This window comes from Brevibacillus sp. SAFN-007a, from assembly GCF_051967035.1.
GTDB lineage: Bacteria > Bacillota > Bacilli > Brevibacillales > Brevibacillaceae > Brevibacillus.
In genome coordinates this window covers 114,382-170,678 of record NZ_JBQCKK010000005.1, presented here as the reverse complement: position 1 = coordinate 170,678, position 56,297 = coordinate 114,382, and the positions used below count along the sequence as shown (strand labels likewise).

Annotated in this window: 56 protein-coding genes and 1 riboswitch (2 of these 57 only partly in view); of the genes, 46 read left to right on the top strand and 10 right to left on the bottom strand. The window is 54.9% G+C overall.

Translation table 11 applies throughout. The features are described from left to right. Positions 1–160 carry the 3' portion of a hypothetical protein gene (locus tag ACTHO6_RS08755; protein WP_440241161.1) on the top strand. The gene continues 113 nt to the left of window position 1, outside the view, so 160 of the gene's 273 nt are visible here — the last part of the coding sequence; its start codon lies beyond the left edge, outside the window; its stop codon occupies positions 158–160. Between the two features lie 200 nt (positions 161–360). Continuing rightward, positions 361–1,737 (top strand): hypothetical protein, encoded by a 1,377-nt coding sequence (locus tag ACTHO6_RS08750; RefSeq protein ID WP_440241160.1) that lies wholly within the window; start codon positions 361–363, stop codon positions 1,735–1,737. 6 nt (positions 1,738–1,743) lie between these two features. Here the strand turns inward: ACTHO6_RS08750 and ACTHO6_RS08745 are convergent, their stop codons facing one another. Beyond that, entirely contained in the window at positions 1,744–2,052 is a 309-nt protein-coding gene (locus tag ACTHO6_RS08745; protein WP_440241232.1) for a DUF5665 domain-containing protein, read from the bottom strand. Between the two features lie 174 nt (positions 2,053–2,226). Here ACTHO6_RS08745 and ACTHO6_RS08740 point away from each other — a divergent pair, with 174 nt between their 5' ends. From ACTHO6_RS08740 to ACTHO6_RS08730, 3 genes are all read left to right on the top strand, one after another. Further along, positions 2,227–2,682, top strand: a complete 456-nt coding sequence (locus ACTHO6_RS08740) for a pyridoxamine 5'-phosphate oxidase family protein (protein ID WP_440241159.1) — start codon at positions 2,227–2,229, stop codon at positions 2,680–2,682. 89 nt (positions 2,683–2,771) lie between these two features. Next, a riboswitch (SAM riboswitch) is annotated at positions 2,772–2,897 on the top strand. 96 nt (positions 2,898–2,993) lie between these two features. Continuing rightward, positions 2,994–4,160, top strand: coding sequence for an aminotransferase class I/II-fold pyridoxal phosphate-dependent enzyme (locus ACTHO6_RS08735; RefSeq protein ID WP_440241158.1), 1,167 nt, complete (start codon positions 2,994–2,996; stop codon positions 4,158–4,160). Then, positions 4,157–5,344 carry a trans-sulfuration enzyme family protein gene (locus ACTHO6_RS08730; RefSeq protein ID WP_440241157.1) on the top strand — a complete coding sequence of 396 codons (1,188 nt, stop codon included), beginning with the start codon at positions 4,157–4,159 and terminating at the stop codon, positions 5,342–5,344. Before ACTHO6_RS08735 ends, ACTHO6_RS08730 begins: the two co-directional genes overlap by 4 nt. A gap of 35 nt (positions 5,345–5,379) precedes the next feature. On the opposite strand, the gene ACTHO6_RS08725 is transcribed toward ACTHO6_RS08730, so the two are convergent. Beyond that, positions 5,380–6,000: a YhcN/YlaJ family sporulation lipoprotein gene (locus ACTHO6_RS08725; protein ID WP_440241156.1), complete on the bottom strand. Its 621-nt coding sequence runs from the start codon at positions 5,998–6,000 to the stop codon at positions 5,380–5,382. A gap of 197 nt (positions 6,001–6,197) precedes the next feature. Here ACTHO6_RS08725 and ACTHO6_RS08720 point away from each other — a divergent pair, with 197 nt between their 5' ends. Next, a complete protein-coding gene (locus ACTHO6_RS08720; RefSeq protein ID WP_440241155.1) occupies positions 6,198–7,532 on the top strand; it encodes a PhoH family protein in 1,335 nt (444 codons plus the stop codon). 295 nt (positions 7,533–7,827) lie between these two features. Here the strand turns inward: ACTHO6_RS08720 and ACTHO6_RS08715 are convergent, their stop codons facing one another. After that, entirely contained in the window at positions 7,828–8,328 is a 501-nt protein-coding gene (locus ACTHO6_RS08715; RefSeq protein ID WP_440241154.1) for a DinB family protein, read from the bottom strand. A 104-nt stretch (positions 8,329–8,432) separates the two neighbouring features. On the opposite strand from ACTHO6_RS08715, the gene ACTHO6_RS08710 reads away from it, so the two are divergent. Continuing rightward, positions 8,433–8,879 (top strand): hypothetical protein, encoded by a 447-nt coding sequence (locus ACTHO6_RS08710; RefSeq protein WP_440241153.1) that lies wholly within the window; start codon positions 8,433–8,435, stop codon positions 8,877–8,879. Between the two features lie 44 nt (positions 8,880–8,923). On the opposite strand, the gene ACTHO6_RS08705 is transcribed toward ACTHO6_RS08710, so the two are convergent. Then, positions 8,924–9,424: a hypothetical protein gene (locus tag ACTHO6_RS08705; RefSeq protein WP_440241152.1), complete on the bottom strand. Its 501-nt coding sequence runs from the start codon at positions 9,422–9,424 to the stop codon at positions 8,924–8,926. A 59-nt stretch (positions 9,425–9,483) separates the two neighbouring features. On the opposite strand from ACTHO6_RS08705, the gene ACTHO6_RS08700 reads away from it, so the two are divergent. Together ACTHO6_RS08700 and ACTHO6_RS08695 are read left to right on the top strand one after the other, a co-directional pair. Continuing rightward, the gene (locus tag ACTHO6_RS08700) at positions 9,484–10,131 is read left to right on the top strand and encodes an MBL fold metallo-hydrolase (RefSeq protein WP_440241151.1); all 648 of its coding nucleotides are present in this window, start codon (positions 9,484–9,486) and stop codon (positions 10,129–10,131) included. A 99-nt stretch (positions 10,132–10,230) separates the two neighbouring features. Continuing rightward, positions 10,231–11,520 (top strand): CapA family protein, encoded by a 1,290-nt coding sequence (locus ACTHO6_RS08695; protein WP_440241150.1) that lies wholly within the window; start codon positions 10,231–10,233, stop codon positions 11,518–11,520. Positions 11,521–11,533: 13 nt separating this feature from the next. Here the strand turns inward: ACTHO6_RS08695 and ACTHO6_RS08690 are convergent, their stop codons facing one another. Further along, complete coding sequence (locus ACTHO6_RS08690) at positions 11,534–12,607, bottom strand: hypothetical protein (protein ID WP_440241149.1); 1,074 nt, start codon at positions 12,605–12,607, stop codon at positions 11,534–11,536. Positions 12,608–12,719: 112 nt separating this feature from the next. Here ACTHO6_RS08690 and ACTHO6_RS08685 point away from each other — a divergent pair, with 112 nt between their 5' ends. After that, positions 12,720–13,874, top strand: a complete 1,155-nt coding sequence (locus ACTHO6_RS08685) for a class I SAM-dependent methyltransferase (RefSeq protein ID WP_440241148.1) — start codon at positions 12,720–12,722, stop codon at positions 13,872–13,874. Between the two features lie 13 nt (positions 13,875–13,887). Here ACTHO6_RS08685 and ACTHO6_RS08680 read toward each other — a convergent pair whose 3' ends face one another. Both ACTHO6_RS08680 and ACTHO6_RS08675 read right to left on the bottom strand, forming a co-directional pair. After that, on the bottom strand, positions 13,888–14,154 hold the full coding sequence (locus ACTHO6_RS08680) for a DUF2626 domain-containing protein (protein ID WP_440241147.1): 267 nt from the start codon (positions 14,152–14,154) through the stop codon (positions 13,888–13,890). A gap of 163 nt (positions 14,155–14,317) precedes the next feature. Continuing rightward, positions 14,318–15,016 (bottom strand): helix-turn-helix transcriptional regulator, encoded by a 699-nt coding sequence (locus ACTHO6_RS08675; RefSeq protein ID WP_440241146.1) that lies wholly within the window; start codon positions 15,014–15,016, stop codon positions 14,318–14,320. 322 nt (positions 15,017–15,338) lie between these two features. Here ACTHO6_RS08675 and ACTHO6_RS08670 point away from each other — a divergent pair, with 322 nt between their 5' ends. The 3 genes from ACTHO6_RS08670 (at position 15,339) to ACTHO6_RS08660 (ending at position 17,458) form a co-directional block, all read left to right on the top strand. Continuing rightward, a complete protein-coding gene (locus ACTHO6_RS08670) occupies positions 15,339–15,716 on the top strand; it encodes a Spx/MgsR family RNA polymerase-binding regulatory protein (RefSeq protein WP_440241145.1) in 378 nt (125 codons plus the stop codon). Positions 15,717–15,916: 200 nt separating this feature from the next. Then, positions 15,917–16,675, top strand: coding sequence for an enoyl-CoA hydratase/isomerase family protein (locus tag ACTHO6_RS08665; RefSeq protein ID WP_440241144.1), 759 nt, complete (start codon positions 15,917–15,919; stop codon positions 16,673–16,675). 141 nt (positions 16,676–16,816) lie between these two features. Next, positions 16,817–17,458: an RsfA family transcriptional regulator gene (locus tag ACTHO6_RS08660; RefSeq protein WP_440241143.1), complete on the top strand. Its 642-nt coding sequence runs from the start codon at positions 16,817–16,819 to the stop codon at positions 17,456–17,458. Between the two features lie 70 nt (positions 17,459–17,528). On the opposite strand, the gene ACTHO6_RS08655 is transcribed toward ACTHO6_RS08660, so the two are convergent. Next, a complete protein-coding gene (locus ACTHO6_RS08655) occupies positions 17,529–17,996 on the bottom strand; it encodes an N-acetyltransferase (RefSeq protein WP_440241142.1) in 468 nt (155 codons plus the stop codon). A 283-nt stretch (positions 17,997–18,279) separates the two neighbouring features. Between ACTHO6_RS08655 and ACTHO6_RS08650 the strand changes: the two genes are divergently transcribed. The 10 genes from ACTHO6_RS08650 to ACTHO6_RS08605 all read left to right on the top strand — a co-directional run bounded on the left by ACTHO6_RS08650 (position 18,280) and on the right by ACTHO6_RS08605 (position 28,385). Continuing rightward, complete coding sequence (locus ACTHO6_RS08650) at positions 18,280–19,626, top strand: acetyl-CoA carboxylase biotin carboxylase subunit (RefSeq protein WP_440241141.1); 1,347 nt, start codon at positions 18,280–18,282, stop codon at positions 19,624–19,626. Positions 19,627–19,644: 18 nt separating this feature from the next. Beyond that, the gene (locus ACTHO6_RS08645; protein WP_440241140.1) at positions 19,645–19,857 is read left to right on the top strand and encodes a biotin/lipoyl-containing protein; all 213 of its coding nucleotides are present in this window, start codon (positions 19,645–19,647) and stop codon (positions 19,855–19,857) included. 52 nt (positions 19,858–19,909) lie between these two features. Further along, the gene (locus ACTHO6_RS08640) at positions 19,910–20,842 is read left to right on the top strand and encodes a hydroxymethylglutaryl-CoA lyase (protein WP_440241139.1); all 933 of its coding nucleotides are present in this window, start codon (positions 19,910–19,912) and stop codon (positions 20,840–20,842) included. Then, complete coding sequence (locus tag ACTHO6_RS08635) at positions 20,839–21,612, top strand: enoyl-CoA hydratase-related protein (RefSeq protein ID WP_440241138.1); 774 nt, start codon at positions 20,839–20,841, stop codon at positions 21,610–21,612. Before ACTHO6_RS08640 ends, ACTHO6_RS08635 begins: the two co-directional genes overlap by 4 nt. 17 nt (positions 21,613–21,629) lie before the next feature. Then, the gene (locus ACTHO6_RS08630; RefSeq protein WP_440241137.1) at positions 21,630–23,168 is read left to right on the top strand and encodes an acyl-CoA carboxylase subunit beta; all 1,539 of its coding nucleotides are present in this window, start codon (positions 21,630–21,632) and stop codon (positions 23,166–23,168) included. Between the two features lie 208 nt (positions 23,169–23,376). Beyond that, positions 23,377–24,339: a ketopantoate reductase family protein gene (locus tag ACTHO6_RS08625; RefSeq protein WP_440241136.1), complete on the top strand. Its 963-nt coding sequence runs from the start codon at positions 23,377–23,379 to the stop codon at positions 24,337–24,339. Continuing rightward, positions 24,340–24,738, top strand: coding sequence for a DUF3397 family protein (locus ACTHO6_RS08620; protein WP_440241135.1), 399 nt, complete (start codon positions 24,340–24,342; stop codon positions 24,736–24,738). A gap of 51 nt (positions 24,739–24,789) precedes the next feature. Continuing rightward, positions 24,790–25,347 carry a helix-turn-helix domain-containing protein gene (locus ACTHO6_RS08615; RefSeq protein ID WP_440241134.1) on the top strand — a complete coding sequence of 186 codons (558 nt, stop codon included), beginning with the start codon at positions 24,790–24,792 and terminating at the stop codon, positions 25,345–25,347. Between the two features lie 115 nt (positions 25,348–25,462). Then, complete coding sequence (gene bshC, locus ACTHO6_RS08610; protein ID WP_440241133.1) at positions 25,463–27,082, top strand: bacillithiol biosynthesis cysteine-adding enzyme BshC; 1,620 nt, start codon at positions 25,463–25,465, stop codon at positions 27,080–27,082. A gap of 241 nt (positions 27,083–27,323) precedes the next feature. Next, complete coding sequence (locus ACTHO6_RS08605) at positions 27,324–28,385, top strand: S-layer homology domain-containing protein (protein ID WP_440241132.1); 1,062 nt, start codon at positions 27,324–27,326, stop codon at positions 28,383–28,385. A gap of 62 nt (positions 28,386–28,447) precedes the next feature. Here ACTHO6_RS08605 and ACTHO6_RS08600 read toward each other — a convergent pair whose 3' ends face one another. Both ACTHO6_RS08600 and ACTHO6_RS08595 read right to left on the bottom strand, forming a co-directional pair. After that, positions 28,448–28,936, bottom strand: coding sequence for a hypothetical protein (locus tag ACTHO6_RS08600; protein WP_440241131.1), 489 nt, complete (start codon positions 28,934–28,936; stop codon positions 28,448–28,450). Positions 28,937–29,244: 308 nt separating this feature from the next. Continuing rightward, positions 29,245–30,522, bottom strand: coding sequence for an APC family permease (locus ACTHO6_RS08595; protein WP_440241130.1), 1,278 nt, complete (start codon positions 30,520–30,522; stop codon positions 29,245–29,247). Positions 30,523–30,655: 133 nt separating this feature from the next. On the opposite strand from ACTHO6_RS08595, the gene ACTHO6_RS08590 reads away from it, so the two are divergent. From ACTHO6_RS08590 to sigG, 23 genes are all read left to right on the top strand, one after another. Beyond that, a complete protein-coding gene (locus ACTHO6_RS08590) occupies positions 30,656–31,597 on the top strand; it encodes a LysR family transcriptional regulator (RefSeq protein WP_440241129.1) in 942 nt (313 codons plus the stop codon). Positions 31,598–31,768: 171 nt separating this feature from the next. Next, positions 31,769–33,028 (top strand): adenosylhomocysteinase, encoded by a 1,260-nt coding sequence (locus ACTHO6_RS08585; RefSeq protein ID WP_440241128.1) that lies wholly within the window; start codon positions 31,769–31,771, stop codon positions 33,026–33,028. Positions 33,029–33,180: 152 nt separating this feature from the next. Then, positions 33,181–33,612, top strand: a complete 432-nt coding sequence (mraZ, locus tag ACTHO6_RS08580) for a division/cell wall cluster transcriptional repressor MraZ (protein WP_440241127.1) — start codon at positions 33,181–33,183, stop codon at positions 33,610–33,612. A gap of 17 nt (positions 33,613–33,629) precedes the next feature. Next, the gene (gene rsmH, locus ACTHO6_RS08575; protein ID WP_440241126.1) at positions 33,630–34,574 is read left to right on the top strand and encodes a 16S rRNA (cytosine(1402)-N(4))-methyltransferase RsmH; all 945 of its coding nucleotides are present in this window, start codon (positions 33,630–33,632) and stop codon (positions 34,572–34,574) included. Between the two features lie 38 nt (positions 34,575–34,612). Next, complete coding sequence (gene ftsL, locus ACTHO6_RS08570) at positions 34,613–35,026, top strand: cell division protein FtsL (RefSeq protein WP_440241125.1); 414 nt, start codon at positions 34,613–34,615, stop codon at positions 35,024–35,026. Positions 35,027–35,130: 104 nt separating this feature from the next. Continuing rightward, positions 35,131–37,563, top strand: coding sequence for a penicillin-binding protein (locus ACTHO6_RS08565; RefSeq protein WP_440241124.1), 2,433 nt, complete (start codon positions 35,131–35,133; stop codon positions 37,561–37,563). A gap of 64 nt (positions 37,564–37,627) precedes the next feature. Beyond that, the gene (locus tag ACTHO6_RS08560; RefSeq protein WP_440241123.1) at positions 37,628–39,556 is read left to right on the top strand and encodes a stage V sporulation protein D; all 1,929 of its coding nucleotides are present in this window, start codon (positions 37,628–37,630) and stop codon (positions 39,554–39,556) included. A gap of 145 nt (positions 39,557–39,701) precedes the next feature. Further along, complete coding sequence (locus ACTHO6_RS08555; protein ID WP_440241122.1) at positions 39,702–41,180, top strand: UDP-N-acetylmuramoyl-L-alanyl-D-glutamate--2,6-diaminopimelate ligase; 1,479 nt, start codon at positions 39,702–39,704, stop codon at positions 41,178–41,180. Positions 41,181–41,224: 44 nt separating this feature from the next. Next, the gene (mraY, locus tag ACTHO6_RS08550; protein WP_440241121.1) at positions 41,225–42,196 is read left to right on the top strand and encodes a phospho-N-acetylmuramoyl-pentapeptide-transferase; all 972 of its coding nucleotides are present in this window, start codon (positions 41,225–41,227) and stop codon (positions 42,194–42,196) included. Continuing rightward, on the top strand, positions 42,193–43,557 hold the full coding sequence (murD, locus tag ACTHO6_RS08545) for a UDP-N-acetylmuramoyl-L-alanine--D-glutamate ligase (protein ID WP_440241120.1): 1,365 nt from the start codon (positions 42,193–42,195) through the stop codon (positions 43,555–43,557). The genes mraY and murD overlap by 4 nt, the downstream gene beginning before the upstream one ends. A 63-nt stretch (positions 43,558–43,620) precedes the next feature. Continuing rightward, positions 43,621–44,718, top strand: a complete 1,098-nt coding sequence (gene spoVE, locus ACTHO6_RS08540; RefSeq protein WP_440241119.1) for a stage V sporulation protein E — start codon at positions 43,621–43,623, stop codon at positions 44,716–44,718. An 80-nt stretch (positions 44,719–44,798) separates the two neighbouring features. Beyond that, positions 44,799–45,902, top strand: a complete 1,104-nt coding sequence (murG, locus tag ACTHO6_RS08535) for an undecaprenyldiphospho-muramoylpentapeptide beta-N-acetylglucosaminyltransferase (protein WP_440241118.1) — start codon at positions 44,799–44,801, stop codon at positions 45,900–45,902. A gap of 105 nt (positions 45,903–46,007) precedes the next feature. Further along, a complete protein-coding gene (gene murB, locus ACTHO6_RS08530) occupies positions 46,008–46,913 on the top strand; it encodes a UDP-N-acetylmuramate dehydrogenase (RefSeq protein ID WP_440241117.1) in 906 nt (301 codons plus the stop codon). 15 nt (positions 46,914–46,928) lie between these two features. Next, positions 46,929–48,185: a UDP-N-acetylglucosamine 1-carboxyvinyltransferase gene (gene murA, locus ACTHO6_RS08525; protein ID WP_440241116.1), complete on the top strand. Its 1,257-nt coding sequence runs from the start codon at positions 46,929–46,931 to the stop codon at positions 48,183–48,185. 143 nt (positions 48,186–48,328) lie between these two features. After that, positions 48,329–49,123 (top strand): cell division protein FtsQ/DivIB, encoded by a 795-nt coding sequence (locus tag ACTHO6_RS08520; protein WP_440241115.1) that lies wholly within the window; start codon positions 48,329–48,331, stop codon positions 49,121–49,123. A 21-nt stretch (positions 49,124–49,144) separates the two neighbouring features. Next, on the top strand, positions 49,145–49,855 hold the full coding sequence (locus ACTHO6_RS08515) for a DUF881 domain-containing protein (protein ID WP_440241114.1): 711 nt from the start codon (positions 49,145–49,147) through the stop codon (positions 49,853–49,855). Positions 49,856–49,879: 24 nt separating this feature from the next. Continuing rightward, positions 49,880–50,626, top strand: coding sequence for a DUF881 domain-containing protein (locus tag ACTHO6_RS08510; RefSeq protein ID WP_440241113.1), 747 nt, complete (start codon positions 49,880–49,882; stop codon positions 50,624–50,626). A 2-nt stretch (positions 50,627–50,628) separates the two neighbouring features. Continuing rightward, positions 50,629–50,976 (top strand): small basic family protein, encoded by a 348-nt coding sequence (locus tag ACTHO6_RS08505; protein ID WP_005832967.1) that lies wholly within the window; start codon positions 50,629–50,631, stop codon positions 50,974–50,976. Between the two features lie 143 nt (positions 50,977–51,119). Then, positions 51,120–52,373: a cell division protein FtsA gene (gene ftsA, locus ACTHO6_RS08500; protein ID WP_440241112.1), complete on the top strand. Its 1,254-nt coding sequence runs from the start codon at positions 51,120–51,122 to the stop codon at positions 52,371–52,373. Between the two features lie 147 nt (positions 52,374–52,520). Further along, positions 52,521–53,669, top strand: a complete 1,149-nt coding sequence (gene ftsZ / locus ACTHO6_RS08495) for a cell division protein FtsZ (protein WP_440241111.1) — start codon at positions 52,521–52,523, stop codon at positions 53,667–53,669. 261 nt (positions 53,670–53,930) lie between these two features. After that, complete coding sequence (spoIIGA, locus tag ACTHO6_RS08490) at positions 53,931–54,893, top strand: sigma-E processing peptidase SpoIIGA (RefSeq protein ID WP_440241110.1); 963 nt, start codon at positions 53,931–53,933, stop codon at positions 54,891–54,893. Positions 54,894–54,895: 2 nt separating this feature from the next. After that, positions 54,896–55,618 (top strand): RNA polymerase sporulation sigma factor SigE, encoded by a 723-nt coding sequence (gene sigE / locus ACTHO6_RS08485; RefSeq protein WP_063230402.1) that lies wholly within the window; start codon positions 54,896–54,898, stop codon positions 55,616–55,618. Positions 55,619–55,765: 147 nt separating this feature from the next. Continuing rightward, on the top strand, positions 55,766–56,297 hold the 5' portion of the coding sequence (gene sigG / locus ACTHO6_RS08480; protein ID WP_055746724.1) for an RNA polymerase sporulation sigma factor SigG. 248 nt of this gene lie beyond the right edge of the window; only the first 532 of its 780 coding nucleotides appear in the window; it begins with the start codon at positions 55,766–55,768; its stop codon lies off the right edge, out of view.

Genomic DNA, 56,297 nt, shown 5'->3' with positions numbered 1-56,297 from the left:
GGAGGACCACGGGCTGAGCGAGCTTGCGTATCGCCGGGAGGGCGGCTGGTACGTCCTTTCCGCCAAGCAGGAAACGGCACCCCCGCTCGAAAGCAGATATCCGGCTGAAACCGTCGAGTCGTTGCTGGTCGCGATTGAAAACGAACCGAAATACAACTAGGGAATACGTGAAAAAAGACTCTTTCCGACTCCGATTCGTTCGGCGGCGGAGAGGGTCTTTTTTTGTCGGGAGAGCGTGCTTTCGTGGGTAGGAAGACGTGTTTTCGGTCGCCGTGCAACTTTTGCAAAAATCGTTTCGTCTGTATGGGTGCCCGCAGGAGACAAGGGCTGAGTGGCAAACATACAAGGGGGGAGACACCAATGAAAAAGATCATGAACAAGCCCGTATTGGCGGTGGTTGCGGCGGCAGGACTCCTCGGCTGCCTGACCCCGATTTTTGCAGATGCCAGTTCAAACGACGCGCCAGCGATCAAGGTTGTGATGAACGACGAAGGCAAGCAGGTTACCCGATATCACCTGAAACAGCTTGCCAAAAACGATCCGGCCACGTTGAACATGCTGCTGAAAAACCAGGCCGACCATTTGTACCTGATTGTAGAACCCACCCAGTTGAATACCAAGCTGCAAACCTACATGGAAACGAACAAGACGGAGTGGGAGCGCGTGTATCGCGACTATTACGACGACATCTGGCTGGAGGTTCGCCCCGCCCAGGCGGATGAGAAACTGGTCAGCGTGAGCGCCCAAACCGAGAACGGAAAGGTGTACATCAAAGGCATCGTGACGCCGGACGTGACCAAGGTTGTCATCACCAAGCCGAACGGCGACAGCATCGAGGCAGTGCCGACAAGCGAGCGATCTTTTACCGTCAGCTTCACCACGCCCCAATCGACTTCCGTGCAATATGTAACCGTGCAGGCGTATGCGGGCCGTCTGTTGGCGGACAGTGAAAAAGTCAAGCTCATCCCGCAGGCTGAAGAAGAGAAAGACAGGCTGATCTATGCCTTTTCGGTGTACGATGCCAAAAAAGCCGAGTGGCAGGTAAAGGGTGTCGTCAAAAGCGGAGCGGACAAGGTTGTCGTCTCCTACAACGGTACGCAAGCAGAGGCGAAGCCGAAGCAGCTGTGGGACGGCGTAGACAGCTTCAGCGTGACGGTCAAGGACGTGAAGGCAAAGGCTGCGAGCGGCGAAGCGCTGATCGAGGTATATGCAGACGGGAAAAAAGTCGACGCCGACACGATCGCGGTGGATGTCATTAACGTACCGGACAAAGATCCTGGCGCGGCTTATGCCATTGCCGGAACGGCGGTGTACGACCCGAAGAAAAAGGCGATTCAGCTCAAAGGCACCGTCAAGGGCTTGGATGCGAAACAAGACGAAAAGCTTGTCGTTGTCACCCCGGACGGCAAGAAAAAGCAGATCAAGCCGAACGACAAAGGCGAATACAGCCTGACGTTCTCCGATAAAAGCCGTGCGCTGGCAGCCCAAACCGTCCGTCTGGAGCTGTATGCGAAAGGCAAGCTGGTGAAACAGGCAGACATCGCGCTGCATACGAAAATCACCCATGCGCCAAAGAAGGATGGCGGCAGGGACAACAAGGAAAAGGACAGCCACAACCAACCCCATGGAAAAGCCTACGGCTACTGGAAAAAGCACGAGGGCAAATGGGAGGGGGACCGTGACGACGATCGCGACGACGACGATGACGAGGACCGCGTCAAAAGAAGCGGCAAGTAGGCGCAGTTACGGCTGCTTGTAGGTCTGTACATACTCGACCAGCTGGCGGATGTAATCGCCGAGAATCGGGATCGAAAGAAACTGAGTCAACAGCGAGCCGAGCAACGTGAGAATGATCGCTGTTCCAATCGTCAAGCCAAGACCCCGGGCAAGTCCTGCGAGGAAATTGATCCAGAGCAGCTTGCGCGGGGCAGTGTAGTTTTGAATCACGTCTGCGAGCCGGATATCTTCCAGAAACAGGGCGATTTTATCCATGCGCGCGTTCAGTTTCCGCACTTCCTGCAACTCCTGGAGGACCTGGTCGATTTGCTGCATCAGCCGATCTGTAGGCGTAGGTGCCACTTTTTCCAACCTCCTTATCCGATTCCATGGGTTATCTACCAGTTTAGGGAAAAAAACAGGCAGAAGCAAGGTGGGGAGGAAACGTTTGCCTAATGTCAGACAGGAAGGGTACAATAGACGTACATACGTTTACGAGGAGGCATCCGAATGGCTGAAACCGTATCCCAAACCTTGTCAGAAGAACTGTTCGCGCTCCTGCAAAAAGAGCGATTTGTCACACTGGGCACAGTCGATCACGAGACAGGGGCGCCATCGCTCAGTTCCTTGTCCTGGACATATGCGGTGAACAACGGACTCATCCGCTTTGCCGTGGATACCCGCTCGCGCATACTCGCCAATATTGCCAAAGAGCCGCAGGTCGTTCTGCATCTGATCGGCGCTGGCTCCTCTTTTGCGATCAACGGACGCGCGGCGCTCAAAGCCGAGCGGCTGGAGGGCGTTCCGCTGAAGCTGGCGGTGGTGGAGATTGCCATCGACTCCGTCCGGGACGTGATGTTTTACGGCTCGCGCATTTCCGTAGAGCCGCAGTACGAAAAGACGTACGACAAAAATGCGGCCGCAAAGCTGGACAATCAGGTCATGACCGCGCTGAAAAACGCCTGATCCGGACTTCTGCACAATAATGGAAAATCCTGTTGACAAGAAACCGTCGTATCCTTTAGTATTAGGTCATTCAAATTGAATAGCAAAACTTCTTATCCAGAGAGGCGGAGGGACTGGCCCGATGATGCCCGGCAACCAATCAACCGTATGTTCGTTCATACGGGGAGATAATGGTGCTAATTCCTGCAGAGTTATGTAACTCTGAAAGATGAGAAGGTCTTGCTTACGGTGACGTAAACAAAGCCTTCTTTCAGAGAAAAGGGGGCTTTTTTTCATGCCCCTCGCACATCATGGGAGGGAGAGAGTTGCGTATGAGATTGGAAACCAAATTAGTTCAGGCAGGCGTAGGCAGAGAAGAGAAAACGGGAGCGATCAGCTTTCCTGTCTACTATGCCACCGCATACCGCCACCCGGCATTGGGGCAGAGCACAGGCTATGATTATACACGTACGGCAAATCCGACCCGTGCCGTATTGGAAGAAGCGATTGCCGAGGCGGAATCAGGCGATGCCGGCTTTGCCTGCGCATCGGGAATGGCGGCGGTCCATACGGTGATGGGATTGTTTTCCCAGGGGGACCATCTCCTTGTGTCGCTCGATTTGTACGGAGGGACGTATCGCTTGTTCGAGCAGGTGCTTTCCCGCTACGGCCTGTCTTTTACCTACGTAGACCTGCGCGACCTGGAAGCGGTGCAAAACGCGCTGCGGGCCGAGACAAAGGCGATCTTCGTCGAGACGCCGACGAACCCGCTCATGCAGATTACCGATATTCGCCAAATCACCGAGCTGGCAAAGCGGCATGGACTTTTGACGATTGTCGACAATACGTTCATGACCCCGTATTGTCAACGCCCGCTGGAGCTTGGCGCAGATATCGTGCTGCACAGCGCGACGAAGTACCTGGGCGGCCACAACGATGTGCTGGCCGGACTGATCGTGACAAAAGGAGAGGAGTTGTCGGAAAAAATCCGGTTTTTGCACAATTCCATTGGCGCGGTATTGGGCCCGCAAGACAGCTGGCTGTTGGTACGCGGCATGAAGACATTGGCGCTGCGCATGGAAAGACATCAGGCAAACGCGCTGGCTGTGGCGAAAAAGCTGCAGGAGCATCCGGCTGTCTCCGAAGTATTCTACCCTGGACTGGAAGAGCATCCCGGGCATGCGATCCAGGCGAGTCAGGCAAGCGGTTTTAGCGGGATGGTTTCCTTTCGGGTCCGGTCTGCGGAGCAGGTGGGCTTGTTTTTGCAACATTTGCGTCTCGTCTCTTTTGCGGAAAGCCTTGGTGGCGTCGAGTCGTTGTGTACGTATCCGGCGACACAGACCCACGCTGACATGCCGCTGGAAGTGAGAGAATACGTCGGCGTGTGTGACCGATTGCTGAGACTGTCGGTAGGGATTGAGCATCCGGAAGACTTGATCGCGGATCTGTTTCAAGCGCTGGACGCGAGCCTTGCCGTTGTTGGGGGGGCTGTCCGATGAACTTCGCAACGAAGCTGCTTCACGGCTCAGCCTGCATCGATCCGGTTACAGGTGCGTCGTCGGTTCCGATCTACCAGGCATCCACGTTTCACCAGTTTGACCTCGACCAGCCAGGCGCTTATGACTACGCCCGTTCCGGCAATCCGACCAGGCACGCCCTGGAGGAAGCGATTGCCGCTCTCGAAGGCGGCGCCCGCGGCTTTGCCTTCTCCTCCGGCATGGCGGCCATCTCCAGCGTGTTCATGCTCTTTTCGGCCGGCGACCATATCGTAGTCGCGGAGGATGTGTACGGCGGCACCTTTCGTTTTTTGACCCGCGTGTTGTCGAGAATGGGCATTTCCGTTACGTTTGTCGATGCCACGCGCACAGAGGCCGTGCGCGAGGCGATTACGCCGGCTACCAAAGGGGTGTATCTCGAAACGCCGTCCAATCCGACGCTGAAAGTGACCGATATCGCAGCGGTGTCCGCCGTTGCCAAGGAGCACGGGCTGCTCGTGATTGTCGACAATACGTTTTTGACGCCGTACTATCAGCGGCCGCTGGAGCTGGGAGCGGATGTCGTCATTCACAGCGCGACCAAGTTTATTGGAGGGCACAGCGACGTTGTGGCGGGCCTGGCCGTGACGCGCGATGCCGCGCTCGGCGAGCAGCTTTACCTGATTCAGAACGGCATGGGCGCGATCCTTGGCGTGCAGGACTGCTGGCTGGTGATGCGCGGGTTGAAAACGCTCAAGGCACGGCTGGATGTCAGCACCAAATCAGCCGGAATTTTAGCGGAGTGGCTGTCAGCGCACCCGGGCGTGAACCGCGTGTACTATACGGGGCTGGCTGACCATCCGGGACATCTCGTCCAAAAACGGCAAGCAAGCGGTCACGGCGCGGTGCTGTCCTTCGATGTGGGGAGCCGCGAACGGGCCAAGGCGTTGTTTGATCGGGTGAAGCTGCCGATCGTGGCGGTGAGCCTGGGAGCGGTCGAGACGATTTTGTCGTATCCCGTGACGATGTCGCATGCAGCGATGCCAGCGGCGGAGCGGGAAGCACGCGGTATCACCGATGGCCTGATTCGGCTGTCCGCAGGGCTGGAAGACGTGGACGACTTGCTGGCGGACTTGAAGCAGGCACTGGATGCGCTGCCGCCCCTGAAGTCTGCCCCAACGCAAAAAGAGGCATTTTCCCGGGCGTAATCTCCCGAGGCGAATGCCTCCTTTTCTTTATGAGTTTATGGGGTGCCTGTACGGTTTGCGTTGATCTTGTCGTTTCCTTGCGGCAGAGAGCGGCCGTTTTGATTGATGCGCTGTTCATTTTCCTGCGAGGGCGTTTCCTCCCGCTGCCTTACGTCGCGCGGCAGCTGTGGAATGATGCGGCCGACGATATCGGCCAACTCCTCGGCAAAGCCCGAGATCGGGTGGCCCCGCCGGATGTCCGCAGCCATTTCCCTCAGCCGCTGGACGATGTCCGGATCGGCTGTCACGATCGCATTTGCGCCCTGCGGGTCTTCTTTCATCGCTTCGGCAACGGAGTACTTGATGACGCCGACCTCTGGCCGATCGAGATGGGCGTCCACATCGATCCCGACGACGGCGATCTTGCCGAGGACGACCGCTGTCGCTCCGTTGACCTTTTTCACGCGGGTAGCCAATTGCACAAGCCGATCGGCTGTCGCTTGCGAAGATTGGTTGTAAGAAGGTCCCGGGGCCGTTTGCTGGACGCGCTGGGTATGAGGCACTTGCTGGTTGGGCTGTGGCGCAGCCTGGTTGGCTGGCGGCTTGTTGTTAGACATGCACCCTGAAAAAAGCAGGCTGGCGCCTAGGCAACCGACGATTATCCGTTTCACACGCATTCTCCCTTTCCCGTAATGCCTCCTTGAGTGGAGGGCAGGTTACCTGTATTTTGTCCCCCCATCCCCAATTCATTCTGCCAAAGGGCCGTCTATCTCTGTCCGACAGAACATAGACTGTAGTACATCACGTCGCCACAATTGAGCATCCCTCCAAAAATTGCATACCGTATAGAAGAAGGGTAATAGGAGGCGAGATTTTGAAGAAAATCTACGTACTGGACACCAACGTACTCCTGCAAGATCCACGGGCGATGTTCTCTTTCGCTGACAACGAAATTGTCATACCCGCTGTGGTGTTGGAAGAAATCGATTCCAAAAAGCGGTACATGGATGAAATTGGCCGCAACGCACGGTACGTATCGCGGCTCTTTGACAGTTTTCGTGAGCTGGGTCACTTGCACAAAGGCATTACCCTGGAGACAGGCGGGCTCTTTCGGGTGGAGCTGAACCATTCCTCGCTTCACCAACTGCAAAAGCAATTTACGGAAATGACCAACGACAACCGCATTTTGGCGGTCGCCCTTAACCTGCAGGAGGAGGAGAACCAATCCCCACAGCCCAGACCCGTCATTTTGGTGAGCAAGGATGCGCTCATGCGTGTGAAGGCAGATGCTTTGAACATTTCGGCAGAAGATTTTCTCTCCGATCGTGTGGTGGGGGAATTTTCCAGTATCTACACGGGCTATCAGAAAATGATGGTCGCCTCGGAGATCATCAAAACGTACTACGCGACGAGAAGGCTGCAACTGGCCTCCTGTTTCCCTCGCTATCGCTTTTATCCGCATCAGTTTCTCGTGCTGAAGGACGAATGCAACCCGTCCATTTCTGCCATCGGAAAAGTGGACCCCGATGGAAAAATGTTGGAAATGCTTGTTTCAGACGACGATCCGATTTGGGGCATCCGGGCCCGAAACGTGCAGCAACGGATGGCAACCGAGCTTTTGCTGCGAGACGATATCCCGCTGGTGACCATGACGGGCAAGGCGGGGACAGGGAAGACGTTGCTGGCGCTGGCAGCAGGATTGTTGCAGATCGAAGACCAGCAAAAGTACAAAAAACTGTTAGTGGCAAGACCTATCGTTCCTTTAGGAAAAGACATCGGCTATTTGCCCGGCGAGAAAGAAGAGAAATTGCGGCCGTGGATGCAACCGATTTATGATAATCTGGAATATTTGTTCAATACGAAGCGACCAGGGGATCTCGATAAAATTTTGGCGGGGATGGGCAGCCTGCAAGTAGAAGCCTTGACCTATATTCGCGGTCGTTCCATTCCGGGGCAATTCATCATTATTGACGAGGCGCAAAACTTGACGAAGCATGAGGTGAAAACGATTCTGACGCGGGTAGGGGACGGCTCGAAAATCGTCCTGATGGGAGACCCGGAGCAAATCGACCATCCGTACCTGGACGAAAGCAACAACGGTCTGACGTACGTGGTCGAGGTGTTCAAGGATCAGAAGCTGGCCGGGCACATTCGCCTGGAAAAAGGCGAGCGGAGCGTGCTTGCCCAACTGGCCGCCGATTTGTTGTAAAAAGCGTGTATGAGAACCGGCTGCCTGGCCATAATAGAGGTGTCGAGCCCGACGATTCATGAACAGAAACGGCGAAATGCCTTGCAGGAGGCGAAGATCCGTGGATAACCATGAACAAGCAGTCGACGAAAGTCGGATGGACAGTAACCGATTCCTTGGGTAACCTATCTCTTTCATGGAGGTTGAAGTGCCAAAGAGAATAACCGGTAAAACCCCATACGCAATCGGGCTCGACAAAGGACCGCTCCCTATTTGGGAGCGGTTTCGCTTTTTGGGCTGCTGCAAGCGAAAGAGGCTAGGCTTTGGCGGCGGCAATCGCTTTGCGCAAGGAAGAGATGGCGCTAAAGTGCATGCCTTCGTGGAACAAGGTGAAGACCATCATTTCGCCGTACGTGTGCATGACTCCCTTGTCCCCGAGTTCAAACGGCTTCGGGAGCGGCTCGTTCAAGCGGCCTTGCAAACGCTCCTTGATACGCGCATGCTGCTCGGTCAACTGGGCGTGGAGCGTCTCCAGGGACGGGATGTCGCCTTGCCAATCGGCCGGTTTCGTCCCCGGGCTAAACAGAGCCGCATAGGACTGCGGACATTCCACTCCGGTGGGACCGAACAGCAAGTAACCCTGGGTGAGAAAAATATGGCCGACATTCCAGCGAATGTTGTTACGGAAGCCCGTCGGAACGATGTCGGCTTCTTCCTCCGTCGTTTTGGACACGGACTCCAAAAACAGCCGGCGAATCAGATCGTATTGATTCCAAACAAATGAATCATTGTGCATAGCGATATCACCTCTCGTCATTTTCCAATCCTCTCCTAATTATCGTATAGCCAAGGAAAAAAACAAGCAGCGATTTTGGCTAGCGGCCCTTCTCCCTGCATACGTTGTAACAAGGGGGGAACAGCATGGTCACCTTGGATTCATCCATTGCCTTTTTTGTCTATGTGACGGCCGTGTCCAGCGCAGCTGCCGGTGTGACAGAAGCGTTCAAATCGGTTATTCCGTTTTTGTCCACAGACTATGAACCGAAGGAAGACTGCCTGGAGGACCACAATCAGGCGGCGCGTCTGATGCATTACAAACGTTTTTTCAATCTGCTTATTTCGGTTGTGGCGGCCGGCGCGATTTTTGGCATGCTCGGTCTGGACCCGGCGCTGATCTTGACCGGGGCGGATTCTGCCTACGTGGACAATCCGTGGGAGGTAGGAACCTGGCTGTGGGGCATTATTGCCGTGTTCGGCTCTCCGTTTTTTGCTTCGGTTCTAAAAATTTTGGAAGGCTTTAAGCAGACCGTGAATAACGGCAATCCGCCAAATCGTCCCCGGCAGAAGGTAAGCGGCCCGCGGGAATGACGGTGCGTACGGGAACCACCCCTGCCGCGTCCGCAGCGAGATGCCTACGTCTGGTGCAGCCACTGTATGCGAACCGAATACGCGTCGGCAATCCTTTGGGCGAGCTCCGTCAAGCTGCTGTCGATGAGGTAGATCGGCTCTTTTTGCTCCGTTTGCGCGATCGTGCCGCTGACATGCTCCTTCCACTGTTCAGCCGCCGCCCAGCGATCGGCTGGGGTACCAAAAGCCTTGTCCACCGTAAACAGCGCCACCTGCTCTCTATACACAAACCTGTGGCCACGCGGCGAGACGAACCCGATCGCGTCCAAATCCGCGATTACGGCTTCTTCTGGAAGCAAGAGCAGCGAGAAGACGTCACCAGGCAAGCGGAACGTTTGCAAAAGCGTCTCCAGCTTGTCTTTTTCTGTCTCCTTCTCGACGATAAAAAGCAGCTGATCCCGTTCAAAGACATTGACAGCGTCCTCGATTTTCGGTATGACTTGAGCATAGAAGCCAGGATATTTCCCGTCTGGGATCGCAAGCTCGATTCCGTACATAGGGCGCATGCGCTTCATCCTTTTCTGCAAGTTTTTCCTTATCGTACCAAAAAAACAGGGAGGTTCCTATGAGCGACCAACAGCTTGCCATCCAATCCTTTGCCTTGGGAGGCTTTCAAACAAACGCCTACGTCCTGACCAACACCCGTACAGAAGAGACGATTGTGATCGACCCCGGCATGGAGCCAGCGCGGCTTTTGCAGGCCCTTGCCGACAAAAACGTCGTGGCGATTCTTTTGACCCACGCCCACCTCGATCATATCGGGGGACTGAACCAGGTGCGGGAACTGACCCAAGCGCCTGTGTACATCCATCCGCTGGAGCAGGAGTGGCTGACCAATCCCGATCTCAACGGTTCCAGCCGCTGGGGGCTGCCTGAGCCGATCGTCTGCGAGCGCGCCGAATACGAGCTGGCTGACGGGCAAACGCTCCAGCTCGCCGGGTTCGACATCCAGGTATTGCACACGCCGGGCCATTCGCCAGGAAGCTGCTCGTTTGTCATCGGCAAGCATTGCTTTGGCGGAGATGTGCTGTTTGCCCAGAGCATTGGCCGGACCGATTTGCCGGGGGGCGATTACGAGACGCTGATGATCAGCATCCAAGACAAGCTGTTTGAGCTGGATGACGACACCATCGTCTACCCCGGACATGGCCCGAAGACGACGATTGACTACGAAAAAACGTACAATCCGTTTGTAACGGGCATGCTACGGTAAAGACTTTCCCGGTCCGGACGAAAACGAAGCGAACAGGATTTTGGCGGGGGGCGGCGAAAAAGTAGGAGGTACCTTATCGTTACAAAGGAGCTAGTAGCTATGAAGGGTGTATGGAGCAAGTGGGTCATTCTGGCAGCGGTCGGCTGTATGAGTCTGGTCGGATGCGTCCCGCCAGGCGCCCCGGATCAGCAAGCCTCCAGGGCTCCGGTCCAGCATGTGCCCCCGGCTGATCCCGCCCCCTCGCCGACGCCGAAGGACGAGACTGCCGACACAAAAAATGTACGTACACCTGCCCCTTCCCCGGAGGAAGCGCCTTCGCGTTTTCCGGAACAGCGCCTTTCGCTGCTCGCTGTCGGGGATATCATGGTTCATCAGGAGCAACTGGACGCCGTCTGGAACCCGATGGACAAAACCTACGATTTCAAGCCGTTTTTTCCGTACGTCACCCCGCTGTTTCAAGAGGCAGACTGGGTAATCGGCAATCTGGAAACGACGATGAGTGGCAGCCAAGCCCGCTATTCGGGATATCCCCGGTTCAATTCGCCGGAATCGCTTGCGCAAGCATTGAAGGAAGCAGGCTTCACCGCGGTAACGACCGCGAACAATCACGCGATGGATCGGAAGGAGCAGGGCGTGCTGCAAACGATTCGCCATCTGGATCAGGCGGGAATCTTGCACACCGGGACGTTTGCCAGCGCCGAGGAACGCAACGAGCCGCTCCTGTTGAGCAAGAACGGAATTACGCTCGCCCTGCTGTCCTATACGTACGGGACGAACGGAATCCCCATCCCGCCGGAGAAGCCGTATCTCGTCAACCTGATTTCGCCGGAGCGGATGAAACGAGACATAGCCCGGGCGAAAGAAAAAGGTGCGGATCTGATTGCCGTGGCCCTGCATTTCGGAGTCGAGTATCAGCGGATGCCCAATGCGGAACAAATCCGGGTGGCGGAGCAGTGCCTGACGTACGGCGCCGATCTGATTTTGGGCGCTCATCCTCATGTCGTGCAGCCGTATGAGTGGAAGACCGTCAAGCGGGAGGACGGCACAGCGCATACAGGGCTGATCGCCTATTCGCTCGGGAACTTCATCTCGGCGCAGCGCTGGGATTACAAGGATGTAGGAGCGATTCTCAAGCTCACCCTGCACAAGGACGAGTTCGGCAAAGCGAGCATCGAGCAGGCGGAGCTTATTCCGACCTACGTTCATTTTTTTCGCAAAAACAACAAGCGCCATTACGTCATCTATCCCGTCGAGGAAACGCTGGCAGGGCTTGCGCGCGGGGAAACATACCCGACTTTGACCAAAGAGGCGATTCAGTACATGAAGCGCCTGCAAAAGGAAATGCCGGTTCACGTGAATACGGCCGTGTCCAGAACAAAAGCCAGCTAATCGGTAGCTGGCCTTATTTCTTTCCGAAGCCGAACGGCAGATTCAGCTTCAGTTGAAGTTTCAGTTCTTCGTTTTGCAGGCTGATGCCCTGCACCTGGATGTTGGGCGAGATCAGCTCGGGATAGAAGCCGAGGTCGTATGCTTTTTCCATCTCGTCGACTGTCGCCTGCGGCAACGCGAAGCCGTCGAAGTACAGCTCGCTGATGTGGAATTTCAACTGGGTGGGCGAGACGAGCTCGTAGCTGCCGACAAGGCGAAGCTCCATATGGTCGTAGGTGCCTTCCACGATCAGCTTGTTGTCTTCAAAGGTGAAGCGGGACTGCTTGAACAACTCGTCCTTTTCCATCAAAAACTGGTTGAATTCACTTTGCTTGATCGTCAGCGTATGGTTGAACAGGCCGTCCGACTGGATGCGATCGAAGGTGGCCAGCTCTGGCACTTGCACCATCACCTTGGCCAGCATGCCAAAAAACGTCTGAAAAGCGGGCAAGCCGCGCTTTTCCCAGTCATCAACCAAGTGATTCATCAATGCTTCCACGGCAGTCGGGTCGTCCAGCTTCTCCACGTTTTTCGCTTTTTCCGCCTGGATGGCGAGCATCTCTGCCAACTGCTGCTCGTATTTTTGGCGAAGATCGCGGAGCAGCGCCAGCCGGTTGTGCTTGTCTGTCTGCATGGCAGCAAGCTTCGTGCGCTCGTCATGATACGCCTGGAGCCGATTCATGTCGTATTCGTACAAGAGCTGATAGAAATCGACCATCACTAATAGCTGATTGAAATTTTCAGCATGAAGCAGAAGAGTCAAAAGATTGGCGCGTTCCCCCGTGTAGTAAGCCCGTGCCACCTCGCCGGCATGGCGTTGCATCGCTTCGATCACGAGCTTTTGACGCTGCAGGTCGAGATCGATTCGGGCGATATCCCGATAGGTCTGCGTCTCTTCTTCCTTGAGCAAGGTGAGGGTTCGCTCCAATTCTTTTTGCGTGAAGTGCTGTTGCAGGATCAACTGCTCCAGCGGAATCGCAGCCTCTTCCTGAGCGAACACGGTCAAGGGACATACAAGCAGGAACAAAACGAGCAGAAATTTGCGCATGGTTTCACCTTTTGGTTCATGATGGAAATCGCTTGCCTTTCCACATTGTATGACTTCTTTTTTTGTATTATAGCTTGAGCAGGTTGAATTTGGATACCAGGAGAAGAAGCGGATGGAGATAATTGCACAGATTCGCCACGAAATCGAAAGTCAGGAGGGACGCGCCATTTCGTTCGCGCGCTTTATGGAATTGGCGCTCTATCATGACTCTCATGGCTATTATATGTCGGACTTGCCCAAGGTAGGCAAGGATGGCGATTTTTTTACCAGCGCGACTGTACACGCGGTGTTTGGAGAGACGATGGCGGATGCGGTGAGCGAGCTGTGGCGTGCAGTAGGGCTAAAGCAGCCTGTGCTCGTTGAAATCGGCGGAGGGACCGGATCGCTGTGCAAAAGCATGCTGGGACGGATACGCGAGACCGAGCCGGACGTGTACAAGCGGCTCAAGGTCGTTCTCATCGAAGCAAGTCCGTACCACCGGAGAAGACAGGAGGAAGTGCTGCGCGAGCATGAGGTGGCAAAGGTGTGGTACGCTTCGCTCGACGAAGCGGCTGCTGACGGAGCCGTCGAAGGTGTCGTCCTGTCCAATGAGTGGCTCGATGCTTTTCCCGTACATATCGCAGAGCGGACGAAAACAGGCTGGAAGGAAGTAGCGGTGACCTACGCAGAGGGACGCTTTCGTGAGGTGCTGCGGGAGCCGAGCGCTCCCTTGCTCGCTGCTCTGGCTGAAATCGAGTCAGCGGTGCCGATTCCCTCCGGCATGCGGATCGAAGTGAACCTGGGGCTGAAACAGGCGGCAGAGCAGGTAGGACGTCTGTTGGCCAACGGCTTTGTCGTGACGATTGATTACGGCGACCGCGAAGAAGAACTGTACCATCCGAGCCGAAAAAAAGGAACGCTGATGTGCTACCATCGTCACCAGGCGCACGACAATCCGTACATCCACGTCGGTGAGCAGGATATGACCGCGCACGTGAACTTTTCCGCCTGGAGCCGCTATGGGGAAAAAGCAGGCTTGCAGGAGGTCGCTTACATGCGGCAGGACAAGTTTTTGCTTCAGTGCGGTCTTCTGCACAAGGCGGTCGCGCATCAGGATACGGACCCGTTTGCCAGCCAGGCGATGAAGCGCAACCGGGCGATTTTGCAGCTGATCGATCCTGCCGGATTGGGCGGCCGCTTCCGGGTCATGGTCCAGCAAAAAGGCAGGGAACGACATCCCACTGCCCTGCCCGCATTTCTCATCAATAAAAAAGATGCTCGCGAGTGAGCATCTTTTTTGCTTACATCATCAGTTGCAGGAAAGCGTGTTCTTGCGGTCCTACAGGCATCACGAAGAAGGTGTAGTACGTGAACCCCACAAACGACAGGAACATGAAGCCGAAGAAAATGTTGAGATAGACCCGCTCAGTCAGGCTCATGTAGCTCAGTGCCACAAAGAATGCAGTCAGACCGAAGAAGATGAGCGACATGGGGTACAGACCGCCCCAGAATGCCATCAGCGCGATGACAATGGTCCAAAAACCAAGCACGCGATACATACGATCCATTTATTTTCCCCCCTTTTTGCCTAGATCGGTAAGATTTACAAGATTCCTCCCCCATTATATCGGACAGGCGAATGCGTGTAAACGATAAAGCCATGGCGGTTTTTTGACGCGCCGAGAAGCGCAGGAAAAAGCCGGGCGTTCAAGGGAGGGCTTTTTCGCTTTGTCAGAACTGGATGACGGTATAGTTGCACGATTTGCAGCCCCGAATCATGGAGTCATCCTCACGTAATTCAATGTTCCCCAGGTACGTTTCGAATATTCCCATCAGAAGAGCGTTGTGCATCTGGCAGACAGCGCTCGGATATTTCTTGGCGGTGTCGGAAAACGTGCAGTTGTTCACGCGAAAACGAAGCATGCCGTCTTCCAGCTTTTCAATGTCCGGTCTCAAGCCCTGCGCCACGACGAGGCGATGGATCAGGTGCAGTTTTTCTTCCAACGTAGCCGTTTGCAAATTCAATCCGCTTTGGGCAATCGACCGCTTTGCCATCTCCGTACCCATGCGATGCCCCATGCGGATAAGAGCGGCTTCGCCCGCTTCACCGAGCGACAGCAGACTTTCGATCGCGATATCGGCCAGCAACTGATAGTCGCGCGGTGGGAACTGCAGGCTCACCACCTGTTCAGACAGGGAATACAATCGACTGGGACGTCCTCCTTTGCCGCTTTTGTCCGAAACGGCCGTGAGCAGATTCACGTCCTCCAGCTTGGTCAGGTGCAGACGCGCTACATTCGGATGAATGGAAAAGCGGTCTGCGACTTCTTGAACCGTGATTGGCTCTTTGCTGTACGCGACAAATTGGTAAATGGAAAAACGGGTGGGGTCTGCCAAAGCACTGGTTAACTTCTGCGCATCTTGGTCCATGCCGGATACCCCTTTCTCAAGCGTGCAAGCCTTGTTCAACCTGTGTTTGAAAAAATTTCACATCGTCATAAGTGTAGCCGATTTTGTTTAGCTTGTTAAGGTGGCAGTGTGCTAGAACAGCACATCCCCCCTTTTTTCGCCTAGTTTTTAGATTAACTACTATTGACATAGTGTTTATTGCAGATTTATAATCTGAAGTAAGGAAAGAATTTTTATTAGCTTACTTTTTTCAAGTAAATAGCTCCACGCAATTAACGGAGCAAACAGCAGTATCCAGGACAACCACAAATGAATGGGAATAGATGAGACGGAGGGGTAACCGATGGCAGTTGCTGAACGTACACGCACACAAAAATTGACGTTTTTCACGTATCCGAGCTGCACATCCTGTCGCAAAGCCAAAGCTTGGCTGGCAGAGAATGGCGTCAGCTATGAGGAGCGTCACTTGTTCAAAAATCCGCCGACAGCCGAAGAGCTGCTCGACATCATTAAAATGACGACAAACGGACTCGACGAAATTTTGTCGACCCGAAGCCAGCGCTTCAAAAACCTGGATGTGGACATCAACGACATGTCCGTAAAAGAGTTGCTGGAGATGCTGAGCGAGGAGCCGCAGCTGTTGAAGCGTCCGATTCTCACCGATGGCGAGAATCTGATCGTCGGCTTCAATTCATCCGCGATGAAAAACTTGCTGTCGTAAGAAAAGGAGAAGGCGCAGGCCTTCTTTTTTTTGTGTGTGGAGAAACATTTTTGTGTGCAGAAACAGTCCTGGCGGCGCGCGGGCAGCCATGGTTTTCCCCATCGAACGGCAAGGCCACGTTTTCTTTCGCCGATAGGATTTTCGCGGACGACACGGTACAATAGAGCCAATACACTCGACGAAAAGGATGGGGACTGTTCATGGACACTGTACGGATCGAAAAAGAAGCCGGGATTGCCACGCTTACGCTCAACCGCCCTCATGTACATAACGCGATCAGCATGGAGCTGGTGGAACAGCTGCACCAGGCGCTGGCGGATTGCCAGGCGGATGCGGAGGTAAAGGTGATCGTGGTCACGGGCACAGGCAAAAGCTTTGTATCCGGCGGCGATTTGAACCAGTTCATTGCGGCCAGAGGACATAAACAGGCGTACCCGCTGCTCAGCAAGGTGGCGGACCTGCTGTCTCGTATCGACCAATGCACGAAGCCGGTCATCGCCATGGTGAATGGCGCGGCGGTAGGCGGCGGGTGCGAGTTTGCCGGGGCGTGCCATTTCCGCTTCGCCAGCGAGCAGGCGCTGTTTGGGTTCGTGCAGATTCGCATGCATATTACGACCGGCTGGGGTGGAGGAAGCCGTCTTCTGGACCTGCTCCCGGAGTCGAAGGCACTGGCGCTGTTGCTTCCAGGCGAAAGGCTTTCCGCACAGGAGGCCAAGGCGTACGGCTTCGTTGACGAAGTCTACCCGCACGAGCAGCTCGCGGACGCCGTGTACGCTTTTGCGCGAAAAATCGCCGCGCAGCCGCTTGTCGGGATCGAGGCGTACATGCAGCTCGTCCGTTGGAAGCGGGAAGGGCTTGTGCGCGAGGAGCGCATCAGGCGGGAAGTCGATCAGTGCGCGCGGCTCTGGGGCAGTCCCGAGCACGTGTCCGTCGTCCAAAAGTTCCTCACCAAGCAGTAGTTCGAGCCGATTCGGGTTCTTCTCGTTTAAATATTTATTTGCTTGGACATACTTTTTCTAGTAGAAAGCGATTCTACAAGAGTAGGGAAAAGCATAGGATGAACTACATCATCCTTTTTAAAGGTAACGGGAGGGACTCATATGGTAGCTTCCAGACAAGACGCATGGACCGAAGATGACGATCTCGTGTTGGCGGAAGTCACCTTGCGCCACATACGCGAAGGCGGCACACAGCTAGCCGCATTTGAAGAAGTGGGTCAAAGGTTGGGCAGGACTGCAGCGGCGTGCGGATTTCGCTGGAATAGTTGCGTGCGCAAACGTTACGATGCAGCAATCTCGATTGCCAAGAGTCAACGACAGCAATTGAAAAAAATGGGGCGGATACAAGCGTCGGCCGCAGTGGCCGAGACGGACGCCGTGTTGTTGCCGCAAAGGCAAGCGACAGCAGTCCCACAGACGCAAGGCCCCAAGCAGGAGACAGTGGCAGAGGAGCAGATCGAATCCGTGATTCGCATGCTCGTCAACCAAAAAGAAATGGCCCGACGCTTGCGACAATTGGAACAAGAGTTGGAAGGAAAAGATTTGGAGTTAAAAGAATTGAAGGAAGCGCACGAGCGTGCCAAAAAAGAGCTGGAACAGGTACAGGGGGTAAACGACGACTACCGCGCCCTCGTCCAGATCATGGATCGGGCGCGCAAGCTCGCCTTTTTGCAGGAAGAGGAGTCCGCCAAAGCCATTTTTAAAATGGATGAAAATGGGAATTTGGAACGGGTGGAAAAATAAATGGAAGTGCTTTCAACAGAAAAAAGAAGCGGTTTTTCCTTCCGCTTCTTTTTTCGTATCGAACGAGGAGCTAGTCTTGCAGCTCCACGTTTTCTGGCAACCAGACGTATGGATTTTCGCCACGGTCGCGCATCGGATTGTACTTGACAGGGGTAAAGCCCATTTTCAGCCAAAATTCGTCCGCACGACAGCGGGAGTTGGTTTTGATAGGAGCGCCAAAGCTTTTTGCGTGGTTAACCAGAGCTGTCCCGTAATCTTTGCCACGGTAATCAGGCAGGACTTCAAGCTTCCATAGCTCGTAGTAATCTTGGGCCGGCTTGAAATAACGATCGTATTTCCCGTCGATTTTATAGAGGCTCATGCGTGCTACCAGAAGATCGTTGTCATAAATCCCATAAAATGGAGATTCCGAATCGTTCTCCACGATGTTCGCCTCCAGGTCTTCCTTCATCGAAAGCTCCTCCAGGCCAAATTCGCGAAACTTTTGGAATTCCTCCAGTGTCTTGTAGTTGATCTGTAAACGTCTTACTTCAAACATGGTTAGCCACTCCTCTCACAGCTCTTTGCCTTGGCCAGCTTCGGCCACTCTCCTTTATTATACACAAGGATTGAATTTTCCGAAGCGTTTTCTTTGATTCATCTAGGAATTGACAGGAACTGATTGCGCTTCCATGGAAAAAATTAAAATTTCTTTCTAGAACTATGTTCATTCTCATGGCAAAATAGAAGTAAGCATGAGAAGCATGATAGGAAACAAACCGAGCAGACAATTTGGAAACGCTTTCGATTGGAGTCGGTTTGTCAAAGAAGGGAGCGTTGCCATGCGCAAGGTATTGATCGCCAACCGTGGGGAAATCGCCAGAAGGATCATTCGCACCTGCCGCGAACAAGGAGTCGCGACTGTCGCCGTCTATTCGGATGCCGACCGCGACCTGCCGTTTGTCCGCGAAGCAGACGAGGCCGTCCATATCGGTCCGCCGCCAGTGCCGCACAGCTATTTGAACGTGGAGGCCATCATCGCGGCTGCCAAGAGCACGAATGCCGATGCCATTCACCCCGGCTACGGACTGCTTTCGGAAAACGAAGCGTTCGCGAGTCGCGTGTTAGCGGAAGGACTGATCTTCATCGGGCCTTCGCCGAAAGTCATCGGGCAAATGGGTGACAAACTGACCGCCCGCAAAATCATGCAGGAGGCAGGCGTCCCTGTCGTGCCAGGCTGCGAGGAATCGCTTGCGACCGTGGAAGAGGCCGCAGCCAAAGCGGCAGAAATCGGCTATCCGGTCATGCTGAAGGCCAGTGCCGGCGGCGGGGGAATCGGGATGCAAATATGCCGGGAGGAGTCGCAGTTGCTTCAAGCCTATCAGTCGGCAAAAGGCCGCGCCAAAGCGTATTTTGGCAACGACGCGATGTACGTGGAGAAGTACGTGGAGCGCCCGCGACACATTGAGGTGCAGATTGCCGCGGACAACGACGGCAACGTCATTCATTTGCTGGAACGCGAATGTTCGATCCAGCGGCGGCATCAAAAGGTGCTGGAGGAAAGCCCGTCGCCCTTTCTCGACCCTGCCACGCGCGCGAAGCTGTGCGAAGCAGCCGTCAAGGCCGCGAAGGCGGTCGGCTACACCGGTCTGGGCACGGTCGAATTTATCGTAGATGAAAACAAAAACTTTTACTTTTTGGAAATGAACACGCGCTTGCAGGTGGAGCATGCGGTCACAGAAGAGATGACCGGCTACGATCTGGTCGCCATGCAGCTTGCCATCGCGGATGGACACCCGCTGGCCATCACGCAGGATGACGTGCTGGCGAAGCGCCACGCGATTGAGCTGCGCGTCTACGCGGAGGACCCTGTGACGTTTTTGCCATCGCCAGGGACGATCAGCTTGTATCAGCCGCCTGTTATGGAACATGTGCGGATCGACGACGGGGTGGAGTCGGGAACACAGGTCACGCCGTTTTACGATCCGATGATTGCCAAGGTGATCATCTCGGGGCTGACCCGGGAGGAAGCCGTCCAGAGAGCGCAGGAAGCGCTAAACAATTTTTTGATTACTGGTATTAAAACGAACATTCCGTTTTTGCAGGAAGTGTTGGCGGATGAGCGATTCCGGGCGGGAGAGTACACCACCTGGTTTATCACGGAGCGCCAAACCAAATCCAACCACTAAGCAAGGAGAGGGTCATTGATGAAACAAGTAACCGCAAACATGGCAGGAACCGTCATTTCCGTATTGGTGCAGCCAGGAGACACCGTCAGCGACGGCCAGGATGTCGTCGTGCTGGAATCGATGAAAATGGAAGTGCCGGTCCAGTCGCTGGAAGCCGGCAAAGTCGTGGAAGTCAAGGCGAACGTCGGGGATTTCGTCAACGACGGCGACATTATCGTTGTACTCGAATAGATTTTGTTCACTTCCAAACTGAGCGGTCGCTAGGAAAGGGGGCGGGATGAGCGTGAAGGTGCAAATTGTAGAGGTTGGCCCCCGTGACGGGCTGCAAAACGAGAGTGCCATCCTACCAGCAGAAGCGAAAATCACCTTGATTCACAAACTGCTGGAAGCAGGACTTTCGCGGGTCGAGGCAAGCTCCTTTGTCAACCCGCGCTGGATTCCGCAATTGGCTGACGCGGAAGAAGTGCTGCAAGGGATTTTGCCTGTAGTCAAAGAAGGGGTGCGCATCAGCGCCCTGGTGCCCAATGTGCGCGGTCTGGAGCGGGCGCGTCAGTGCGGTCTCGATGAAATCGCCCTGTTCATGTCCGCTTCGGAGAGCCACAACCGCAAAAATATTAACAAAAGCATCGCGGAAACCTTCCCCGTGCTTGCGGAAGTAGCGAAGGAAGCGCTCGCCCTCGGGATGCGGGTGCGCGGGTACGTCTCCACTGTGTTCGGCTGTCCGTATGAAGGGGACGTCCCTGTCGACAACAGCCGGAGAGTAACCGATGCGTTGCTTTCGATGGGCGTGTACGAGGTTTCGCTTGGAGATACGATCGGGGTGGCCACGCCGAAGCAGGTACACGAGATTTTTGCGGTGCTTGTGACAGATGTTACGACCGAGCGCTTGGCCGGGCATTTTCACGACACGCGCGGAACGGGTCTGGCGAATGTGGCGGCGGCGCTCGAAGAAGGAATCCGCACGTTTGACAGCTCGATTGGCGGCCTGGGCGGTTGTCCCTACGCCCCCGGAGCGGCGGGCAACATCTCTACCGAAGATCTCGTCTACATGCTGCACGGCATGGGCTACGAAACCGGGGTCGACCTGAATCGGTTGACGGAGGCAGGCGCCTACATTCAGGAGCAGTTGGGCAGGGAGCTGCCCTCGAAAGTGCTGAAAGCCAACCTGGCCAAGCGCCAGTTGGAGGAGCATGGGGAGAGAGGAAGGGCTACATGACGATTTCTTACCAAAAAGAGGGCATGGTCGGTATCGTGACGATTGACAGGCCGGACGTTTTCAACTGCCTGAACCTTGCGACATTGACGGAGCTGAGACAGCTTGTCAGAGAGGTGGCGGGCGATCGCAGCACGCGCGTCGTGATCGTGACAGGGGCCGGAGACAAGGCGTTTTGTTCGGGGGCTGACTTGAAGGAGCGGCGCGGCATGTCGCCTGAACAGGTCGAGCACTACATCCGGACGATCCGCGACACGTTCACGGAACTGGAAAAGCTGCCGAAGCCGGTCATTGCCGCCATCAACGGATTGGCGCTCGGCGGAGGCACAGAACTGGCGCTCGCCTGCGATCTGCGGCTGATGAGCGATCAGGCGCAAATGGGCTTGACGGAGACCTCTCTCGGAATTATTCCGGGAGCGGGCGGGACGCAGCGCCTGCCGCGGTTGGTGGGCAAGGGCATCGCCAAAGAGCTGATTTTTACCGCGCGGCGCGTTCAGCCGGACGAGGCGCTGTCGATCGGGCTGGTCAACCGCGTCGTACCGGCGGATCAGCTGATGGCTACAGCGCTGGAGCTGGCCGAGCAGATCGCGGGCAACGCTCCGCTGGCGCTCGCGCAGGCAAAGTTCGCGATTGACTGCGGGAGCGAGGTGGAGCTGGGAGCCGGGCTCTTGATCGAGAGCAACGCCTATCAGCTGCTCGTTCCGACCAAAGACCGCCTGGAGGGGCTGGCAGCCTTTGCGGAAAAACGAAAACCGAACTATCGCGGAGAGTGACGAGGGGGAGTAAGCCGATGAGCAAACATTTGGAAGAGATATTGCAGGAAAAGATCGCGCAGATCCAGCAAGGCGGAGATGCCAAGTACCACGAAAAGCTCAAGGAGCAAAACAAGCTGTTTGTCCGCGATCGGCTCAAGCTGCTGTTCGACGATGAATTCATGGTCGAGGACGGACTGTTCGCCAATGTCATGGCAGGAGATTTGCCGGCAGACGGCGTCGTGACCGCCATCGGAAAAGTCAACGGTCAGACCGTATGCGTCATGGCCAACGACTCTACGGTCAAGGCAGGCTCCTGGGGTTCGCGGACGGTGGAAAAAATCATCCGCATTCAGGAAACGGCAGAAAAAATGCGCGTGCCGCTGATTTATCTGGTGGACTCCGCAGGGGCGCGGATCACGGATCAGCTGGAAATGTTTCCGGGCAGACGGGGAGCAGGCCGGATTTTTTACAATCAGGTGAAGCTGTCGGGAAAAATTCCGCAGGTGTGCATCCTGTTCGGTCCGTCCGCGGCAGGCGGAGCGTACATCCCGGCCTTTTGCGACATTGTGATTATGGTCGACAAAAACGCGAGCATGTACCTAGGCTCCCCGCGCATGGCCGAAATGGTGATCGGGGAAAAGGTGACCCTGGAGGAGCTGGGCGGCGCCCGGATGCATTGCTCTGTGAGCGGCTGCGGCGACGTGCTGGCCGCCAATGAAGAGGAAGCGATTCGGGCGGCGCGCACCTACCTGAGCTTCTTTCCGGCCAACTACACGCAACAGCCTCCGCTGGCAGAGGCCAAAGGCCCTGTGGAAACCGCCAAGGACATTGCCAGCATTGTGCCGGAAAATCAAAACGCGCCCTTCAACATGCACGACATCATTCACGCATTGGTCGATGCGGACTCGTTTTTCGAGATCAAAAAGCTGTTTGCTCAGGAATTGATTACAGGTCTTGCCCGTTTGGACGGCAAGCCGATCGGCATTATCGCCAATCAGCCGCGGGTGAAGGGCGGCGTTTTGTTCGTCGACTCGGCCGACAAAGCGGCGCGGTTTATTACGCTGTGCGATGCGTTCGGCATTCCGCTTCTGTTCCTCGCGGATGTCCCGGGCTTCATGATTGGCACAGCGGTGGAGCGAGCGGGCATCATCCGTCACGGGGCGAAAATGATCTCCGCGATGGCGGAAGCGACCGTGCCGAAAATTTCCGTCATCGTGCGCAAGGCGTATGGAGCAGGGTTGTATGCGATGGCCAGCTCGGCCTTCGAGCCAGACGCGTGCATCGCCCTGCCGGGAGCGCAAATCGCGGTGATGGGTCCGGAAGCGGCCGTAAATGCTGTCTACAGCAACAAGATTCAGGCGATTGAAGATCCGGCAGAGCGCCAGGCGTTCATTCAGGAAAAACGCAAAGAGTATCAAGAGGACATCGATCTGTACCTGTTGGCCTCCAACCTGATCGTCGACGCGATCGTTCCGCCGAGCAGCCTGCGCCAGGACCTGATTGCCCGCTACGAGATTTACAAGCACAAGCGGCAAGTGTTCTCCGAGCGCAAGCATCCGGTGTATCCTGTATAAGAGGGAATAGCAGTAGACTGTCGCCTTTGGGCGGCAGTCTTTTTTGTACAGACAAGAATTTATAAGATTCTTATCCAGTATCCATGCAAGCAAAAGAAGCAACAGGGAATTTTTCGATAATTGCGATCTTTTTTGTTCCAATCAATTGAACAATCTCCTAAACTCTGCTATCCTTATAAAATAAGTATTGATTAATGTAGGTGAACAAATGCAGCCAGTAACAAGCGATTTGCAAGTAGTCGTGGTGGGCGGCGGTTCCGTTGGTTTGCTGTATGCAGCAAGGCTTGCGCTCGCTGGACAGTCTGTGACCGTCGTCACGCGCAGTTCACTACAGGCGAATCAACTCAGGGAACAAGGACTGTGGTTTACGAGCCTGGACGGCCAAAAAACGAAGGTGACGGTACCTGCCCAACCAATCGAAGCCGGCTTGCCAGCGGGAGATTTGTACCTGCTCGCCGTCAAACAGCCTGATTTGCCCGCGCTACTCCCGGCGCTTGCCGGATTGAACCGTTCTGCGCGTGTCATCGCGCTGCAAAACGGGATGGGGCACCAGGAGCTGCTCGCCGATGTGCTGGCGGATTCGCAATGCTTTTTCGCCATCCATACGGAAGGAGCCAGGAGGCATTCTCCGACGGAAGTGGAGCATACCGGGACGGGCACCTTGCGCGTCGGACCCTGGCAAGAGAGCGACCGCACAGATTCCGTGATCGCTTCCTTTGTCGAAGGGGCATCGGCTGCGGGGATGACGGCGATCTATGAAAAAGCGATCGAACCGCATGCGTGGAGAAAGCTGCTCGCCAATGCCTTGATCAATCCGCTCACGGCCTTGTTTGAAATCCCGAACGGGGCGCTCCTCGACAGCCCGTATCCACAAGGGCTGATGCGCGAATTGTTTGAGGAAGCCGCGCAGGTAGCCGCATTCGCCGGACAAAAAATCGGGGAAGCCGATTGGCAGGATATTGTCACCATTTGCCGAAATACATCCCGTAATCTTTCCTCCATGCTGCAGGATGTGAAGCGGCACAGACCGACGGAAGTACAATCCATCAACAGCTATCTCGTCCGATTGGGCAAAGAGGCCGGGATTCCTACTCCGTTGCACGAAACCTTGCTTCGCGTTATGTTGCTCAAATCAGGCATGGGAAGAGGGAAGGAGGGGAGGCGACAGTAGATGGCCATGTGGACAACTTTCTGGTCCTATTTTTGGGGGACGCTGACCGTAGTGCCATTCTTGGGATTTCCGCTGGTCTATGCGATCGTGTACATCGCGAAGCGGAACAAGAGATTGGCAGGTCGCTGGGCGGTGAATATCACGAATTTTTTGGTGATTCGCTCCGCTGTTTCCGCCTACGCGCTCATCTGGCCAGAAGCAATGTCAGCATGGTGGTGGGTTAGCTGCTTTTTCCTGGTAGCGATTGTGCTGTTGGGGTGGCTCCAGGTGAAGCTGAAAGGAAAACTCTCCCTGAAAAAAGTCGGAATTTCCGCTTGGCGGTTGTCGTTTCTCTGGTTTGGACTTGTCTACATAGTGCTGTTTGCGACTGGCATAATCAAGACGATGGATGTCGTGTAACGCACTGCTATACATATCGTATTTATTCCGATAAGAAAGAAGGTTGGAACTATGCGACTTCCCATCGAGAGCATCGGACACAAGATTCGGATGATTCGAAAAGAACGTGGATTTACGTTGGAGATCATGGCAGGGAAAACGGGGCTTAGCAAAGGGCTGCTCAGTCAGGTGGAGCGGGGAATTTCCCAGCCCTCGCTGGACTCGCTGTGGAAAATCACAAAGGCGCTGGAGTCCCCGATCATTCATTTTTTCGAAGACATTGATCAAAAGCAAGTACACGTGACACGTCAGCAAAAGCGCAGACAACTGGTTTTTCCCGAATCGACAGGCACGTATTCGCTGCTCTCCATGGGAGGGAGCGCCAAGCTGGGCATGCTGGAGGTCCGTCTGATGCCGGGAGAAGTGGTCAAGGACAAATTCGTCCAGACCGAAGGCGAGGAGTGCTTCACAGTGATTGCGGGAAGCGTAACAGCGCGGTTCAACGATGAGGAGCACGTACTGGAGACAGGCGACAGCATCTCGTTTGACAGCAGCAAGTCGCACGAGATTGAAAATACCGGCGAGGTGGAGGCCGTGCTGATCTGGTCGGTCACGCCGCCTCAATTTTAAGAAAAAAAGCAGCGCGACACTTTGACAACCCATTTCGGCGGGTTGTCTTGTTTTTTGTGGATGGCTGGCGTGGTATAATTTGCAGTGACCATCGCCCCAAGAAAGGTGAGCTAGCATGAATGTTGAAAGCGTTGCGCTGCCATTGGCAAATCGGCTGGCGCGAGAGTACCAGCAGCAAAACGAATTTGTCTTGTCTTTATTCGCGCATCATCCCTACCAAGATCAGTCCTACCGGGAACGGTTGAAGTGGCTCTCCGCGCAAACCTTCGACCGAAACCAACTGGCGGAAGGTTTACATAACTTTAATGAAGGAATAGGAACTCACCCCGAAGCGCTGAAAAATATCGAGCTTCTGAAGCAACCGGATACATATGTCGTCATCGGCGGCCAGCAGGCAGGAGTGCTGACAGGTCCGCTGTATACGATCAACAAAGCCATCCATTTGATTCAGGCGGCGCGAAAGCTGTCGGCCGAGCTGCAAACCAACGTCGTCCCCGTCTTTTGGATCGCGGGAGAAGACCATGACATCGATGAGATCGATCATGTGTACTGGGCGACGGATGGCGATACCCGCCTGCACAAGGAACGGCTAAAGCTGCGAAAAAAAGGGCGCATGTCGGCAAGCAAGCTGGCGTTGGAAGAAGAGGTGTGTAGACAGTTCCTGGAAAGCTTTTTCCAGGAACACCCCGAAACAGCAGAAACGAAAACCATTCGGGACTTGCTGACGCAAACAGCGAAAAGCTCGGCGACGGTAGCGGACTGGTTTGCTCGTCTTCTGGCCCGGCTGTTCGGCAAGCATGGGCTGATCCTCGTCGAATCATCGCTGCCGTTCGTGCGAAGGCTGGAACGCCCCGTGTTTCAGCAGGTGATCGAGAAAAATGAGCAGATGGCCCACCTGCTGGTGCAGGCCAAAGACCGAATCGCATCGGCCGGATATCCGCTGCAGCTTGAAGTAGACGAGCAGCAGGCCAACCTGTTTATCTACGAAGGAGAAGAGCGGCTGTTGCTAGCAAGACACCAGGACCGCTTTGTCAACAGACGGCGCTCTTACAGTCGCGAGGAATTGCTGCGACTGGTCGAGGAGCAGCCCGAGCGATTCAGCGCCAATGTCGTGACGCGCGGTCTGATGCAAGAGCATTTGTTTCCGACCCTGGCTTTCATAGGGGGGCCGGGGGAGATCGCTTATTGGGCGTATTACCGCGAAGTCTTTGAATGGTTCGGGATGCAGATGCCGATTGTTTTGCCGCGCATGTCGATCACCCTCGTGGAAGGCGCTCACCTGCGCTTGCTGGAGAGTCTGGAGCTTTCGATCGAGCAGGTGCTGACCGACTTCGCGGGCTGGAAAGCCGAGTGGGAGAAGAAGCAAGGGCCGCATCCGCTGCATGAGCGATTTGCCAGCGTGCGCGAGTCGATTCAAGCCATGTATCGTCCGCTGGTGGAAGAGGTAATCCGTCTGGAGCCGGGATTGCGCGGCCTGGCGGAAAAGAACAGTACGCTCTTGCTTGAGCAGGTGGCCTTTTTGGAGGAGCGGCTGATTCGTTCCTTGCAGCAAAAAGAAGATGTCGCCTACAACCGGATCAAGCGGATCGAGACGATGCTTTTGCCGGAGGGCGGCCTGCAGGAACGCAAGCTCTGTTTTTTCTCCTTCGCAAACAAGTACGGGCTGGAATTGATCGATCGTCTGGTCGAAGCCCCGTTTGCACACGATGGCACGCATCAGGTCTTTTTCCTGTAACGCCCAAGAACGCAGACGATGAAAAAGAAACAACAAGTCGGCTGGTCGTCCCGGACGAACGGTCGGCTTGTTTTCGTGTAGGACCAGCCGCGAAGGATTCGCCCAAAAAGGCTTGGCGCAGCCGCGATTTCTGGCTGGTCTGGAAAATGGAAACCATTTCTTCCCCGGATGGCGAAACTTTTCCGACAAATTTTGCGTCCTACGGATAACGGAATTCCCGTGAGAAAAGGCGGTGGGCAAAATGCAGATCCAATCGCGACGATTCGGAAAAATAACCACTGTATGGACGCTTGTCCTGTCGATCGCATGGACAGGCACAGCGCTGGGCGAATGGAATCAGGCCCAGGCCCAGGCGAAGCAGGAAGTGGCTGTCGCTTCTACAGGCTCCTTCCTGGACATAAAAGGGCACTGGGCGGCCAAGGAGATGGAGCTGGCCGCCAGAAACGGGTTGATTCAAGGCTTCCCCGACGGGACGTTTCAGCCGGAGAAAACCGTGACACAGGAGCAGTTTCTTGCGTTGGTCGAGCGCGTGCTTCCGTCCTACCAGGGACATGAGCCGGACGCTTTTGTCCGGGAGACGTATATCGCGAAAGCCTCTGGCCGCTGGTCGGAGCAAACGTATCGCCACTTGGCGGCAGCGGGCATCATGACGACGGGCAAACCGACGGATGGGATGACGCGAATGGAGGCGGCGCGCCTTCTGCTGGCAGCGCTCGGCCATCAGTCCGAGGGCGAAAAATACCGGGGAACGACGGCGCGGTTTTTCTCCGACTTGTCGCCCGAAAACGAGCATGAGGTCATGACCGTCTATCCGGCGTACAAAATGGGGCTGCTCTTCGGCTATCCGGACGGCACGTTCCGGCCAAAGGACACGATCACGAGAGCGCAGGCCGTCGTGCTGCTGGCCCGCCTGGACAGCAAAAGGGCAGAGCTGTTCCCGGGACAGGTGACGGAAAGCGAGAAAACAGCGATGACGGATGCCGTTGCGGCGTTTGTCCGCGATGTGATGGACGTGAAAAAAATCCGACGCTACGACGACCTCGTCGCGTATGTGAAGCAAAACAAGCGAAATGTCAGCGAGTCTTTTTTGCAGGAGCACTTCTCGTTCATGAAATACGAGATTTACGACTTCGTGCGTTTTCCGCAATTCAATGAACTTTTGTACTTCGCCAAAATCGGCACGAACAAGTACAGGCTGACCGTCCAATACTACGCGGGCGAGCTGGGCGGCAGCGTCGACAAGACGTTTTACCTCTCGTCTCTGGACGGCAAGACGTTCCGGTTGATCGGCAAAGACGAATAGCGGGTAACCAAAAAAGCTGGGTGCTTTGCATCCAGCTTTTGATGCGATTTTAGGCACATGCGCTACGACTCCCCCTGGCCTTTGAGCAGGCGGATCAGCTTGCGGTTGAAGTCGACGGCAGCTTCTGTGGTCATCCCGTTTTGGAGCAAAAAGGTGGTCATATAAGCGGTGTCGTCGTAATGGAAGCTGTAAAAGGCGTACGTCCCTGAATCGGTTTCCTTTTGCCCGTACTCGACCGCCATTCCTTCGATGAACTGTGATTGCGCGTCGGCGAGGGAATTTTTCATCGTGTGTATTTCCAGGATGATGACCGGCCTGCCAGCGTATTCGCCGTAAAACACTTCGCGCTGCTGTCTGTTTCGCATCTCGGTACGCTGCTCGTCAGTCAGTGACAGAAGCTCGCCTTTTTCATCGGTGTACACAATACGGGCGACAGACGGTCCGGCGAGCTGCTGCTGGTTGACGATTGACGGGTAGCGGATTTCGGCGTATTTGACCGCAAGCTTTTCCACAGGCGGAACGACAATGTCGACGTGAAGCTGCTCCTCCATGCGCTTTTCCACCTCTTTCGGCGGACTTCCGCTTCCGGTTTCCCGCATCCTGCCAAAAACAGCAGGAGCATCAAGCTGAACAACCACAATTGCCTCATGATTCGCCACCTTTCCTTGGCCTGTGCCGCTCTTTATCCAATATTGTACCAGATAATAAGCGGGAAGGCGCTTCTGCCTCCAAAAGAAAAAAGCGGGCGGGTACCAGTGACGGTTCGCACGCTTTTGGACGTGAGGCTCAAACGGTTGACAAGCGCAAAAGAAAGACAGGCGCGTCTCCCGGGGGGAAGAAGGCACGACCTGTCTCGATGCTACATCAGCATGCGTTTATCCGTGCGCTTTTGCCAGAGCAGCAAGACAGCGGCAATCACGAGCGGGTAGAGCGCGGACCAGCCCAGGAACGGATAAAGCGCGACCGTGAACACGAGCGACGTCCAGGAGGCCAGCTGCCCGAGGAGATGGCCGCGCAGCAGCCGGATTCCGGCAAGACATCCGCCGATGTAGGTGGCAAAAAAGGTGGCGTTGGGCAGCTCGATCAGCCGGGCCAAGTCAATCAGTCCCGTATACAGAACCGAAAGCACGGCGACAAAGCAGAGCGAGAGGAACAACAGCCCGCCGATCGGCGTCCGGTATTTCGCGTGCAGCAGCCCGAACCAGCGGGGCGCGATCTTTTCCTGCGCCAGCGCGTAGGCGATTCGCGACGCGGCTCCGATGTAGGCGTTTGCCGTGGCGATGCAAATGAACAGCGCGGTCACGGCTACGACCCAGCCGCCGACAGGTCCGAGCGACAGCTGAACCATGACGGAGAGCGCTGCCGCCGAGATGCCGCCGCCATAGCTGTGAGTGGCCACCGTCATGAAGGCGACGGCGAAGTACAAGAGCGCGACGATTCCTGCGCTCCACAGCACACCGCGAATGGCATTGTTCGCCGGATCGACGAATTCCTCCGACAAATGCGTAACGGCCTCCCAGCCGATAAAACACCAGAATAACAGCCCGGCCGCCTGTACGACGCTGAGCCAGCCGTTCGGGGCAAACGGAGTGAAGTGAGCGGCGGAAGCGTGCGGCAGCGCAGCGACGACGGCCACGATCAAAATGGAGATGATGAGCGCGACGACAATTGTTTGCACGCGAGCGGCAACGTGCATCCCTACCACGTTCATGATGACCACCGCGGTCAAAATGAGTGCAGCCGCCGCGTAAATTTGCGTGTCGCCCCAGCCGAGCAGCACCGCGAGATAATTGGCCCCGGTCACGCTGAGGATCGGGGCGCCGATGGGCACAGATAATAGAAAGAACCAGCCGACGATGTTGCCGAAGCGGTCGCCGTAAGCCGTGCGGACAAAGGTGGAGACGCCGCCAGCGCTTGGGTAGCGGGCGGAGAGCAGCCCCATCGTGAGCGCCATCGGCAAGACGAGAATCGACATGACCAGCCAGGCGAGGATGGAGGCGGGTCCGGCCTTTTCAGCGGCCAGTCCGGGGATGAGCAGCACGCCCGATCCGATGACGGCCCCGATGTACAGGGCGACGATTTGCGGCAGCCGCAACGTCTTGGCGAGGCCCGTTGTTTGCGCAGTTGCTTTTTCCATGAATGTTCCCTCTCTTTAGCAGGTAGCAGTCTGTTTCTTGTAGAGGTAGTGTAGCATAGACATAATCATCGGAGTTATCTATAATATTAGATAATAAAGATCGGTTTTTTCGATGGAAAGGGAGGGAGACGTTTTGGATACGCGTTACTTGCTGACCTTCCGCGAGGTAGCCAAATGCCAAAGCTTTACCCGCGCAGCAGAGGTGCTGGGCTATGCGCAATCGAGCGTGACGACACAGATACAGAATCTGGAGTCGGATTTTGGAGTGACGCTATTTGAGCGCTGGGGACGAAAAATCAGGCTGACCCACGCCGGAGAAGCACTCCTCGCCTACAGCGAGCAACTGCTGGCGGTGCTCGATGAAGCGAGAGCCAACCTGTCCGAGCAGGCGCAGTTGGCGGGCACTCTGCGCATCGGGACGGTGGAATCGCTCGCCGCTTTTTTCCTCCCGCCTTTTTTGCAGACATTTCGCACGGAACACCCGCGCGTGCGCATTTTGCTGAAGCCGGGAATTTGTCACGACCTGCGTCAGGGCGTCAAGGAGGGGCACTACGACTTCGCCTTCGTGCTCGACTGGCTGCAGGATCATCCCGATCTGGTGAACATCAATCTCGGCGAAGAAAAGCTGGTGATCATCGCCGCGCCCAACCATCCGCTGGCCCGGGTGGAAAAGCTCGAAGCGCGCGATTTTGCCGGAGCAAACTGGATTTTTACCGAAGCCGGATGCAGCTACCGCTCGATCATGGAGTCTGTCCTGCGCGACGCCGGAGCGACGATCGAATCGTCGTCCGAGTTCGGCAGCCTGGAGGCGATCAAGCAGTGCGTCGCCTATGATTTGGGGATTGCGCTCGTTCCCTACATCGCCGTTGCCGAAGAAGCGAAAAACGGCACGCTTGCCATCTTGCCGTTTTCCCATCCGGACGTGCGTGTTTTTCGCCAATTGGTCTATCATAAGAAAAAATGGATGCCGCAAGCGTTGCTGCGTTTTCTGGAGCTGTTGACGACAACAGCCGGACAGCAGCAGGCAGGCGCCCCCGAAAAAGCCTTTGCGGCCGTCCAAGCGGAGGCTCTCTGACAAAGAAAGCGTCGAGGCGAGATTGTCGGACAGAAGCGGCGCCCTCTTCCCGGCCTGTTCCCCGTTTGGCGCCATAAAATGGGGGCAGCAGGAAAAAGAGATGATGGCTGTACGTGCGTATGATATGATAAACAGGGATTGTGTTATGAGAAAAAGGAGGTCTACCCATACATGAACACCGTTTCTGAAAGCATTGTAAAAGACATGTCGCTTGCCCACAGCGGCCATTTGAAAATCGACTGGGTAAAAGAGCGCATGCCCGTTCTCAACCGCATTCGCGAGCGTTTTGAAAAAGAGCAGCCGTTTGCGGGCCTGAAAGTGGCGATCTCCTTGCACCTGGAAGCAAAAACCGCGTATCTGGCAAAAGTCGTGCAAGCCGGGGGCGCAGAAGTAACGATTACAGGGTCCAATCCGCTGTCCACGCAGGACGACATTTGCGCGGCGCTGGTGGAAGACGGCATTCGCGTTTTTGCCAAGTACAATCCGGATCCAGCCGAGTACAAGGAGCACCTGATTAAAACGCTGGAAACGCGCCCTGACCTGATTATCGACGACGGCGGCGACCTGGTGACCATCCTGCACAGCGAGCGCCGCGATCTTCTGTCGCAAGTGCGCGGGGGCGCGGAAGAAACCACAACAGGTATCCTCCGTCTGAAAGCGCTGGAAAAAGAAGGCAAGCTGGAGTTCCCGATGGTAGCGGTGAACGATGCTTTCTGCAAATATTTGTTCGACAACCGTTACGGTACCGGCCAATCCGTATGGGACGGCATCAACCGCACCACCAACCTGGTCGTAGCAGGCAAAACCGTCGTGGTAGCCGGCTATGGCTGGTGCGGCAAAGGGGTGGCGATGCGCGCGAAAGGTCTTGGCGCGAAGGTCATCGTAACCGAAATCGACGCAATCAAAGCGGTAGAAGCGTACATGGACGGCTTCGAAGTAATGCCGATGAGCGAAGCGGCGAAGTACGGCGACTACTTCGTAACCGTCACCGGAAACCGCGACGTCATCCGCAAAGAGCATTTTGAAGTGATGAAAGACGGCGCAATCCTGTCCAACGCGGGCCACTTTGATGTCGAAGTAAACAAGGTGGATCTTGGCGCCCTGTCGACATCCAAACGAATCGTGCGCAAAGATATTGAAGAATTTGTCATGGCAGACGGTCGAAAACTGTACCTTCTGGCAGAAGGCCGCCTCGTAAACCTGGCAGCAGGCGACGGCCATCCGGCGGAAATCATGGACATGACCTTTGCCCTGCAAGCTGTTTCTTTGGCGTATGTCAACGAACAGTACAAAAACATCGGCAAAAAAGTCCTGAACGTGCCTTACGAGCTGGATGCCATGGTGGCCCAATACAAGCTGGAAGCATTGAACATCGGCATCGACAAATTGACCGACGAGCAAAAAGCATATCTCGATAGCTGGGTCGAATAAGCTCGCGAAAACCGTCCTTTCCCGGCAAAAAAATCAACGAAAAAATCCTGCTTACAAACGCAGGATTTTTTTTTATAATAGCAAGTAGGCAACAAGGTGGGGAAAAGTGGGGGAAAGTGGAGCCGAAAGACAGGAAAGTGGGGGACCAGGGCGTGTTCATGGGGGAATACCAGCACAGCATCGATGAAAAAGGCCGCCTGACGATCCCTGCCAAATTCCGTGAAGGACTGGGGGCTTCCTTTGTCATTACCCGCGGACTTGACCAATGCTTGTTCGCCTATCCGATGGAAGAGTGGAAGCAGCTGGAGGAAAAGCTCAAGACGCTTCCCTTTACAAAAGCGGATGCCCGCGCGTTTACACGGTTTTTCTTTTCCGGCGCAACGGAATGCGAGTGGGACAAGCAGGGAAGGGTAAACATACCGCCCAATCTGCGCGAGCATGCCGGCATGCAAAAGGAATGTGTCATTATTGGCGTATCCAACCGTGTAGAGGTGTGGAGCAAAGAACGTTGGGAAGAGTATTTTGCCCAATCGGAAGGCTCTTTTGGGGAAATTGCGGAGAAACTGGTTGATTTTCCATTGTAGCAGCGAGAAGAACAGGAGTGACGACATTGTCGTTTCATCACGTAACCGTACTGAGGGATGAGGCTGTAGACGGCCTGAACATTCGGCCTGGAGGCATTTATGTGGACTGCACGCTCGGCGGAGCGGGACACAGCAGCCTGATTGCCTCCCGTTTGACCGAGGGTGGCCGCCTCATTGCGATCGATCAGGATGACTGGGCGCACGACAATGCCCGGGAAAGACTGGCACCCTATCTGGATAGGGTCACACTGGTCAAAAGCAATTTTCGCCATTTGAAAGAGATTGTCAAAGATTTGGGGCTTACAGGTGTAGATGGAGTTTTGTTTGATCTGGGGGTGTCTTCCCCGCAACTGGACGAAGGCGAACGCGGTTTCAGCTACAATGCCGATGCGCCGCTCGATATGAGGATGGATCAGCAAGCGCCGCTCTCTGCCTACGAGATCGTCAACGAGTGGGACGAAGAAGAGATTGCCCGGATCATCTGGCTGTACGGAGAAGAGAAATTTTCCCGGCGAATTGCCCGGCAAATAGTGCAGCAGCGCAAAAAACAGCCGATCCGGACAACAGGCGAGCTGGTCGAGCTGATTAAGGAAGGAATTCCGGCGGCGGCGCGGCGCACAGGGGGACACCCGGCGAAGCGGACGTTTCAGGCGATTCGGATTGCCGTCAACGATGAACTGGATGCATTCAAAGAGGCTGTTGCCGATGCGATTGACCTCTTGAATCCGGCTGGCCGCGTGAGTGTCATTACGTTTCACTCGCTGGAGGACCGGATTTGCAAGCAGGTGTATCAGGACTATTCCAAGGGCTGCACGTGCCCGCCGGCGTTTCCGATCTGCACCTGCGGGAATGAAGCGATTGTCAAAGTGATCACGCGCAAGCCGATTTTGCCGTCCGAAGCGGAGCTGGCAGCCAATCCGCGGGCGCGTTCTGCGAAGCTGCGGATCGCCGAAAAGGTGTAGAGGAAGAACGGCACGGAGGAAGAAGGGGTGAGAAAGCGTTGAGCTACTACTATCAAGGGAATCTGGCAATGGAACTGGAGAAGCAGTCCCGTTCCGTCACCAAAACGACCAAACGAACGATTCGAATCAAACCAACCATTCCGACAGGCGAAAAATTGCTCTATCTCTTGTTTATCTCGTTGACGGTGATCGGCCTGGGGATGGTCGGGGTAAGATACTCGCAAATTTCCCAGATGAATTACGAAATCCAGAGCACGAAAAAAGAAAACCGCCTGCTTGCCGAGAAAAACGCCACACTGAAGCTTCAGATCGAGCAGTTGAGCAATCGCGATCGCATCCAGAGAGAAGCCGAGCGACAAGGCATGGTGTACAACGCGAATGCCGTACATACGATTGGTCAGGGGAAAGTAAAGGCGAGTTCGATTCAACAACAACAGCCAAACCAGCCTTAGAATCAATGTTACTGCGTCCATTGTGCGGTAACATTTTTTTCTTACGTTTGACTGTCCGAGCCTGTTCAGGCAAGGCGATCATTGACGTGATGGAGTGAGTGGACATGGATACGAAACGACTCGTGAATTGGCGCATTCTCGTATGTGCATTATGCCTGATTTTGATTTTTTCCGGCTTGAGCATTCGGATCTACTGGATTCAAACGGTAGACGCAGCGCGGATCATGGGACAAGCGCAGGAGCAGTGGGACCGGGAGCGGACGCTCCAGCCGACGCGTGGTGCCATCAAGGACCGAAACGGCGAAATCCTGGCTTTCGAAGGCAAGGCATACACCGTGAACGCCAGGCTGAAGGGGCGTGACGAGAAAGATCAGGACGTCGTCAAAGACCCTTACTATACCGCCAACATTCTTGCCCCCATTCTCAACGCTCCGGTGCCTGAATTGGTAAAGATGCTGACCAAGCCGAACAAGGTGGTGGAATTGGGCCGCTACGGAAGGAAAATCAGCGAAGAGCAGAAAAAACGGATTTTGGAGTTGCAATATCCGAAGCTGGCAAGCGGTCAGCAGGTGGAAGAAAATCAGCTTCCGGGGATTTTTCTCAATGAAACGACAAGACGCGTGTACCCGAACAACAGCTTTGCCTCGCACGTGATCGGATATCTCGACCTGTACGATGAGCCGAAAATGGGCATCGAGCTGCAACTCAACAAGGAGCTGGCCGGAGAAAAGGGCCAGATGCAGTATAAACGAGACGGAGCCGGTTACCAGTTGCCGGACGGGGAAGGCGAATACATCCCGGCCAAAGACGGCTACGACATCTATCTGACCATCGACAGGCAAATCCAGGATTACGTCGAGCAAGCGCTGGATGTCGTGGACCGGCAATACAAGCCAAAAGGGATGACGGTCATCGTAACCGATCCGCAGACGGGCGAAGTTTTGGCGATGGGCAATCGTTCGCAATTTAATCCCAATACATACTATAACGGGATTTCAAACTATACGAACCACGCGATCACGTCCATGTTCGAGCCTGGGTCCACGTTCAAGATCATTACGCTGGCCGCTGCGATTGAGGAAGGGCTGTTCAACCAGAATGAAATGTACGACTCCGGGAAGTACACGATCAAGGGACAAGTGCCAATCCGCGACCACAACAACGGGGTAGGCTGGGGCCGAATCTCGTTTCTCGAAGGGGTGCAACGCTCCAGTAACGTGATGTTCGCGAAGCTCGGCTACGAGCGCCTGAAGCTGGAAAAGCTCAGAGCGTACATCAAAAAGTTCGGGATGGGTTCTCTGACGGGGATCGAGCTTCCTTACGAAAAAGAAGGGAACCTGATTAACCTGGAAAAACCGCAGTCCCCCCGTGACTGGGCCGCAACGACGTTCGGACAAGGGGTGACGGTTACGGCGATTCAGCAGGTGATGGCTGTAGGCGCCATCGCCAATGGCGGCGAGCTGTTGAAGCCGCATATCGTCAAGGAAATGCGCGACCCGCATACGGGAGCGGTCGTGAAGCGCAGCGAGCGCGAAGTCGTGAGAAGGGTCGTCTCGGAGGCGACGGCGAAGAAAACCCGCGACATTTTGGAAACGGTCGTGACAGGCGAACACGGAACAGGGAGGCTGTACGCCATCGACGGCTACCACGTCGCCGGGAAAACCGGTACCGCGCAAAAATACGACCCGAACACCGGCAAGATCATGGACGGGCACTATATCGCTTCGTTTATCGGCTTTGCGCCGAAAGACAATCCGCGCCTGCTCGTCTACGTCGTGATTGACGATCCCGATACGAAAGAATGGTACGCGTACTGGGGAAAAATGATGATCGCGCCGATGTTCAAGTCGATTATGGAGCGCAGCCTGCAATACTTGCAGCAGCAGCCTGATTTGTCCCGCGTAAGCGCCGACAGTGGCAAAGGCAACGGGGACAAGCCCGCACAGGAGCAGGTGCTGGCCGTTCAACCGGCTGCGAGCCAGACGCTGCCCAAGTTCGTGGGCATGTCCACGACAGCGGCGCAGCTGCGAGCCAAGCAGGACAATTTGACCGTAACGGTACTCGGAACCGGGACCAAGATCGTGGAGCAGTACCCCGCTGCCTACGAACAGATCGTCGCTGGCAAGCAGATCATTTTGGTGACAGACCGTTTGACGGGTGCCAAAATGCCTGATTTTAAAGGGAAGTCGCTCAGAGAGGTCATGGAATTTGCTTCGCTGCTCGACATCGATGTGCGCGCTACCGGCACAGGCTTTGTCGTACAGCAGAGCATTGCGCCGGGGACCGCGCTGAACGGCAAGGAAAAGCTCCAGATTACGTTGCAGTCGGAATCGCAGCCGGCAGCACCGCCGCCGACTCCTCCTGCCGGGGAAGGAACAGCGTCGTCTGGAACCGTTCCTCCCCCCGGAGCAGGGACGCAGACGAATTCGGCTGAACAGTCAACCGGACCATCCGCAGGCCAGCAGGAAGGGGCGAATTCGAATCAGAATGCCCCGCCAGCGGATACAGAAGCCAACCAAACAAGCACAACCCCATAGTTCTATCCCGTCCCCCCGACGAATAAGGTAAGGAAGAGACAACCTATTCGAGGGGGGACTCGCTTTGCGGGTATCCAATGCTACTGTACGCCGTCGTATTTTTATCTCGCTGGTCATCGGCATTGTCCTGTACACGGCGCTCATCACCCGGCTCGGGTATGTGCAGTTGATCGAAGGACCGCAGCTTGCGCAGATGGCTGACCAACTGCTGAATCGGGAAATCGACTTCAAGCCCAATCGCGGCCGAATCCTGGATCGGAACGGCAACGAGCTGGTGTCCAACATGACCGTGCCGACGGTAGTGGCTGTCCCCGCGCAAATCAAGGACCCGAAGGAGACGGCCCGGCAGCTCGCGATCATTTTGGAGCAAAAAGAAGAGGACGTCTACCAGGCCATTACCAAAAAACAGATGAGCAACGACAAGATTCCGGGCGGAAAAAAGCTGCCGATTGAAAAAGCGCGGAAGATTCAGGAGCTGAACCTGCCGGGGATTTATTTGGCCGGGGACACCAAGCGCTTTTATCCCAACGGGAGTATGGCTGCGCATATTCTCGGCTTTACCGGGATCGACAATCAGGGCTTGACCGGATTGGAAAAAATTTACGATCCGTTTTTGAAAGGAACCGAGGGGCATATTTCCTTTCCGTCCGATGCCAAAGGACGGGTCATGCCAGGGGGTTCGGAAGAGTATGTCCCCCCTGTGAGCGGGATGGACATGTACCTGACGATTGACAGCGCGATCCAGTCGTTTATTGAGCGGGAGCTGGATCAGGCCGTCGTCGCCTATCAGCCGGACGATGTTCTCGCCATCGCGATGAATCCCAAGACCGGAGAAATTTTGGGAATGGGCAGTCGGCCGACGTTCCAGCCGGACGAGTATCAAAACTATCCGACGGAAGTGTACAACCGCAATTTGCCGATCTGGAAAACATATGAACCCGGTTCGACCTTCAAAATCGTCACGCTGGCTGCGGCCTTGAACGAAGGCGTCGTCTCCCTGGAGGAAGGCTTCTACGATCCCGGCTTCATCACCGTGGCAGGCAAGCGGCTGCGCTGCTGGAAGCGGCAGGGACACGGGCAGGAGACGATGCTGGAGGTCGTGGAAAACTCGTGCAACCCCGGCTTTGTCACAATGGGACAGCGTCTGCAAAAAGAGCGGTTGTTTGATTACATCAAGAAATTCGGCTTTGGACAAAAGACAGGCATCGACCTGATCGGAGAAGAGAACGGACTCTTGTTCAATCTCAACCGTGTCGGACCTGTCGAGCTTGGGACGACATCGTTTGGTCAAGGGGTATCCGTCACGCCCATCCAGCAAATGGCCGCCGTCTCCGCTGCCATCAACGGCGGGAAGCTGATGAAGCCGTTTGTCGCCAAGGAATGGCGGGATAGCGTCACACATGATATCGTCGCGCGGACGCTCCCGACCGAGGTGCGCCAGGTCATTTCGCCGGAAACCTCGGCAAAGGTGCGGTATGCGCTGGAGAGCGTCGTAGCCCAGGGAACAGGAAATAAGGCCTATATTGAAGGCTACCGGGTCGGCGGAAAAACGGGAACCGCGCAGAAGGTCAGAAACGGCCGCTACGTGGACGGAGAGTACATCGTGTCCTTTATCGGCTTTGCCCCGGCGGACGATCCGCAAATCGTCGTCTACTTCGCCGTCGATAATCCCAAGGCGCTCGCTTTTGGCGGACTGATTGCCGCGCCGAGCGTCAAGAGCATTATCGAATCTTCCCTGCAGCATCTGAATGTGCCCAAGCGCAAGGACGGCATCGCCAAGGAAATCAACAAGGCATTGGGCGAGCGCGAGCCAATCGAAGTTCCGAATATGGTCGGGCAGACGCTGAAGGATGTCGTGCAGACGTATGAGACGCTTCCGCTGGTCGTTTCGGGCAAAGGGACCTATGTGATTCAGCAGTCGCCTGCACCCGGCGTGAAAATCAATGAGGGCGGAAAAATTCGCATACATCTTGGTGACAAATTGACCAATTAGCTATAAAATGAGATTTCGAAGGCGGAGGGAAGTAGGCTTGTCTACAGTCGCTCTGCCTTTGTTTGTCGCAGAAATGGATCGGTTTCCTTTCGTAAAAAAGGGCAAATTTCTGTCTATACTAGTTGGAGAATGGGGTGCCTGTTTCATGTTTCTACGGGATCTGCTCATGCCTTTGTTGCCCGTGAAGGTTTCGGGGGATGACAGTATGGAGATTGCGGGTTTGACAGCAGACTCGCGTCAGGTGAAGCCCGGCTACTTGTTTGTGTGTCTGACGGGGTATACCGTGGACGGTCATGCGTTTGCGGCCCAGGCGGTGAAAAACGGCGCCGTCGCCGTGCTATCCGAAAAAGATCTGGACGTGCCAGCGACTATTGTCAGAGTGCCGGACACCCGGCGGGCAATGGCTATGCTGGCTGATCGCTTTTTCGGATCGCCCACAAGAGAGGTAAAGGTGATTGGGGTGACGGGCACAAACGGGAAGACGACCACCACTCATCTGATCGACAAGATCCTGCGCGATCAGCGCAAGCAAACAGGCTTGATCGGCACGATCCACATGCGGATCGGGGATGTCACGGAAGAAGTGAAAAACACGACGCCCGATGCCGTGGACCTGCAAAGAAGCTTCCGTCGCATGTGCGACGTCCATACAGACTACGCGATTATCGAGGTGTCCTCCCACGCGCTGGAGCAGGGACGCGTGCGCGGCTGCGACATACATACCGCAGTCTTCACCAATTTGACCCAGGACCATCTCGACTACCATAAAACGATGGAAAACTACCGCTATGCCAAGTCGCTGCTGTTTTCCCAGCTCGGGAACCACTACGACCCGAACCGCCTGAAGACAGCCGTGCTGAACGCAGACGACGAGGCGTCGAAGCTGTATGCGATGGTGACCCCTGCGCGCGTCCTTACGTACGGGATCGACCAGCCGGCGGACGTGCGTGCGAAAGACATCGAAATTACGAGCAAGGGAACGTCGTTTACAGCGGAAACCTTTGCGGGTACGATTCGCCTCAACCTGAAGCTGATGGGCAAGTTCAATGTGTACAACGCATTGGCTGCGATCGCAGTTACGCTTGCAGAAGGGGTGAGCCTCGAAGACATCAAGGCCAGCCTGGAGGCGGTCGCTGGCGTGAACGGACGATTCGAGTCGGTCGATGCCGGACAGCCGTTCTCCGTTCTGGTGGATTACTCGCATACGCCGGACAGTCTGGAAAACGCCTTGGTGACGATCAGGGAGTTTGCCAAAGGCAACGTCTTCTGCATCGTCGGCTGCGGCGGAGATCGCGATCGCACGAAGCGCCCGATCATGGCCAAAATCGCCACCGCGTATGCGGATATGACCGTCTTCACCTCAGATAATCCCCGCTCCGAAGAGCCGCAGGCGATTATCGACGACATGCTGGCGGGCGTGCGCGATGTGGACGCTTCCCGCTACACGGCGGTGACGGACCGCCGCGAAGCGATCCATCATGCCATCTCGTTGGCAAAGGCTGACGATGTCATCCTGATCGCCGGAAAAGGTCATGAGACGTACCAAATCATCAAAGATCACGTACTGCCCTTCGACGACCGTGAAGTCGCACGGGAAGCGATTGCCCGGTACAACCAAGAATAGAGACAGATGCGACACATTGGCATCGAAAGAAAGGAGGCTCGGGCATGTTCGCTGACAACGTCCTAATCGTCACGATCGTCGCCGCGTTTCTCATTGCCGTACTGATTGGCCCATTGTTTATTCCCTTCCTTCGCCGCCTGAAATTCGGGCAGGCCATTCGCGAGGAAGGACCACAATCGCATTACAAGAAGGCTGGGACTCCCACGATGGGAGGTACCATCATCCTTTTGGCACTCATCTTTACCGTGTTGAAGTTTGCCAATGCCAACATGGAAATCTACTTCCTGTTGCTGGTAACGCTTGGCTACGGTTTGATCGGGTTTTTGGACGACTTTATCAAAATCAGAAAAAAACGCAACCTCGGCTTGACCGCCAAAGAGAAGTTTGCCGGTCAAATTGTGCTGGCAATCGGCGCGTATATCTTGCTGCTCATGATGGGGCATGATACGTCGCTGCATTTGCCCGGAACGCCGTGGAAGCTGGAGCTTGGCTATTTCTACTTCCCGTTCCTGCTGTTTTTGCTCGTCGGCACGACCAATGCCGTGAACATTACAGACGGCCTGGACGGACTTTTGGCAGGGACCGGAGCTATCGCCTTTGGCGCCTATGCGATTATCGCCTGGTTCGGGCAAGACTACGACACGGCGATTTTCAGCGCAGCAGTTGTCGGAGCGGTCCTCGGTTTCCTTGTCTTCAACGCGCATCCGGCCCGCGTGTTCATGGGAGACACAGGCTCGCTCGGCCTGGGCGGAGCGCTCGCCGGCATTGCCATCATGACGAAGACGGAGCTTTTGCTGGCGATTATCGGCGGCGTGTTCGTCGTGGAGACCTTGTCCGTCATTTTGCAGGTCGTCTCTTTCAAGACGCGCGGCAAACGGATTTTCCGCATGAGTCCGCTCCATCATCATTTTGAACTGACAGGCTGGTCCGAGTGGCGCGTCGTCGTCACCTTCTGGCTGGTCGGCATGTTTTTTGCCGGATTGGGCGTATACCTTGAGGTGGTGACAATCAGATGATGCGTTATCAAAATCAGCACGTCGTCGTTTTAGGAATGGCCAAAAGCGGTGTAGCAGTGGCAAAACTGCTGCACCGCTTTGGCGCTCATGTCGTGGTCAACGATAAAAAGCCGCGCGAAGAAGCAACGGGTATCGAGGAACTGGAGGCGCTCGGAATCCCCGTCATTTGCGGCCACCATCCGGAAGATTTGCTTCATCCGGGCGTGGCGCTCGTCGTCAAAAATCCGGGGATTCCGTATGAGGCGCCGCCTGTGCAGCAGGCGCTCGCCCTGGGAATTCCTGTGGTGACGGAGGTAGAGCTAGCCTCCCGGATTGCCAAGGCACCGATCATCGGCATTACCGGCTCCAACGGTAAGACCACCACGACGACGCTTGTTGGACAAATCCTCAAGGAAGCGGGGCTGGGTGTTCTTGTGGGCGGCAACATCGGCACAGTTTTGTGCAGCCTGGCGGAAGAAGCAGGCTCGGATCAGTGGCTCGTGGCCGAGTTGAGCAGCTTCCAGCTCATGGGGACGCAGGAATTCCGCCCGCACATCGGTGTTTTGCTCAATCTGTATCCTGCTCATCTCGATTACCACCATACGATGGAGGCGTATTTGGACGCGAAGCTGAAAATGTTCGCCAATCAAACCGCGGACGATATCGCGATCCTGCCGTTTGACCAGCCGGAGGTTCTCGCCAAATGCGGCGAGCTGCCTGCCCAGGTGTACTATTTCAGCAAGACCCGGCAGGTTCCGAGAGGGGCTTTTGTTCAGGACGGCGTGATTCGTTTCACAGACGGACAGGGCCCGTCGGAGGACATCATCTCGGTAGCGGATATGACTGTTCCGCATGTGGACAACGCCCTGGCGGCGATTCTCATCGCCAAGCTGGCAGGGGCCGATACCGGCTCGATCGTACAGGTGCTGTCTACGTTTCCCGGTGTGGAGCATCGCATGGAATACGTCGATTCCATCGCCGGGGTGAAGTATTTCAACGATTCCAAGGCGACCAATCCGGAAGCGGCTTCCCGCGCCTTGCAGGCGTGCCAGGAGCCGGTTGTCTGGATTTGCGGCGGTCTGGATCGGGGCGTCGATTTTCAGGAGCTTGTGCCTGTCATGAAAGAACGGGTCAAAGCGGTGATCGCGCTCGGGCAGACGGCACCGATTTTGCTTGCGCGAGCGGAAGAAGCAGGGATTAACGAGCGAATCCATGTCGATACTGTGGAAAAAGCCGTTCTAGCTGCTTCCCAATTAGCGCAACCAGGAGATGTGGTGTTGCTCAGCCCGGCGTGTGCGAGCTGGGATATGTTCCCCTCGTTTGAGGTGCGGGGGAGCATGTTTAAGGACGGCGTGCATAGACTTAAAACAAGCCTAGCATAACGTCCCGCCTCCTCATGAATCCAGCGCCATACGGGACGGCATGAGAAAGGATGACCTGGCACTATGAGCAAGGTACGCTCTGCCCCCGACTTCATGATTATTTTTGCAACACTTTTTTTATTGGGAATTGGGATCGTGATGGTGTACAGCGCCAGTGCGATTGTCGCCCAGAAGCCGCCTTTTTCCGATCCGTACTTTTTTGCCAAGCGGCAGCTGATTTTTGCTCTGCTGGGCATTACCTCGATGTACATTACGATGAACATTGATTACTGGGTGTGGAAGCAATGGGCAAAGCCGGGCTTTTACGTAAGTATCGGCTTGTTGATCCTGGTACTCGTGATCGGGATCGAAGTGAACGGCTCCAAAAGCTGGCTTGGCTTCGGGGCTTTCGGGATTCAGCCTGGCGAATTCGCCAAGCTGGGCGTCGTCGCTTTTCTGGCGCGCTGGCTATCGGACAACCAGAAACAGATTGTCCTGTTCCGTAAAGGGCTCATGCCTGCCCTGGCGATCCCGCTGGTCTGCTTTGCGCTCATTATGCTCCAGCCGGATTTGGGCACCGGGACCGTCCTGATGGGAACGGCCGTTGTCATGATTTTTGCGTCGGGAGCGCGAATCAGCCACTTTGTCGGATTAGGGATGATCGGCGTCGCCGGCTTTATCGGGCTGGTGCTGTCGGCTCCTTACCGGATCAAACGGATTACGTCTTTCCTCGACCCGTGGTCCGATCCGCTCAATACCGGGTACCAAATCATTCAGTCGCTCTATGCGATTGGCCCTGGCGGCCTGCTCGGCCTCGGATTGGGACAAAGCAGACAGAAGCACTTATACTTGCCGGAGCCGTACAACGACTTCATTTTTTCCATTGTGGCCGAGGAGCTGGGGTTCATCGGCGGTACGCTCATTCTGCTGTTGTTCCTTCTGCTGTTGTGGCGAGGGATGCGCACCGCGATTACCGCGCCAGACCTGTTCGGAAGTCTCCTGGCGCTCGGGATCATCGGCATGATCGCCATTCAGGTCGTCATCAACATCGGCGTCGTTACGGGCATGTTCCCGGTTACGGGAATTACGCTGCCATTTCTAAGCTACGGAGGATCATCCCTGACACTGATGCTCACAGGTGTCGGCGTCCTCTTGAACATCTCTCGCTTTTCTCGATCATGAGTTTTCAGCAGGAAAAGGATGCGACGAAAAGTCGCGCGTGAGCCATTTTCTTTCCTCTGTAGAAAAAAGGGTGTGATTGCATGCGTGTCGTCTTGACAGGCGGTGGCACAGGTGGACATATTTATCCGGCGCTTGCGGTGGCGAGGGAAGTTTCTCGCCAAACACCGCAGGCTGCCTTTTTGTATATCGGCAGTAAAAAAGGACTGGAGGCGCAGCTTGTGCCGCGTACGGAAATTCCGTTCCAGTCTGTAGAGATCAGCGGGCTGAAGCGAAAGCTGTCGCTGGACAATGTAAAGACCTTGTGGAAATTCGTTCGGGCCGTTTCCGAGGCAAAACGGATGCTGCGCGACTTTCGCCCGGATGTCGTCGTGGGCACGGGCGGCTACGTGTGCGGCCCGGTTGTGTACGCCGCGTCCCGATTGGGTATCCCGACCTTGATTCACGAGCAAAACGTCGTTCCGGGCCTGACCAACAAGTTTTTGTCACGGCAGGCTACGCGGGTGGCGGTGTCGTTTGCAGAATCGCTCGCCTATTTTCCCAAGGGCAAAACCGTCTTTACCGGCAACCCGCGCGCGACAGAAGTGATGCACGGCAATGCGCAGGCGGGAAGAAGCTTTTTGGGAGTAGACGGCGGCAAGCGGATCGTCCTGATCTTCGGCGGCAGCCGCGGAGCGAGGGCGATCAATGAAGCGGTGCTTTCCGTTGTGACCCGATTGGGCAACTATGCCGATACTCATTTTGTATACGTAACCGGAGAGGTTCACTTCGAAAAAATCTCCGGCGAGCTTGCCGCAAAAGGGAAGCTTCCCGAGAACATTTCCGTGCTTCCCTTCGTCCATAACATGCCGGACGTTTTGGCGGCGACACATATACTGGTCGGACGTGCAGGTGCCTCTACCCTGGCAGAAGTGACGGCTCTTGGCGTTCCTTCGATTTTGATTCCGTCTCCGTACGTGACGAACAACCATCAGGAGAAAAATGCGCGCGGCCTGGAGCGTGCAGGTGCAGCACGGGTGATTGTGGAGAAGGAGCTGACAGGAGAGCGCCTGCTTCACGATGTGGAAAGCCTACTGCACAGCGATGAGCTGTGGGAGCAAATGAAAGAGAACGCCCTGTCGCTGGGAATGCCGAAAGCCGCTACCGAAATCGTCCGCGTCTTGCAGGAAGTCTCCGGAAAAAAATGATCGAATGGGCGATTGTCACGCTGATCTGGGCGATGGCATAGTATGGAGCAAACACGTGAGAAGACGTAAAGGTCCGACCTAGCAAACGTATCAGGAGGTTCACAAATGAAAAAAATCGCAGATGAGCTAAAGCAAGCAGGAATCGAAAAAGTGTGGACCAATGAACCTCTCGCCAATCATACAACATGGCGGATCGGGGGTCCTGCTGATTTGTTAATCCAGCCCAAGGACAAAGAATCCTTGTTAACAGCCTTGCAAATCATCCATCGTCATGAAATTCCTTGGAGTGTTATTGGGCGCGGCTCCAACCTTCTGGTGAGGGACGGAGGGATTCGCGGAGCCGTGCTCAAAGTGGCTGAGGGCTTGAGCCACTGCGAGTTCAGGGGTAATGAGGTGTGTGTGGGTGCCGGATATTCCATGATCCGCCTGGCGGTGGAGACAGGCAAGATGGGATTGACAGGGATGGAATTCGCAGGAGGAATTCCTGGTACGGTAGGCGGAGCCGTCTATATGAATGCAGGGGCACACGGATCTGATCTTTCACGTATTCTTATTGAAGCCGAAATCCTTTTTGCAAACGGCGAATGCAAGGTGTTGAGTAACGAGGAACTGAGCTTTAGCTACCGAACTTCTCTCCTGCAAAAAGAAAAAGGGATCGTGCTGGAGGCCCGGTTCAGGCTGCACCCTGGCGATCGCGAGCAAATTGTCGCTACGCTTTCTGCCAACAAGGAGCGGCGACGCCAAACACAGCCGTTGCAGATGCCGTGCGCCGGCAGCGTGTTCCGCAATCCGCCGAACGACCACGCAGGACGTTTGATCGAGGCGGCAGGGCTGAAAGGCTATCGAGTCGGCGGAGCTCAGGTTTCGGAAAAACACTCGAATTTCATCGTGAATTGCGGAGGAGCCACGGCTACCGACGTCCTCACCTTAATCGAGCATGTACGGAGCACAATTCTTGCGCGTTACGGAATTGATCTGCATCCGGAAGTTCTGGTGGTGGGCGAGGGGTAACACGGAGGTGAAAGTTTGGAGACTTTTGCGATCGAAGGCGGAAGACCTCTGTCCGGTTCGCTTCGGATCCAAGGAGCTAAGAACGCTGCTCTTCCCATCCTTGCCGCTGCTGTGCTTGCGGAAGGGCAATTCTATATCTACGATGTCCCCCACCTGAAAGATATCAAGGTTATGCTGGAAATATTGACGGCGCTGGGGGCCAACACGAAGCATGTGGACGGTTGCGTCGATCTGGATACTACGTCTGTCTCCGTCCCGCATGTACCAGATGATTTAATGAGCCAGATGCGATCATCGATTTTTCTGGCCGGGCCGCTTTTGGCCAGATTGGGCGAAGTCACGATCTCGCGTCCTGGCGGATGCGATATCGGCGAACGCAGGATCGACCTGCACTTGTCTGGTCTTACGGCGCTCGGAGCCAAAATCGAAGAATCGGAAGGCTACATTACATTTCGGGCGAAGCAATTGCGCGGGACCAATATCTTTCTTTCCTTCCCCAGTGTGGGTGCGACGGAAAATATCATGATGGCGGCGGTCTTGGCGAAAGGGACGACACGCATCTGCAATGCGGCCCGCGAGCCTGAAATTATCGACCTGCAAAACTTTCTCAACGCCATGGGCGCGCGAATCAGGGGCGCAGGCACCGATACGATCGAGATCAGCGGCGTGCCGCGGCTTCGTTCCGTCAGCTACCGGATCATCCCCGACAGAATCGTCACAGGTACGTACGTACTGGCGGTTGGAATCGCCCAGGGGCATGTCGAACTGACGAACACGCTGCCCGAGCAGCTCACCGCATTGATCGAGGTTGCCCGTAGCTGCGGTGTTGAAATCAAAACCCGCCATGATATAATGGAAATCAAAAGCAGCTCCCGTCCGCGTGCCTACGACCGGATCATCACCTCGCCATATCCAGGGTTTCCGACAGACCTGCAGGCGCAGTTGATGGTGTTTCTGTCACAGGCGAGGGGAACGAGCGTCATCAAGGAAACGATTTTCGAAGGAAGATTCAAACATGTGAATGAATTGGCGCGAATGGGCGCCTCCATATACGTAGATCTCGGCTCCGCCATCATTCGCGGCGTCGGGAAGCTGACAGCCACGAGTGTGGAAGCGACCGATCTGCGGGCAGGCGCTGCATTAGTTTTGGCAGGGCTTGCGGCAGAAGGGATTACCACGGTGAACCAGATCCATCATATCGATCGCGGGTACGATCGGCTGGAAGAGCAATTGCGCAGGCTGGGAGCCGATATCACCAGGGTATCGATATGATCGAGGGAAGACAAGCGGCATAGTGCTATGCCGCTTTCCCTGTTTTGTATAGTTGCAATTATTTGGAATGATTCCATTTATTTTCTTTTTACGTCTGTAATCTTGCGGGCGATAGCCCAGCATGCATGAGGAAGGATTCGGCCATGGCGGTATTTGAGGAACGCATTCCGCAAGTCAAGCAGCAACGTCCCAGAAGGAGAGGCAACCGCAAGCTGGTCTCTCTCCTGGTGCTGTTTTTTCTGATTGTACTTATCATCGTGTTTATTCGCTCGCCGTACAGCAAAGTGCAGGAAATTCAAGTAATCGGCAATGACATTTACACAGCGGAGCAAATTGTCCAGCAGTCGGGGCTCTCGCGCGATATGCAATTTCTCAACGTGTGGGAGAGCAACGTGCAGAGCAATCTGCAACCGCTAGAGGGCATCAAAAACGTCACAATCAGCCGCTCCTTTCCGGGAGTGATCCGGCTGCATGTGACGGAGCTGAAGCGCGTCGCTTTCTGGAACGGACAGGACGGCAGCCGCTATCCCTTGCTCGAAAACGGCAAAGTGCTGAAGCAGGTGAATTTCGCCGATCGCGTGGTGGACAGGCCCCTGGTCAGTTCCTGGTCAGCGCCTGAGCTCCTTCCGAATCTCGCCAAGGCGTTATCCAGACTGACGCCGGACGTGCTGGCAGAGATTTCGGACATAACTTTGACGCCAACGGTGTACGATAAGCAGCGGGTAACCTTGTACATGCGCGACGGAAACGAAGTGCGCAGCGTGCTTTACAAGCTCGACAAGATGCTGAACTGGTATCCGGCAATCGTAGCAGAGCTGCCCGCAGGCACCAAAGGGGTGCTCTCGATGTTTGAGCAACCGTGGTTTGTTCCGTACGGTGTGGACAGCAACGCGATCCCGCTGACGGACAATCCGCAGCAACAAGAAGAGCAGCAGTAACGAAAAAAGGGGAAGCAGACAATGAGTCGTCGCCGCAAGTTTCATTTTTATTTAACCGTCGTGACCTTCTGTACAGGCTTTCTGGTAGCGACCTCGTTTGAAACGACCAAGCTCACGCGCAAGGAGCGGATGAATGATCAGCTGTTCCAGCAGGAAACGCAGCTGAACGATCGAATTTTGTCCGAAAAAGAACAAAACCGACACCTGGAAGACCAGCTGCTCGACTTGCAGCGGCAGGTAGGAAAAGTCGAGGAAGCGATGGCGCAGCGAAAATCGGAAGCAGCGGAAATTCTCAGCCAGCTGGAAGCCGCGCGGATGCTCTCCGGTGTCGTGGCCGTAGAAGGCCCGGGAATCGTCATTACGATGCAGGACAGCCAAACGGCCGCCAGTAGCTCGGACATCGCCAACTTCATCGTACATGAACAGGATGTCCGCCTGGTTGTCAACGAACTGCGTGCGGCGGGAGCGGAGGCGATCAGCATCAACGGACAGAGGCTGGTGAGCAACTCCTCTATCCGCTGTGTCGGACCGACGATCATCGTCAACGGAATCAAGTCAGCCGCTCCTTTTGTGATTTCGGCAATCGGCAATCCGGAGACAATGGAGAGCGCATTGAATTTGCCGGGGGGAGTGCTGCACTCCTTGCGAGATTTTGTCCAAATCGACCTGGTGAAAAAAGACAAGCTGCAATTGCCGGCCTTCGTCGGCGACGCCAAAACGAAACACTCCTAAAAGGGAAAAGGATGCGTTTGCCCTATGTTGCAAAAAAGCCGTAAAATCACGTTTATTCTTGCCATTATTAGTGCTATCATAGGTGTGATGCTGGCTGTACAGTTGCGCAGCAGCTTACATCCCGTCCATAAGGAGTCTCGCAGCATCGCGGAGCTTCGGACCACGCTTCAAAAAGAACTGGAGAAACACAAGAACCTGCTTGCAGATATTTCCAAATACAATCAGTTGTACTACCAATACGAAACCGCACTCAGTGAAGACGAGAGCATTTCTGTCATGAAAGATGAGCTGGAACGAAACCGTCGATTGGCCGGAATGGTGGAAGTGGAAGGAGAGGGCATTGTGTTGCAAGTCGTCGATGCCCCCATGCCCGAGGAGCCGATTCTGGACGAACACATGCAGGTGCCTGTTGTAGGGGAATACACGATTGACGATGAAGATTTGCGCTGGTTGGTCAATATCCTGTTTGCGAACGGAGCGCAGGCGATATCCATCAATGAGCACAGGCTCATTGCCACCTCCGCGATTCGCAATGTCGGGGATGTCATTCAGATCGATACGAGGACGATCAGGCCTCCGTATGAGATAAAAGCATTGGGGGAGCCGGAAGTGCTGCTGTCCGCCTTGAAGCTGGAAGGAGTCGAAGAAAACTTCCGGCTCGCGAATAAAAAGGTGCTGGCCGAAAAACGGGACAAGCTGATGATTGCCGCAAACAAAGAAACACGCTTGATTCAATTTATGAAACCTGTAAAAGAAAAAGGAGATTCGTAACCATGTGGCTCCCGCTTATCGGACTGATTGTCGGTCTCGCTGTCGGCTTCCTTCTGGATTGGCGCGTGCCCCAGGAGTATAGCAGCTATCTCTCTATTGCCCTTTTGGCTGGATTGGACACGATCTTTGGAGGGATTCGCTCCTTTTTGGAGCGCACTTTCAACGTTCGGATCTTCATGTCCGGATTCTTTTTCAATACGCTGTTTGCAGCCGGACTTGCCTTCATCGGAGGCTTTCTGGGGATTGATCTGTACCTGGCGGCAATTGTCGCTTTCGGGGTTCGTCTGTTCAACAACCTCGCTGTCATTAGGAGAATTGTTCTATCCCGGTGGATCAATCAGCAGGAATAGCCGGAACAAATGGGAAGAAGGTCATTTTTTTACAAAAATTCTAGATGAAAAAAAGGGAATGGTTGTCCTGTGTGGAATAATTTATGCAGGTGTTCTCATTTCATTAGCAAGACAAAAGACGTAGCAGGGGAGGTGTCACAGGTTTGGTAAGTAATGAACTCATCGTCAGCCTAGACATTGGAACATCCAAAGTACGCGTCATGATCGGCGAAATCAACAACGGTTCCATCAACATCATCGGCGTCGGACAATCACATTCTGAAGGCATCAAGAAAGGCGTGATTGTTGACATCGACCAAACCGTGCATGCCATCCGGGAAGCGGTTGACCATGCCGAGCGCATGGTTGGCGTTTCAATCGAAGAAGTGTATGTGGGGATCACTGGAAACCATATCGAGTTGCATGAAACCCAAGGGGTTGTCGCTGTATCCAGCGAAGACCGTGAGATACGAGAAGAAGATATCCAACGCGTCATTCAGGCAGCGAAGGTTGTAGCGATTCCGCCGGACCGTGAAATCATTGAGGTAGTTCCGAAGGAGTACATCGTAGATGGGCAGGGTAGTATAAAAGACCCAAGGGGCATGATTGGCGTCCGTCTGGAAATGGAAGGTACGATTGTAACCGGATTGAAGACGGTTGTACATAACATTGTTCGCTGTGCGCAACGGACCAATCTGCGTGTGGCTGGAATTTTCTTGCAACCACTTGCGGCCAGCACTGTCGCCCTCTCCAAAGATGACAAAAACATGGGTGTCGTTCTTGTCGACATCGGTGCGGGTTCTACCACGATCGGTGTATTCGAGCAAGGGAATTTGGCAGCGACCACCGTGATCGGCATCGGTGGCGACCACATTACAAACGACATTGCACTGGGCTTGCGCACACATACGGATGTGGCAGACCGCGTGAAGATAAAGAATGGGTGTGCATTGATCGACGAAGCTTCTGAAGATGTGAAATTCAAGGTGAACCGGATTGGCAGTGAAGTAGAGAAGCAGTTTACGCAAGTCGATTTGGCCAATATCATTGAGCCGCGCGCTGCAGAAATATTCCAACTGGTCGAGGATGCTGTTTACAAGATGGGCTTCCGCGACGAAATTGCAGGTGGCTACGTTCTCACAGGCGGTACCGTAGCGATGCCTGGCATGCTGGAATTGGCAAAAGAAGAGTTAAACGCACCTGTTCGCATCGCAATTCCTGATTACATCGGAGTGCGGGATCCTGCCTACACCACAGGGGTAGGTTTGATTCAATATGCCTTGCAGTTGATGGAGCGCCGCAGCGTACGCGTCACCCCCTCATTCAAGGGCACTCAGAAGCAAACCGTTGTGAAACAGCCGAAAGAAGGCGGCGGTTTGATGGAAAAAGTGAAAAACTGGTTTAGCGAATTTATTTAGTCGCTTGCCGTCGTTCGCACAATGGCGAAAATGGGCATGTTTCGTTCTTCGAAAAACATGGAAGAGAATAACGAGATGTCCCATTCGTTGGTCAGTCGGCTTCTTGGGCCACGAAGTTTTTATGTTGAATTGGGGAGGACTAGCAATATGCTGGAATTTGATATGGACATGGAATCCTTTGCACGAATTAAAGTAATCGGATGCGGTGGCGGCGGAAGCAATGCTGTCAACCGCATGATCGCAGGCGGTGTGAAAGGGGTCGAGTTCATCACCCTGAACACCGATGCCCAGGCGCTCCAACTGTCCAGCGCAGATATCAAGCTGCAAATTGGCGAAAAATTGACGCGCGGTCTCGGAGCTGGCGCGAACCCTGAAATCGGAAAAAAAGCAGCGGAAGAAAGCCGCGATATGATTGAAAATGCCCTGCGCGGTGCGGACATGGTATTCGTAACGGCAGGAATGGGCGGAGGAACCGGTACGGGTGCCGCTCCTGTCGTCGCAGAGATTGCCAAAGAATTGGGCGCTCTCACCGTTGGTGTCGTCACCCGTCCGTTTTCCTTTGAAGGCCGCAAGCGTTCCCAACACGGCGAAGCCGGTATCGCTGCGCTCAAGGAAAAAGTAGACACGCTGATCGTCATTCCAAACGACCGTTTGCTGGAAATCGTCGATAAAAATACGCCGATGCTGGAAGCGTTCCGGGAAGCGGACAACATCCTGCGCCAGGGGGTGCAAGGAATTTCCGACCTGATCGCCGTACCGGGGCTGATTAACCTCGACTTCGCTGACGTGAAAACGATCATGACCGAGCGCGGTTCCGCCCTGATGGGGATTGGCGTGGGCAGCGGAGAAAACCGTGCGGCTGAAGCAGCTCGCCGTGCGATTTCCAGCCCGCTTCTGGAGACCTCCATCGACGGCGCGCGCGGTGTCCTGATGAACATCACAGGCGGCACGAATCTGAGCCTGTACGAAGTAAACGAAGCAGCAGATATCGTTTCTTCCGCGGCCGATCCGGATGTCAACATGATTTTCGGTGCCGTCATCAACGAAGATTTGAAAAATGAACTGGTGGTTACCGTGATTGCGACCGGATTTGAGCAGACGCAGCGTGCGGCAGAGGCGCCTCGTCGCCAGCAGCAGCCTATCAGCGCCACTGGCAACCGTCCGACGCCGATTTCCAACGTGAATGCGAGCCGCGCGAAGGAAGAAGAAGATGACAAGTCCTTCTTTTCCATGGGCAATCTCGATAACCTGGATATTCCGGCCTTCCTGCGCAATCGTCGTCGCAACAAAAAATAGCGCCGTCAACCAAAAGCCTTGTTCCCATTTTCTCGGGAACAAGGCTTTTTTTGCGTAGGTATCGCCGCAAAAATGTTAGACAAAAAATCCAAAAAAACACCGTCAAGAATTGACAGACTTTACATACACATTGATATATACTGCTTTTACTGATAGAAGCCAGTGTACGCAGAACGCGCAGCACTGGCGGGAAACACACGCGACAACTCTTGCAGCTCTCGGATTTTCGCGAAGGCGAAACCAGATCGGAGGTGAGAGCAAGTGGTTGTGTATCTTGATATCATTCTACTCCTCAACCTCGCCATTGATACCTTGTTGCTCTGGTTTACGGCGTATTTTCGCAAAGAGCGCGTGGTGTGGTGGAGAATGATCGCGGCCTCCTTGTTCGGGTGTTCGTATCTCGTCTTTTTCTTTTTCCCGGCCTTTTCATCCATGTATCAATGGTCAGTCAAACTGCTCTTTTCCATTCTCATGCTCTGGATTGCATTTGGTAACAGGAGGGTGTTGTCGTTTGCGCAAAACCTGATCATCTTCTACTTTGTCGCGTTTGTCTTTGGAGGCGGGGTATTCGGCCTGCAATATTTCCTGGCCCCGCAAAACGAAATCGTCAACGGGTTGGTAGTGACGCACAATGACGGGTTTGGCGTCGGCTTCAAGCCTACTCTGGCGATTCTTCTGGTCGGCTTCGCGCTGGTCTTTTTCCTCGGAAAAAAAAGCTACAAAGCGATCCAGGAGCCGCGCAGAATCGAAGCGTTTCTGGTCGATGTCGTGGTGACGGTGAACAAGGAAAACGTCATTTGTCGCGGATTGGTGGACACGGGCAATCAGCTGCACGAGCCGATTACGCGTCTGCCGGTCATGATTATCGAAAGCCGCCTGCTGGCTCACCTGCTTCCGCCGTCGCTTCTCCGACAAACCGATGAAAACGGTGGAGTGTGGGAGAAGTTGGACGGAGCCTGGGATGACCTGCCGATCGAATGGCAGTCTCGCGTGCGTCTGATCCCGTATCGGAGCGTATCGCGGGGGATGGACTTTCTGCTTGCGATCAAGCCGGATCATGTGCTGGTGGTCCAGGAAGGGCGTCGCTATGAGACGGAAAAGGTGCTGATCGGGCTGAACCCGATTTCGCTTTCGGCCGACGGCAAGTATCAGGCTATCGTGCATCCTGCCATGATGGAAGCCTATACGCAAGAACCTACCTTTATTCTCAAACAGGAGGGCTAATCATGTATGTAAAACTTCGCCTACAACTCCAGTTGACCTGGTACCGTTTCCTGCTGTGGATTGGAGCACGCGCTGAAGAAGTCTATTATATTGGCGGGAGTGAAGCATTGCCTCCACCGTTGACGAGAGAAGAAGAGGAATTGCTTCTGGGCCGTCTGCCTTCGGGCGATCCCGCCGTGCGCGGTATGCTGATCGAACGCAATCTGCGGCTGGTTGTCTACATTGCCCGCAAGTTCGAAAATACCGGGATCAATATCGAGGATTTGGTCAGCATCGGGACGATCGGGTTGATTAAAGCGGTCAACACGTTTGACCCGGAGAAAAACATCAAGCTGGCGACATACGCCTCCCGCTGTATCGAGAACGAGATTTTGATGTATTTGCGCCGCAACAACAAAATTCGCTCCGAAGTGTCTTTTGACGAACCGCTCAACATCGACTGGGATGGCAACGAGCTGTTGCTGTCGGATGTGCTCGGCACGGAAAACGACACGATCTACAAAAACATCGAGGACCAGGTGGATCGCAAGCTGTTGAAAAAAGCGCTGGATAAGCTGTCCGAGCGGGAACGCATCATCATGGAGCTGCGCTTCGGCCTGGCAGGCGAAGAGGAGAAGACACAAAAAGACGTGGCCGATCTGCTCGGAATCTCCCAGTCGTATATTTCCCGTTTGGAAAAGCGAATTATAAAACGGTTGCGAAAAGAATTCAACAAAATGGTCTAGCGCATATTTTCCCAGCCTCAGGGGATACTGTTCCTAAACCGTAACAGATGGTGGTTTTTCCCACCTTCTTGGCGGCTACGCGTCAGTACGCGGCCTTTCAAGACAACCGGGTTAGGGACTTTTTTCTTGCTTCGAGGAGGGAAAGACGTGACGCGCAATAAGGTAGAGATATGCGGGGTAGACACCTCCAAGCTTCCGGTGCTGACAAACAAAGAAATGCGTGAGTTGTTTGAGCGCCTGCAAAGCGGTGAACTGGCTGCCCGTGAGAAACTGGTCAACGGCAACCTGCGTCTGGTGTTGAGTGTGATTCAACGGTTCAACAATCGCGGAGAGTTCGTCGACGATCTGTTTCAAGTAGGCTGCATCGGATTGATGAAAGCGATCGACAACTTTGATCTGGGGCAAAACGTGAAGTTCTCTACGTACGCCGTCCCGATGATTATCGGGGAGATCAGGCGCTATTTGCGCGACAACAACCCGATTCGCGTTTCCCGTTCGCTGCGGGACATCGCCTACAAAGCCCTTCAGGTGCGAGACAACCTGACCAACAAGCATTCGCGAGAGCCCACCATTACCGAGATTTCTCAGGAATTGAACGTCGCCAAGGAGGACGTCGTGTTCGCGCTCGATGCGATTCAGGACCCCGTCTCGCTTTTTGAGCCGATCTATCAGGATGGGG

Bases quoted from the DNA above. Each gene is read 5' to 3' on its own strand.
- ACTHO6_RS08750 (WP_440241160.1), top strand. From the start codon at position 361: ATGAAAAAGATCATGAACAAGCCCGTATTGGCGGTGGTTGCGGCGGCA.
- ACTHO6_RS08745 (WP_440241232.1), bottom strand. From the start codon at position 2,052: ATGCAGCAAATCGACCAGGTCCTCCAGGAGTTGCAGGAAGTGCGGAAA.
- ACTHO6_RS08740 (WP_440241159.1), top strand. From the start codon at position 2,227: ATGGCTGAAACCGTATCCCAAACCTTGTCAGAAGAACTGTTCGCGCTC.
- ACTHO6_RS08735 (WP_440241158.1), top strand. From the start codon at position 2,994: ATGAGATTGGAAACCAAATTAGTTCAGGCAGGCGTAGGCAGAGAAGAG.
- ACTHO6_RS08730 (WP_440241157.1), top strand. From the start codon at position 4,157: ATGAACTTCGCAACGAAGCTGCTTCACGGCTCAGCCTGCATCGATCCG.
- ACTHO6_RS08725 (WP_440241156.1), bottom strand. From the start codon at position 6,000: ATGCGTGTGAAACGGATAATCGTCGGTTGCCTAGGCGCCAGCCTGCTT.
- ACTHO6_RS08715 (WP_440241154.1), bottom strand. From the start codon at position 8,328: ATGACGAGAGGTGATATCGCTATGCACAATGATTCATTTGTTTGGAAT.
- ACTHO6_RS08710 (WP_440241153.1), top strand. From the start codon at position 8,433: ATGGTCACCTTGGATTCATCCATTGCCTTTTTTGTCTATGTGACGGCC.
- ACTHO6_RS08705 (WP_440241152.1), bottom strand. From the start codon at position 9,424: ATGCGCCCTATGTACGGAATCGAGCTTGCGATCCCAGACGGGAAATAT.
- ACTHO6_RS08700 (WP_440241151.1), top strand. From the start codon at position 9,484: ATGAGCGACCAACAGCTTGCCATCCAATCCTTTGCCTTGGGAGGCTTT.
- ACTHO6_RS08695 (WP_440241150.1), top strand. From the start codon at position 10,231: ATGAAGGGTGTATGGAGCAAGTGGGTCATTCTGGCAGCGGTCGGCTGT.
- ACTHO6_RS08690 (WP_440241149.1), bottom strand. From the start codon at position 12,607: ATGCGCAAATTTCTGCTCGTTTTGTTCCTGCTTGTATGTCCCTTGACC.
- ACTHO6_RS08685 (WP_440241148.1), top strand. From the start codon at position 12,720: ATGGAGATAATTGCACAGATTCGCCACGAAATCGAAAGTCAGGAGGGA.
- ACTHO6_RS08680 (WP_440241147.1), bottom strand. From the start codon at position 14,154: ATGGATCGTATGTATCGCGTGCTTGGTTTTTGGACCATTGTCATCGCG.
- ACTHO6_RS08675 (WP_440241146.1), bottom strand. From the start codon at position 15,016: ATGGACCAAGATGCGCAGAAGTTAACCAGTGCTTTGGCAGACCCCACC.
- ACTHO6_RS08670 (WP_440241145.1), top strand. From the start codon at position 15,339: ATGGCAGTTGCTGAACGTACACGCACACAAAAATTGACGTTTTTCACG.
- ACTHO6_RS08665 (WP_440241144.1), top strand. From the start codon at position 15,917: ATGGACACTGTACGGATCGAAAAAGAAGCCGGGATTGCCACGCTTACG.
- ACTHO6_RS08660 (WP_440241143.1), top strand. From the start codon at position 16,817: ATGGTAGCTTCCAGACAAGACGCATGGACCGAAGATGACGATCTCGTG.
- ACTHO6_RS08655 (WP_440241142.1), bottom strand. From the start codon at position 17,996: ATGTTTGAAGTAAGACGTTTACAGATCAACTACAAGACACTGGAGGAA.
- ACTHO6_RS08650 (WP_440241141.1), top strand. From the start codon at position 18,280: ATGCGCAAGGTATTGATCGCCAACCGTGGGGAAATCGCCAGAAGGATC.
- ACTHO6_RS08645 (WP_440241140.1), top strand. From the start codon at position 19,645: ATGAAACAAGTAACCGCAAACATGGCAGGAACCGTCATTTCCGTATTG.
- ACTHO6_RS08635 (WP_440241138.1), top strand. From the start codon at position 20,839: ATGACGATTTCTTACCAAAAAGAGGGCATGGTCGGTATCGTGACGATT.
- ACTHO6_RS08630 (WP_440241137.1), top strand. From the start codon at position 21,630: ATGAGCAAACATTTGGAAGAGATATTGCAGGAAAAGATCGCGCAGATC.
- ACTHO6_RS08625 (WP_440241136.1), top strand. From the start codon at position 23,377: ATGCAGCCAGTAACAAGCGATTTGCAAGTAGTCGTGGTGGGCGGCGGT.
- ACTHO6_RS08620 (WP_440241135.1), top strand. From the start codon at position 24,340: ATGGCCATGTGGACAACTTTCTGGTCCTATTTTTGGGGGACGCTGACC.
- ACTHO6_RS08615 (WP_440241134.1), top strand. From the start codon at position 24,790: ATGCGACTTCCCATCGAGAGCATCGGACACAAGATTCGGATGATTCGA.
- bshC (WP_440241133.1), top strand. From the start codon at position 25,463: ATGAATGTTGAAAGCGTTGCGCTGCCATTGGCAAATCGGCTGGCGCGA.
- ACTHO6_RS08605 (WP_440241132.1), top strand. From the start codon at position 27,324: ATGCAGATCCAATCGCGACGATTCGGAAAAATAACCACTGTATGGACG.
- ACTHO6_RS08600 (WP_440241131.1), bottom strand. From the start codon at position 28,936: ATGGAGGAGCAGCTTCACGTCGACATTGTCGTTCCGCCTGTGGAAAAG.
- ACTHO6_RS08595 (WP_440241130.1), bottom strand. From the start codon at position 30,522: ATGGAAAAAGCAACTGCGCAAACAACGGGCCTCGCCAAGACGTTGCGG.
- ACTHO6_RS08585 (WP_440241128.1), top strand. From the start codon at position 31,769: ATGAACACCGTTTCTGAAAGCATTGTAAAAGACATGTCGCTTGCCCAC.
- ACTHO6_RS08565 (WP_440241124.1), top strand. From the start codon at position 35,131: ATGGATACGAAACGACTCGTGAATTGGCGCATTCTCGTATGTGCATTA.
- ACTHO6_RS08555 (WP_440241122.1), top strand. From the start codon at position 39,702: ATGTTTCTACGGGATCTGCTCATGCCTTTGTTGCCCGTGAAGGTTTCG.
- mraY (WP_440241121.1), top strand. From the start codon at position 41,225: ATGTTCGCTGACAACGTCCTAATCGTCACGATCGTCGCCGCGTTTCTC.
- murD (WP_440241120.1), top strand. From the start codon at position 42,193: ATGATGCGTTATCAAAATCAGCACGTCGTCGTTTTAGGAATGGCCAAA.
- spoVE (WP_440241119.1), top strand. From the start codon at position 43,621: ATGAGCAAGGTACGCTCTGCCCCCGACTTCATGATTATTTTTGCAACA.
- murG (WP_440241118.1), top strand. From the start codon at position 44,799: ATGCGTGTCGTCTTGACAGGCGGTGGCACAGGTGGACATATTTATCCG.
- murB (WP_440241117.1), top strand. From the start codon at position 46,008: ATGAAAAAAATCGCAGATGAGCTAAAGCAAGCAGGAATCGAAAAAGTG.
- ACTHO6_RS08520 (WP_440241115.1), top strand. From the start codon at position 48,329: ATGGCGGTATTTGAGGAACGCATTCCGCAAGTCAAGCAGCAACGTCCC.
- ACTHO6_RS08515 (WP_440241114.1), top strand. From the start codon at position 49,145: ATGAGTCGTCGCCGCAAGTTTCATTTTTATTTAACCGTCGTGACCTTC.
- ACTHO6_RS08510 (WP_440241113.1), top strand. From the start codon at position 49,880: ATGTTGCAAAAAAGCCGTAAAATCACGTTTATTCTTGCCATTATTAGT.
- ACTHO6_RS08505 (WP_005832967.1), top strand. From the start codon at position 50,629: ATGTGGCTCCCGCTTATCGGACTGATTGTCGGTCTCGCTGTCGGCTTC.
- ftsZ (WP_440241111.1), top strand. From the start codon at position 52,521: ATGCTGGAATTTGATATGGACATGGAATCCTTTGCACGAATTAAAGTA.
- sigE (WP_063230402.1), top strand. From the start codon at position 54,896: ATGTATGTAAAACTTCGCCTACAACTCCAGTTGACCTGGTACCGTTTC.